At 71.2% G+C, this 54,970-nt stretch carries 54 protein-coding genes and 1 tRNA gene; 23 read left to right on the forward strand and 32 right to left on the reverse strand.

Annotation, left to right across the window (positions count from 1 at the left end):
• The 3 genes from MFF30_RS00295 to MFF30_RS00305 all read right to left on the reverse strand — a co-directional run.
• A partial coding sequence (locus MFF30_RS00295) for a CarD family transcriptional regulator (protein ID WP_283205845.1) occupies positions 1–2,103 on the reverse strand: 2,103 nt, incomplete at its 3' end.
• A 110-nt stretch (positions 2,104–2,213) separates the two neighbouring features.
• On the reverse strand, positions 2,214–3,704 hold the full coding sequence (locus MFF30_RS00300; RefSeq protein ID WP_238275014.1) for a DUF2252 domain-containing protein: 1,491 nt from the start codon (positions 3,702–3,704) through the stop codon (positions 2,214–2,216).
• Between the two features lie 220 nt (positions 3,705–3,924).
• Positions 3,925–4,001, reverse strand: a tRNA-Ala gene (locus tag MFF30_RS00305).
• Between the two features lie 276 nt (positions 4,002–4,277).
• Between MFF30_RS00305 and MFF30_RS00310 the strand changes: the two genes are divergently transcribed.
• The 4 genes from MFF30_RS00310 (at position 4,278) to MFF30_RS00325 (ending at position 8,824) form a co-directional block, all read left to right on the forward strand.
• Positions 4,278–5,909 (forward strand): alpha-D-glucose phosphate-specific phosphoglucomutase, encoded by a 1,632-nt coding sequence (locus MFF30_RS00310; protein WP_238275016.1) that lies wholly within the window; start codon positions 4,278–4,280, stop codon positions 5,907–5,909.
• A gap of 80 nt (positions 5,910–5,989) precedes the next feature.
• On the forward strand, positions 5,990–6,982 hold the full coding sequence (locus MFF30_RS00315; RefSeq protein WP_238275018.1) for an NAD(P)-dependent oxidoreductase: 993 nt from the start codon (positions 5,990–5,992) through the stop codon (positions 6,980–6,982).
• 36 nt (positions 6,983–7,018) lie between these two features.
• The gene (locus MFF30_RS00320; protein ID WP_238275020.1) at positions 7,019–7,954 is read left to right on the forward strand and encodes a dihydrodipicolinate synthase family protein; all 936 of its coding nucleotides are present in this window, start codon (positions 7,019–7,021) and stop codon (positions 7,952–7,954) included.
• A gap of 93 nt (positions 7,955–8,047) precedes the next feature.
• Positions 8,048–8,824 (forward strand): 2-keto-4-pentenoate hydratase, encoded by a 777-nt coding sequence (locus tag MFF30_RS00325; RefSeq protein ID WP_238275029.1) that lies wholly within the window; start codon positions 8,048–8,050, stop codon positions 8,822–8,824.
• A 100-nt stretch (positions 8,825–8,924) separates the two neighbouring features.
• Here MFF30_RS00325 and MFF30_RS00330 read toward each other — a convergent pair whose 3' ends face one another.
• Genes MFF30_RS00330 through MFF30_RS00340 form a run of 3 tightly spaced genes read right to left on the reverse strand, consistent with a single transcriptional unit; the run spans position 8,925 to position 11,540 of the window.
• Entirely contained in the window at positions 8,925–9,719 is a 795-nt protein-coding gene (locus MFF30_RS00330; RefSeq protein WP_238275031.1) for an ABC transporter ATP-binding protein, read from the reverse strand.
• A 16-nt stretch (positions 9,720–9,735) separates the two neighbouring features.
• Complete coding sequence (locus MFF30_RS00335; RefSeq protein ID WP_238275033.1) at positions 9,736–10,539, reverse strand: ABC transporter permease; 804 nt, start codon at positions 10,537–10,539, stop codon at positions 9,736–9,738.
• 8 nt (positions 10,540–10,547) lie between these two features.
• Positions 10,548–11,540, reverse strand: coding sequence for an ABC transporter substrate-binding protein (locus MFF30_RS00340; protein WP_238275043.1), 993 nt, complete (start codon positions 11,538–11,540; stop codon positions 10,548–10,550).
• 114 nt (positions 11,541–11,654) lie between these two features.
• Here MFF30_RS00340 and MFF30_RS00345 point away from each other — a divergent pair, with 114 nt between their 5' ends.
• Positions 11,655–12,602: a 3-hydroxyacyl-CoA dehydrogenase NAD-binding domain-containing protein gene (locus MFF30_RS00345; protein ID WP_238275045.1), complete on the forward strand. Its 948-nt coding sequence runs from the start codon at positions 11,655–11,657 to the stop codon at positions 12,600–12,602.
• Positions 12,603–12,722: 120 nt separating this feature from the next.
• Here the strand turns inward: MFF30_RS00345 and MFF30_RS00350 are convergent, their stop codons facing one another.
• Positions 12,723–13,118, reverse strand: a complete 396-nt coding sequence (locus tag MFF30_RS00350) for a hypothetical protein (protein ID WP_238275047.1) — start codon at positions 13,116–13,118, stop codon at positions 12,723–12,725.
• Positions 13,119–13,285: 167 nt separating this feature from the next.
• Complete coding sequence (locus tag MFF30_RS00355) at positions 13,286–14,587, reverse strand: leucine-rich repeat-containing protein kinase family protein (protein ID WP_238275049.1); 1,302 nt, start codon at positions 14,585–14,587, stop codon at positions 13,286–13,288.
• A 271-nt stretch (positions 14,588–14,858) separates the two neighbouring features.
• Here MFF30_RS00355 and MFF30_RS00360 point away from each other — a divergent pair, with 271 nt between their 5' ends.
• From MFF30_RS00360 to MFF30_RS00375, 4 genes are read left to right on the forward strand one after another with little or no spacing between them, the layout of a single operon-like run.
• Positions 14,859–15,965, forward strand: coding sequence for a BMP family ABC transporter substrate-binding protein (locus MFF30_RS00360; protein WP_373320809.1), 1,107 nt, complete (start codon positions 14,859–14,861; stop codon positions 15,963–15,965).
• Positions 15,966–15,988: 23 nt separating this feature from the next.
• Complete coding sequence (locus MFF30_RS00365; protein WP_238275058.1) at positions 15,989–17,170, forward strand: ABC transporter permease; 1,182 nt, start codon at positions 15,989–15,991, stop codon at positions 17,168–17,170.
• Entirely contained in the window at positions 17,167–18,105 is a 939-nt protein-coding gene (locus tag MFF30_RS00370; protein ID WP_238275069.1) for an ABC transporter permease, read from the forward strand. Before MFF30_RS00365 ends, MFF30_RS00370 begins: the two co-directional genes overlap by 4 nt.
• Positions 18,106–18,128: 23 nt before the next feature.
• Positions 18,129–19,157 carry a formamidase gene (locus MFF30_RS00375; RefSeq protein ID WP_238275078.1) on the forward strand — a complete coding sequence of 343 codons (1,029 nt, stop codon included), beginning with the start codon at positions 18,129–18,131 and terminating at the stop codon, positions 19,155–19,157.
• Positions 19,158–19,165: 8 nt separating this feature from the next.
• Here the strand turns inward: MFF30_RS00375 and MFF30_RS00380 are convergent, their stop codons facing one another.
• Together MFF30_RS00380 and MFF30_RS00385 are read right to left on the reverse strand one after the other, a co-directional pair.
• Positions 19,166–19,552, reverse strand: a complete 387-nt coding sequence (locus tag MFF30_RS00380) for a BrnA antitoxin family protein (RefSeq protein ID WP_238275079.1) — start codon at positions 19,550–19,552, stop codon at positions 19,166–19,168.
• The gene (locus tag MFF30_RS00385) at positions 19,458–19,769 is read right to left on the reverse strand and encodes a BrnT family toxin (protein ID WP_238275081.1); all 312 of its coding nucleotides are present in this window, start codon (positions 19,767–19,769) and stop codon (positions 19,458–19,460) included. Before MFF30_RS00385 ends, MFF30_RS00380 begins: the two co-directional genes overlap by 95 nt.
• Before the next feature lie 51 nt (positions 19,770–19,820).
• Between MFF30_RS00385 and biuH the strand changes: the two genes are divergently transcribed.
• The gene (gene biuH / locus MFF30_RS00390; RefSeq protein ID WP_238275084.1) at positions 19,821–20,531 is read left to right on the forward strand and encodes a biuret amidohydrolase; all 711 of its coding nucleotides are present in this window, start codon (positions 19,821–19,823) and stop codon (positions 20,529–20,531) included.
• Positions 20,528–22,093 (forward strand): ABC transporter ATP-binding protein, encoded by a 1,566-nt coding sequence (locus MFF30_RS00395; RefSeq protein WP_238275094.1) that lies wholly within the window; start codon positions 20,528–20,530, stop codon positions 22,091–22,093. The genes biuH and MFF30_RS00395 overlap by 4 nt, the downstream gene beginning before the upstream one ends.
• A 56-nt stretch (positions 22,094–22,149) precedes the next feature.
• Here MFF30_RS00395 and MFF30_RS00400 read toward each other — a convergent pair whose 3' ends face one another.
• The gene (locus MFF30_RS00400) at positions 22,150–22,425 is read right to left on the reverse strand and encodes a hypothetical protein (protein WP_238275097.1); all 276 of its coding nucleotides are present in this window, start codon (positions 22,423–22,425) and stop codon (positions 22,150–22,152) included.
• Between the two features lie 145 nt (positions 22,426–22,570).
• On the opposite strand from MFF30_RS00400, the gene MFF30_RS00405 reads away from it, so the two are divergent.
• The 8 genes from MFF30_RS00405 to MFF30_RS00440 all read left to right on the forward strand — a co-directional run bounded on the left by MFF30_RS00405 (position 22,571) and on the right by MFF30_RS00440 (position 28,825).
• Complete coding sequence (locus tag MFF30_RS00405; RefSeq protein ID WP_238275099.1) at positions 22,571–22,816, forward strand: hypothetical protein; 246 nt, start codon at positions 22,571–22,573, stop codon at positions 22,814–22,816.
• A 195-nt stretch (positions 22,817–23,011) separates the two neighbouring features.
• The gene (locus MFF30_RS00410; RefSeq protein ID WP_238275111.1) at positions 23,012–23,911 is read left to right on the forward strand and encodes a GGDEF domain-containing response regulator; all 900 of its coding nucleotides are present in this window, start codon (positions 23,012–23,014) and stop codon (positions 23,909–23,911) included.
• A 105-nt stretch (positions 23,912–24,016) separates the two neighbouring features.
• Positions 24,017–24,409, forward strand: a complete 393-nt coding sequence (locus MFF30_RS00415; protein WP_238275113.1) for a YciI family protein — start codon at positions 24,017–24,019, stop codon at positions 24,407–24,409.
• A gap of 3 nt (positions 24,410–24,412) precedes the next feature.
• Positions 24,413–25,723: an RNA polymerase sigma factor gene (locus MFF30_RS00420; protein WP_238275115.1), complete on the forward strand. Its 1,311-nt coding sequence runs from the start codon at positions 24,413–24,415 to the stop codon at positions 25,721–25,723.
• Between the two features lie 49 nt (positions 25,724–25,772).
• Entirely contained in the window at positions 25,773–26,189 is a 417-nt protein-coding gene (locus MFF30_RS00425) for a VOC family protein (RefSeq protein ID WP_238275117.1), read from the forward strand.
• Between the two features lie 85 nt (positions 26,190–26,274).
• Positions 26,275–26,739, forward strand: a complete 465-nt coding sequence (locus MFF30_RS00430) for an SRPBCC family protein (RefSeq protein ID WP_238275119.1) — start codon at positions 26,275–26,277, stop codon at positions 26,737–26,739.
• A 43-nt stretch (positions 26,740–26,782) separates the two neighbouring features.
• Positions 26,783–27,265, forward strand: coding sequence for a VOC family protein (locus tag MFF30_RS00435; protein ID WP_238275121.1), 483 nt, complete (start codon positions 26,783–26,785; stop codon positions 27,263–27,265).
• A 168-nt stretch (positions 27,266–27,433) separates the two neighbouring features.
• A complete protein-coding gene (locus MFF30_RS00440; RefSeq protein WP_238275129.1) occupies positions 27,434–28,825 on the forward strand; it encodes an L-serine ammonia-lyase in 1,392 nt (463 codons plus the stop codon).
• A 16-nt stretch (positions 28,826–28,841) separates the two neighbouring features.
• Here the strand turns inward: MFF30_RS00440 and MFF30_RS00445 are convergent, their stop codons facing one another.
• Positions 28,842–31,235, reverse strand: a complete 2,394-nt coding sequence (locus MFF30_RS00445) for a thiamine pyrophosphate-binding protein (RefSeq protein WP_238275132.1) — start codon at positions 31,233–31,235, stop codon at positions 28,842–28,844.
• Positions 31,236–31,341: 106 nt separating this feature from the next.
• Between MFF30_RS00445 and MFF30_RS00450 the strand changes: the two genes are divergently transcribed.
• A complete protein-coding gene (locus MFF30_RS00450; RefSeq protein WP_238275134.1) occupies positions 31,342–31,866 on the forward strand; it encodes an Lrp/AsnC family transcriptional regulator in 525 nt (174 codons plus the stop codon).
• A 7-nt stretch (positions 31,867–31,873) separates the two neighbouring features.
• On the opposite strand, the gene MFF30_RS00455 is transcribed toward MFF30_RS00450, so the two are convergent.
• From MFF30_RS00455 to MFF30_RS00480, 6 genes are all read right to left on the reverse strand, one after another.
• Positions 31,874–33,823: an aconitate hydratase gene (locus tag MFF30_RS00455; RefSeq protein ID WP_238275136.1), complete on the reverse strand. Its 1,950-nt coding sequence runs from the start codon at positions 33,821–33,823 to the stop codon at positions 31,874–31,876.
• Positions 33,824–33,897: 74 nt separating this feature from the next.
• Positions 33,898–35,223 (reverse strand): MFS transporter, encoded by a 1,326-nt coding sequence (locus tag MFF30_RS00460; RefSeq protein WP_238275138.1) that lies wholly within the window; start codon positions 35,221–35,223, stop codon positions 33,898–33,900.
• A gap of 131 nt (positions 35,224–35,354) precedes the next feature.
• Positions 35,355–36,293 (reverse strand): hydroxymethylglutaryl-CoA lyase, encoded by a 939-nt coding sequence (locus tag MFF30_RS00465; RefSeq protein ID WP_238275140.1) that lies wholly within the window; start codon positions 36,291–36,293, stop codon positions 35,355–35,357.
• Positions 36,290–37,507 (reverse strand): CaiB/BaiF CoA transferase family protein, encoded by a 1,218-nt coding sequence (locus MFF30_RS00470; protein WP_238275143.1) that lies wholly within the window; start codon positions 37,505–37,507, stop codon positions 36,290–36,292. The genes MFF30_RS00465 and MFF30_RS00470 overlap by 4 nt, the downstream gene beginning before the upstream one ends.
• A gap of 114 nt (positions 37,508–37,621) precedes the next feature.
• Positions 37,622–38,539: a LysR family transcriptional regulator gene (locus MFF30_RS00475; protein WP_238275145.1), complete on the reverse strand. Its 918-nt coding sequence runs from the start codon at positions 38,537–38,539 to the stop codon at positions 37,622–37,624.
• Positions 38,540–38,604: 65 nt separating this feature from the next.
• Positions 38,605–39,192 carry a PAS domain-containing protein gene (locus tag MFF30_RS00480; protein WP_238275147.1) on the reverse strand — a complete coding sequence of 196 codons (588 nt, stop codon included), beginning with the start codon at positions 39,190–39,192 and terminating at the stop codon, positions 38,605–38,607.
• A 208-nt stretch (positions 39,193–39,400) separates the two neighbouring features.
• On the opposite strand from MFF30_RS00480, the gene MFF30_RS00485 reads away from it, so the two are divergent.
• Positions 39,401–39,718: a hypothetical protein gene (locus MFF30_RS00485; RefSeq protein ID WP_238275149.1), complete on the forward strand. Its 318-nt coding sequence runs from the start codon at positions 39,401–39,403 to the stop codon at positions 39,716–39,718.
• Between the two features lie 166 nt (positions 39,719–39,884).
• Positions 39,885–40,373 (forward strand): four-helix bundle copper-binding protein, encoded by a 489-nt coding sequence (locus tag MFF30_RS00490; protein WP_238275151.1) that lies wholly within the window; start codon positions 39,885–39,887, stop codon positions 40,371–40,373.
• A 163-nt stretch (positions 40,374–40,536) separates the two neighbouring features.
• Here the strand turns inward: MFF30_RS00490 and MFF30_RS00500 are convergent, their stop codons facing one another.
• From MFF30_RS00500 to MFF30_RS00550, 11 genes are all read right to left on the reverse strand, one after another.
• Positions 40,537–40,860, reverse strand: coding sequence for a Rieske (2Fe-2S) protein (locus MFF30_RS00500; RefSeq protein WP_238275153.1), 324 nt, complete (start codon positions 40,858–40,860; stop codon positions 40,537–40,539).
• Entirely contained in the window at positions 40,853–41,557 is a 705-nt protein-coding gene (locus MFF30_RS00505) for an ABC transporter ATP-binding protein (RefSeq protein ID WP_238275155.1), read from the reverse strand. The genes MFF30_RS00500 and MFF30_RS00505 overlap by 8 nt, the downstream gene beginning before the upstream one ends.
• Complete coding sequence (locus MFF30_RS00510; protein WP_238275157.1) at positions 41,550–42,383, reverse strand: ABC transporter ATP-binding protein; 834 nt, start codon at positions 42,381–42,383, stop codon at positions 41,550–41,552. The genes MFF30_RS00505 and MFF30_RS00510 overlap by 8 nt, the downstream gene beginning before the upstream one ends.
• Before the next feature lie 20 nt (positions 42,384–42,403).
• A complete protein-coding gene (locus MFF30_RS00515; protein WP_238275159.1) occupies positions 42,404–43,414 on the reverse strand; it encodes a branched-chain amino acid ABC transporter permease in 1,011 nt (336 codons plus the stop codon).
• Complete coding sequence (locus MFF30_RS00520) at positions 43,411–44,283, reverse strand: branched-chain amino acid ABC transporter permease (protein WP_238275162.1); 873 nt, start codon at positions 44,281–44,283, stop codon at positions 43,411–43,413. Before MFF30_RS00520 ends, MFF30_RS00515 begins: the two co-directional genes overlap by 4 nt.
• 68 nt (positions 44,284–44,351) lie before the next feature.
• On the reverse strand, positions 44,352–45,500 hold the full coding sequence (locus MFF30_RS00525) for an ABC transporter substrate-binding protein (RefSeq protein ID WP_238275164.1): 1,149 nt from the start codon (positions 45,498–45,500) through the stop codon (positions 44,352–44,354).
• Between the two features lie 37 nt (positions 45,501–45,537).
• Complete coding sequence (locus tag MFF30_RS00530; protein ID WP_238275166.1) at positions 45,538–46,737, reverse strand: xanthine dehydrogenase family Fe-S subunit; 1,200 nt, start codon at positions 46,735–46,737, stop codon at positions 45,538–45,540.
• Positions 46,734–47,600 (reverse strand): FAD binding domain-containing protein, encoded by an 867-nt coding sequence (locus MFF30_RS00535; RefSeq protein WP_238275168.1) that lies wholly within the window; start codon positions 47,598–47,600, stop codon positions 46,734–46,736. The genes MFF30_RS00530 and MFF30_RS00535 overlap by 4 nt, the downstream gene beginning before the upstream one ends.
• A complete protein-coding gene (locus MFF30_RS00540) occupies positions 47,597–49,981 on the reverse strand; it encodes a xanthine dehydrogenase family protein molybdopterin-binding subunit (protein WP_238275170.1) in 2,385 nt (794 codons plus the stop codon). Before MFF30_RS00540 ends, MFF30_RS00535 begins: the two co-directional genes overlap by 4 nt.
• Positions 49,978–50,868 (reverse strand): alpha/beta hydrolase, encoded by an 891-nt coding sequence (locus MFF30_RS00545; protein ID WP_238275172.1) that lies wholly within the window; start codon positions 50,866–50,868, stop codon positions 49,978–49,980. Before MFF30_RS00545 ends, MFF30_RS00540 begins: the two co-directional genes overlap by 4 nt.
• A 10-nt stretch (positions 50,869–50,878) precedes the next feature.
• Entirely contained in the window at positions 50,879–52,168 is a 1,290-nt protein-coding gene (locus MFF30_RS00550; protein WP_238275175.1) for an amidohydrolase/deacetylase family metallohydrolase, read from the reverse strand.
• A gap of 138 nt (positions 52,169–52,306) precedes the next feature.
• Between MFF30_RS00550 and MFF30_RS00555 the strand changes: the two genes are divergently transcribed.
• On the forward strand, positions 52,307–52,825 hold the full coding sequence (locus MFF30_RS00555) for a MarR family winged helix-turn-helix transcriptional regulator (protein WP_238275177.1): 519 nt from the start codon (positions 52,307–52,309) through the stop codon (positions 52,823–52,825).
• A 78-nt stretch (positions 52,826–52,903) separates the two neighbouring features.
• Here MFF30_RS00555 and MFF30_RS00560 read toward each other — a convergent pair whose 3' ends face one another.
• The 3 genes from MFF30_RS00560 to MFF30_RS00570 all read right to left on the reverse strand — a co-directional run.
• On the reverse strand, positions 52,904–54,085 hold the full coding sequence (locus MFF30_RS00560) for a YncE family protein (protein WP_238275179.1): 1,182 nt from the start codon (positions 54,083–54,085) through the stop codon (positions 52,904–52,906).
• 90 nt (positions 54,086–54,175) lie between these two features.
• On the reverse strand, positions 54,176–54,409 hold the full coding sequence (locus MFF30_RS00565; protein ID WP_238275181.1) for a hypothetical protein: 234 nt from the start codon (positions 54,407–54,409) through the stop codon (positions 54,176–54,178).
• Between the two features lie 306 nt (positions 54,410–54,715).
• Positions 54,716–54,970, reverse strand: a 255-nt coding sequence (locus tag MFF30_RS00570; protein ID WP_238275191.1) for a hypothetical protein, incomplete at its 5' end; no start/stop codon positions are given.

Here is a 54,970-nt window from a genome sequence, read left to right on the forward strand (position 1 = left end):
GTGCTGGCGCGCCAGCACGGTGGTGGGGGCGACGATCGCCACCTGCTTGCCGGCGAACACGGCGGCCGCGGCGGCGCGCAGGGCCACCTCGGTCTTGCCGAAGCCGACATCGCCGCAGACGAGACGGTCCATCGGCCGACCCGAGGCGAGGTCGCCGATCACGCCGGCCACGGCGCTCGCCTGGTCGGCGGTGAGCGCGAAGCCGAAGCCGGCGGCGAAGCGCTCCATCTCGCGCTCCCGCGGCACCAGCACCGGCGCCCGGATCGCCCGGCGCTTCTCGGCATCCGCCAGCATCACCCGGGCGGCCCGGGCCATGCAGGCCTCCGCCTCCAGGCGGCGGCGTCCCCAAGATCCTTTCGCCCAGCTTCCGCCTTCGAGCTTGTCCAGGGTGACGGCCTCGACCTCCGAGCCGTAGCGCCAGATCCGGTCGGCCTGCGAGACCGGCACCATCAGGATGCCGTCGCCGGCAAAGCGCAGGCGCAGGGCGTCCTCGCTGCCGCCGTCGCCGGTCCCGACCGGCTCCAGTCCCTCGAACACGCAGAGCCCGTTGTCGCGGTCGACCGCGACGTCACCGATGCGCAACTCGACCTCGCCGATGGGCAGGATGGCGCTCGGGCCCCCGGCGGCCACGGTGGCGGCACGGGCGCCGAAGAGGTCGGCGGCGGCGATCACCGCCACGCCCCTGTCCGGCACCCGGAATCCCGCCTCGATCGGGGCCTCCAGGCTGAGGAGCGCGCCGGGCTTTGCCGAAACGGCGTCGGCCCAGGCCCGGATAGCCCGGACCTTGCGCCCCAGGGCGCGCTCGGCAATGCGCGCGAGCCGGGCCAGCGGCTCGGCGGGCCCCGTGAGGAGGATGCGGTCGCCCGCCTTCAGGCGCTCGCGCAGGGTCTCGGCCAGCGCCGTGTTCGGCCGGGCTTTCCGCACGAAGGCCGGCATGGTGAGGTCGTCGGCTCCGTCCGCATGGGCCCCGGCGACCCGGCGCTCCCCGAGTTGGGCCGCCCAATCCTCGGGGCTCAGATAGAGGCTGCCGTCGTCGGCTCCGCCGCGCCGGGACCGGGCCGCGGCCTCGCGTCCTTCCGCGATCTGCTCGAAGAAGGCCTGCGCCCGCTCCTCCGCCCCGTCCTCGACCACGAGGGCCGCGTCGGGCACCTGATCGAGCACGGTGTCGAGGGACGGGTAGTACCGGGCCAGACCGTGCTCCTGGCCCGTGAAGGGCGCGAGCCGGTTCTCCGAGCCCTCGGGCAGGAGGATCTCGGTGGCGGGGTCGACGACGAGCACGTCGGCATCGGCCAGCGAGCGCTGCGAGACCGGATCGTAGGAGCGGATCGCGGTGACGCGGCCCTCCTCGTACTCGATGCGGCAGGGGCGGTCGGCGGCGGCCGGGAAGACGTCCACGGTCCGGCCCCAGACCGCAACTTCGCCGGGCTCGTCGACCCGGTCGTCGAGGATGTAGCCGAGGCGCTGCAGGAAGGCGGAGACCGCCGTCGGATCGAGGGTGTCGCCGACCCGGACCTCCAGGCGCGCCGCGGCCCAGGTCGCGGCCGGGGGCACCCGCTGGATCAGGGCCGGGGCGGTGGTGAGGACGATGTCGGGCAGGGACGCCGTGTCGGTGAGCCAGCGCAGCACGCCGGTGCGCGCGCCCATCACGCCCCGCGAGGGCGAGGCACGGTCGTAGGGCAGGCAGTCCCATTCCGGGTAGATCGCGACGCTGCGCTCCGGCGACAGCGCCCGCAGGATCTTCGCGATGGCCTCCAGCCGGTGGCTCTCGCGGGCCATGTGGACCAGGGGCTTGCCGGTCCGGGTCAGGTCGAGGAGTGCGACCGCGAGGGCGCCGGTGGGCACGAGCGGCGCGACGGCTTCCGGGGCGGATGCCGGCGCCGTCTCGGGCGCCTGCGCCGAGGTCTTGCGGGAGGTCGGCTTCGACGCCGCCTCGGCGCGGGCTGCCTTGACCGGGGGAACCTCTGCGCCTGGTGCCTTCGCGCGCGGTACCCTGGCGCGCGGTGCCTTGACGGCCGTCTGGGCTTTCGCCTTTGCCGGCCCCTTCGCCGGCCCCTGGGCCGTCGGGGTCGGAGCGGGAGACGACGCGGTCCTGCGTTTTGCCATCTGGGGTGTGCGCTGCCCGGCTTGGAGGAGAGGAACTGGGAAACGCGGCCGGTGCGTCCCGGGCTCCGCGCTTTCGCCGCCCGTCCCCAGTTTGTCGCAGCCCCTGTGGATCACATCTCCGGGTCGGGCGCCGCCTCGAGGCGGCCCTGCGCGATGGCTGCCTGGAAGGCCGCGAAGTCGGCCTCGTTCTGGTCGCCGTAGGCGAAGGCCCAGGTGGCCAGGGCCTCGCGCAGGTCGCATTGCCGGTCGCGGCCGCAATAGCCCGCGATGGCCGCGGCATCCCCGGTGCGGGCATGCGCCCGGGCCAGCAGGGCACCGTAGGCCCAGGAGAAGTAGATTAGCGGCTGCCCCGTGAGGCCGGCCACGGGGATGTCGCCCTTCATATTCTTCATCTGGCGCACGTAGAACGGCCGGCCGTCGATGGTGGTCCAGCCGAGCAGCGGATCGCCCACCGCCTGGAGCAGGCGCTGGCCGTAGATCACCCGCTCGCCCTCGTGGTCGCCATAGGCGTCGGGCATGCCGGCGAGGTAGGGGGCGTGGGCCGGCGTCACCGCCTCCTTGACCTGGAGGAAGAGGACGTCCTGGTCCGAATTCCCGCACAGAAGCGCGACATAGGCCCGGGTGCCGACGCTGCCGACGCCGACGACCCGGTGGGCCACGTCGACCACGTGGTAGCGGCTCAGCATGAACCGGCGCTCGCGCGGCAGGGTCTCGGCATAGTGCTCGAGCCCGCCGATCACCGCCTCGCGGGTCTCGGCATCGACGCCGGTGAGGATCGGAGGCTGCTCCTTGAAGCGCCAGCCGCCGTCGGTCCGGCGCTCGCCGACCCGGGCGAGCAGGCTCTTGTTGTGCTTCTTGCGGGCCTTCTCCACCGCCTTGGCGATGACTGCTTCTGAATGGGCGTCGATGGTGAGGCCGGCGAAATCGAGCCGGTCGGCCCGGGCCGCCTGATGCCAGACGTCGAGGGGCCCCTGCGGCGCCAGCTCCGTCATGGTGTGCTGGTAGCCCGCCACCGCCGCGAGGGTCGCCTCCCGGCGCTCGGCCTTGCCGACCCCGTCCGTACGGGCCGCCACCTCGATGCTGGCGACGAGCCGCTTCAGGTCCCATTCCCAGGGGCCGATGGTGACCTCGTCGAAATCGTTGAGGTCGAGGACGATGTCGCGCTGGGGCGTGCCGAACAGGCCGAAATTGGCGAGATGCGCGTCGCCGTTCATCACGACCGCGATGCCGCTGCGTGGGGTATGCGCGAGGTCCCAGGCCATGACGTGGGCCGCGCCCCGCAGGAACGCGAAGGGCGAACTCGCCATGCGGGCGACCCGCAGGGGAATGAGGTGTTCCTGGCGCCCGGCATGGGCCGCCTCGATCAGGGAGACCGGGTCCGGCCGGTTGCCGGGCGGCGTCCAGGCCGCGTGAGAGGCGTGCGGTACGACCTCGCGCAGCGCCTTGCCGGCATGGCGTCGCTTGTCCCAGGGCTCGCCCGCCTCGCGCAGATTGATGCGGGGAATGTCGGCCAGCGGGGCGAGCAGGATGTCCTCGGCCTCCACCGCCGAAGCGTCTCTACCCTCGCTCGTGCGCGGGCTGACACCCTGCGGACATTCCATGGCCGGTTCCTCGCTCGCGGATCAGTGATGGACAAACCTTGGCCATTTCCGTTCGTTCCCGGGGCGTTACGTCCCAGCGCGGCGTTTCATCCGACCCGCGTGGATCGATGACCAGGATGTGAAAGGATCGTCGGCTTTCCGGGATCTCGCGGGCCACGCAGTCGAACATCGCCGCGTGCATCACCTGTCGGAAGGCGGAGCAGGGCAACGAATCCGAGCATGGAGGCCGGGGTCCGGATTTGAACCGGACGTGCAGATCCTTGCGGGGATCTTGGCTCAACCCTCACCCACCTGGCCGAGGTCTTTGAAGCATGAAGAACGGCGGTCTGCAAGTGGTGTCCGACGGAAGACTAGGCATCGATCGATTTGTATCTCGCGAGGGATGGCGAGAAAGATTTTGTTAAGAACTTGTATTTTCCTGCGCGGACAGGACCACGATGCTCGGATGTCCTTGATGGGCACGGGTGGCACCTTGCCCGGCGCGCGCGCCGGGCCATCGGTGATTGACCCGCGTCGGCAAACGGCGTTCTTGGGCGCGAAGCTTGAGCCATGCGATTCCGGAGTGCCTGAACGATGCCCGCAACGTCCGTGCCGACGACGCCCTACGACGACCAGAAGCCGGGCACGTCCGGCCTGCGCAAGAAGGTGCCGGTGTTCCAGCAGGCGCGTTACGTCGAGAACTTCGTCCAGGCGATCATCGACTGCATTCCCGACCGGGCCGGCACGACACTGGTGCTCGGCGGCGACGGCCGCTTCCTGAACCGCGAGGTGGTGCAGACCACGCTCAAGATCGCCGCCGCCAACGGCTTCGCCCGGGTGCTGGTGGGCCGGGGCGGCCTGCTCTCGACCCCGGCGGCCTCCTGCGTCATCCGCAAGCACGGCGCCATCGGCGGCATCATCCTGTCTGCGAGCCACAACCCGGGTGGGCCGGAGGGCGATTTCGGCATCAAGTTCAACACCGCCAACGGCGGCCCGGCGCCCGAGACCGTCACGGCGGCGATCTACGCGCGCACCAAGGCGCTGACCGAATACCGCATCGTCGAGGGCCCCGACCTCGACCTCGACACGATCGGCGAGACCCGGATCGGCGACATGACCGTCGCGGTGATCGACCCCGTGGCGGACTACCTCGCGCTGATGCGCGAACTCATCGATTTCGACGCGATCACGCGCCTGTTCGGAGGCGGCTTCCGCATGCGCTTCGACGCCATGAGCGCGGTCACCGGCCCCTATGCCCACGCCATCCTGGAGGGCGTGTTCGGGGCCGAGGCCGGCACCGTCCTCAACGGCACGCCCCGGGAGGATTTCGGCGGGCACCATCCGGACCCGAACCCCGTCCACGCCCACGACCTCTACGAACTGATGCTGAGCGAGGCGGCGCCGAACCTGGGTGCAGCCTCGGACGGCGACGGCGACCGCAACATGATCGTGGCGCCCGGCCTGTTCGTGACCCCGAGCGACAGTTTGGCGATCCTCGCCGCGCATGCCCACCTCGCCCCCGGCTACGCCAAGGGGCTGGCCGGCGTCGCCCGCTCCATGCCGACGAGCCGGGCCCTCGACCGGGTGGCGGCGTCGCTGGGCATCCCCGCCTACGAGACCCCCACCGGCTGGAAGTTCTTCGGCAACCTGCTCGATGCCGGCCTGATCACCCTCTGCGGCGAGGAGAGCGCCGGCACCGGCTCGAACCACGTCCGCGAGAAGGACGGGCTCTGGGCCGTGCTGATCTGGCTCAACATCCTGGCGGTCACGGGCAAGCCGGCTCAAGACGTGGTGCGGGACCATTGGGCTCGCTTCGGGCGCGACTACTACACCCGGCACGATTACGAGGAGATCGACGCGGAGGCCGCAAAGCGTCTGATGGATGGCCTGCGCGCCAAGCTCGCCGGCCTGCCGGGCACCAAGCTCGGCGATCTCACGGTCGCGGCGGCGGACGACTTCCGCTACGTCGATCCCGTCGACGTCTCCGTCACCGAGCAGCAGGGCGTGCGCGTCACCTTCGCGGAGGATGCGCGGGTGGTCTACCGCCTCTCCGGCACCGGCACGGCGGGCGCGACTCTGCGGGTCTATATCGAGCGCTACGAATCCGCCCCCGACCGGCTCGAACTGCCGGTGGCGGAGGTGCTGGCCCCGGTGGTGAAGGTCGCCAACGATCTGGCCGACATCGCCGCGCTCACGGGCCGGTCCGAGCCGAGCGTGATCACCTGAGACCGCTGCCCCCGGGGCGGTCCGCTCCGGCGGAGGCCGCCCCGGCGCCACGTCCCGTCCCCGAGCGAGGCATCTCTCCCGTGAGCGCAGCAGACCCGACCCTGCCCCTCGTCGTCCTCACCAATCCGATCCACGCGGAGGCGATGGCCCTCCTGGCGCCGCACGCGCGGGTCGTCACTGCGGGGGACACGAGCCCCGACACCCTGCGGGCGCTCGCCAGCGAGGCGGCGGGGCTGATCGTGCGGGCGCAGCTGCCCGACGACATCCTCGACCACGCCCCGTACCTGCGCGGCATCGTCCGCCACGGGGTCGGGCTCGATTTCGTGCCCCTGGAGGCGGCCACCGCGCGCGGCATCCCGGTGGCCAACCTGCCGGGCAGCAACACCGGCGCGGTGGCCGAATACGTCTTCGCGGCCCTGTTCCACCTGCGCCGCCGCCTCGGGCACCTCGACGGGACCCTACGGGGGGCCGGCTGGCTCGCGGCCAAGACTTTTGCCAGCGATCTCGGCGAGATCGGCGGCACCACGATCGGTATCCTCGGCACCGGGGAGATCGGGCGCCGCGTCGCGCGGATGGCGCGGGACGGCTTCGGCATGCGGGTGCTCGGTCATTCCCGCAGCGCCCGCCACCGGAGACAGGCGTCCGACGACGGCCTGTTCGAGGCCGTGGACCGCGAAACGCTGTTTGCAGAGAGCGACGCGGTGGTGGTGGCCTGCCCGCTGACGCCGGAGACGCGGGGCCTCGTCGATGCCGGCCTCATCGGCCGGATGCGGCCGGACGCGGTGCTGATCAACGTGGCGCGCGGGCCCATCGTACAAGCCGAGGCGCTGGCCGCCGCCCTGCGCGCGGGGGCGATCGGGGGCGCGGCGCTCGACGTGTTCGAGGTCCAGCCGCTGCCCGACGACCACCCCTACCGTGCCTGTCCGAACCTGCTGCTGACCCCGCACGTGGCCGGTACCAGCACCGACAGCCTGCGGGCGATGGGCCTGGGCGCCGCCGAGGCGATGATCCGCATCCTGGCCGGCGAACGCCCGCACAACCTCGTCAACCTGGCCGCCCTGGCGCATCGCTGAGCGCGCCGGCTCAACGAAGATCCCGAGGAGGACACCATGGCTCTCACCAGCGCGATCAAGGGCGTGATCCCCATCGCCCCGACGCCCTTCCATCCCGACGGCCGGGTCGACGAGATCTCCCTCGACCGGATGTCGGACTTCTTCTCCGGTGCCGGCATCGACGGCCTCACCATCCTGGGTCAGCTCGGCGAGGCGCCCAAGCTCGATCACGCCGAGGCGGTCGCCATCGCCCGGCGGGTCGTCGGGCGCATGAGCGTGCCGGTTCTCGTCGGCGTCTCGGCCCCGGGCTTCGCCGCCATGCGCGCCCTCGCCCGCGAGGTGATGGACCTGGGAGCGGCCGGCGTCATGATCGGGCCGCCCAACACCTTGCGCACGGACGACCAGGTGGTGGCCTATTACCGGAACGCCGCCGAGGCGATCGGCCCCGACGTGCCCTTCGTGATCCAGGACTATCCCCTGACCTTCTCGGTGGTGATGACCCCCGCCGTGATCCGCCGGATCGTCACGGAGAACCCGTCCTGCGTCATGCTCAAGCACGAGGATTGGCCGGGGCTGGACAAGATCACGACCCTGCGCGGCTTCGAAGCCGACGGCTCGATGCGCCACATCGCGATCCTCACGGGCAATGGCGGGCTGTTCCTCGACTTCGAAATGGAGCGGGGTGCCGACGGCGCCAACACCGGCTACGCCTTTCCGGAGATGCTGGTGGACGTGGTGCGCCTGTCGAGGGCGGGCGAGCGCGACGCGGCCCACGACCTCTTCGATGCGCACCTGCCTTATCTCCGCTACGAGCAGCAGCAGGGGCCCCTCGGGCTGGCGGTGCGCAAGTACGTCTTCCAGAAGCGCGGGATCTTCGCCTCGGACGCCCAGCGCAAGCCGGCTGCGAACCTGTCGGCGCAAGGCAAGGCGGAGGTCGACTACCTCCTGTCGCGCATCGCCCGCGTCGATCCCCGCGCCCGGGTCGCGCCCTAAGGCCGCCGAGATCCGATCGATATCAGCCCCGCCTCGCCCGAGAAGCCCCGCCTCGTCCGAGAGGCTCCGTTACGCCCGCGAAAAGGTCCCTTCATGTCCGACGCCTTCGATCCCCAGCCGGCCGCCGACTTCCTGCTGGCGGCCTATCGCGCGGGGCGGCAACACGCCGAACTGCCCGAGGCGATCCGCCCGGGCACGATGACGGAGGGCTACGACATCCAGGACCGGCTCTTCGAGGCCCTGGGCGAGACTTGCGCGGGCTGGAAGCTCGCCATCGGCAGCGCCAAGGGCAAGCGCACATCCGGGGTCGGCCGCTCCATCGCGGGCCGCGTGCTGCGGGGCCAGCTCCACGAGCCCGGCGTGGCGCTCCGGATGCCCCATGCGGGGCCGGTGACGATCGAGTTCGAGGTCGCCTACGTCATCGCCCGGGACATCGATCCGGGCGCCCCTGCCGTCGAGGCCGCGCACGTCGTGGCAGAGACCCGCGTGGCGTTCGAGCTCGTGCTGTCGCGCTTCTTCGACCGCCGCGCGGTCGGTTGGCCGAGCTTCGCCGCCGACAATTCCGCCTTCCAGGCCCTGGTGATCGGACCCGCCCTCGACCCGGCCGACCTGCCGGGCCTCGCCCGCAGCCTCGTGGTGACGGTCGACGGCACGGAGCGGGCCCGCGCGGTGACGGGGGAGGACCTGACCGACCCGCTGGCGGCGCTGGCCGACCTCATGGCGGTCGCCCGCGAGCGCGGCATGACGATCCCCGCCGGCAGCCTGGTTTCCACCGGAACGCTCTCGGTGCCGTTCGACCTGACCGGGCCGGGCACCGTCACGGCGTCGTTTCTGGGGCGCACGCTCGCGTTCACGCTGCTGCCGGTCTGACCGGGAGCGCCGGAGGTCGGGGTGGTGGAAGAGGGCGGAAACCCGACCCACGCCGCTGCCCCCTCCCCGGAAGGGGGAGGGGACGCGACGCCTTGAAAAATCAGTCCACCGCCGCGCCGTGCAGCTCGGCGCTGGTGAAGCGCTGCTGCTCGGCCATGACGAGGCCGGCGAGTTCGCGCTTGAGGGCGTTGAACTCGCCCGACGCCGTGTCGCGCGGGCGCGGGATCTCCACGGTGAGGTCGCGCTTGATGCGGCCGGGACGGTAGGTCATCACCAGGATGCGGTCGGCCAGGTAGATCGCCTCCTCGATGGAGTGGGTGACGAAGATCACCGTCTTGCGATACTCGGCCCAGATCCGCAGCAACTCGTCCTGCAGGGTGCGCCGGGTCAGGGCGTCCAGCGCCCCGAAGGGCTCGTCCATCAGCATCACCGGCGGGTCGAGGGCCAGGATGCGCGCGATGGCCACGCGCTGGCGCATGCCGCCGGAGAGGTCCTTCGGATAGCGCTTGCGGAAATCCGACAGGCCCAGCGTCGCCACGATGCGGTCCACCGTCACGGTGGCGTCGGCCCGCGGCACGCCCCGGATGTCGAGGCCGAAGCGGACGTTGTCCTCCACGTTCATCCAGGGGAACAGCGCGTATTCCTGGAAGACCATGCCCCGGTCCGGCCCCGGCTCGGTCACCGGGCGCCCGCCCATGGTGATCCGTCCGGCACTGAGGGGGGTGAAGCCCGCGATGGCGTTGAGCAGGGTGGACTTGCCGCAGCCGGACGGTCCGAGCAGGCAGAGGAACTGCCCCTCCGGCACCGTCGCGGTGATGCCGTCGAGGGCCGGCACGGCGCCGGCGCCCGTCCCGAACACCTTGCTGGCCTGGGCGATCTCGATTTGCGCCGACATGATCAGGCGTCCCGGTTCAGCGTTCAAGGCCGCGATGCCAGCGCAGTAGGTGGTCGTTGAGGCGCGACATCGCCCCGTCGATGATGAGGCCGAGGATGCCGATGGTGAGCATGCCGCCGATGATCTTGTCGGACCACATGTACTCGCGGGCCTCCAGGATGCGGTAGCCGAGCCCGTCCGAGACCGCGATCATCTCGGCGACGATGACCACGATGAAGGCGGTGCCGATGCCGATCCGCATGCCCGCGAGCACGAAGGGGCTCGCCGCCGGCAGGATCACCCGCCGGAACATCGTCCAGGACCCGGCCCCGAGGTTGCGGGCCGCCCGGATGTAGATCGAGTCCACCTGCCGCACCCCCGCGATGGTGTTGACCAGGACGGGGAAGAAGGTGCCGAGCGCGATCAGGAACAGGGCGGGCGGGTTGCCCAGCCCGAACCAGACGATGGCCAGCGGGATGTAGGCGATGGGCGGGATCGGCCGCAGGATCTGCAGCAGGGGGTTGAACAGCGCGTAGAGCCGGTCGCTGGTGCCGAGCAGGAGGCCGACCGGCACGGCGAGTCCGGCGCCGACGCAGAAGCCCATGAGCACGCGACCGAGGCTCGCGATCGCGTCGTGCGGCATCTCGCCGGAGAACATCCAGTGCCAGTAGCTCTCGGTGGCCGGGTCGTAGGGTAGGCCGGGCAGGAGGCCCGAATACCACTTCACCGCCACCGCGCTCGGCGGCGGCAGCACGATGGGGGAGAACACCCCCACCCGGCTGAGGATCTCCCACAGGATCAGGAGCGCGATGGGGACGATGGCGCCGCGGAACCGGTTCATCGTGCCGCTCAGTTCGTCTTCAGTTCGGCCTTGGCCTTTTCGAGGAGGTCGGTCTTCACCCACTCGGCGTCGGATTTCGGCGGGTTCACCATCTTACCGAGACCGTACTTCATCATGTAGTCGGTCGTGGTCTGCATGTGCCCGGCGGGCACGTCGTAGGTGTACTTCGCGTTGGCCATGCCGTCGCGAAAGTCCTGGCTCGAGAGCTGGCCTTTGAACACGCTCTCGCGGACGTACTTCTCAGCGAGCGCCGGGTCGTCGATGAAGGCCTTGGTGGCGGCCACGAACAGCTTGAGCACCCGGGCGGCGACCTCGGGACGTTCGTTGTACATCTTCTCGGTCATCACCAGCGGGCGGACCGGCACGCCGATGGGGGTGTCGTAGGGCTTGACCACCTCGGTCGCGTAGCCGGCGCTGATCGCCTGCGTCGATTGCGGCTCACTCTGGCAGATCACGTCGACGTACTTCTGCGCCAGCGCCTGGTTCAGGTCGGCGTAGTTGTTGAAGTAGATCAGCTGCACGTCCTTGCCGGGCCGCTCCGACCAGGTCATTCCGTACTTGTCGAGTTCGGCCAGCAGCATCAGGTCCTGGGTGCCGCCGCGGACGGTGGCCACTTTCAGGCCCTTCACGTCCTTGAGGGTCTTGATCGTGTCGAGGTCGGGCCGGCGCAGGATGCGCACGCCGCCATTGGCGAAGCCCGCCACCACGTAGAGCTTGACGCCGTTGCCGCGCGCGGCCACCGCGCCGTCGGCGCCCGAGGCCGAGATGTCGATCTGGTCCACCGCCATGGCGGGGTAGATGTCGGCGCCCTTGGCGAACTGCTTCTCGTCGATCTTGAGGCCGAACTTCGGGGCGATCTCCTTCATGTAGGAGATGGCGCCGTAATGGGCAAATTTCAGGTTGCCGAGGCGCACCACGTCGTCGGCCCGGGCGGTGCCGAGGGCCCCCAGGGTCGCCAGAACGAACAGGGCTGCGCGCGTGGTGGCGTGGCGCGTGAACATCGTTGTCCTCCGGTCGCGGGTCGTGTCGCCCACTTCGTCCGCCGCGAAAACGGTCGGTACGGGGTTGAATAAGCGTATTCTGAGTTCGAAAGTAAACCCGCCGGGGAGGAAGTTTTGACAGCCATCGAGACGGATGAAATCCAACGGGTCACCGTGCTGGGCTGTGGAACCCTGGGTGCGAGCTGGGCCGCCCTGTTCCTCGCCCACGGGCTCGACGTGGCGGCCTACGATCCAGCACCCGGCTTCGCGGCGCGCACCGCTGCGGCGGTGGAGGCGGCACGCGCGCAACTCGCCGAACTCGGCCTGAGAGGGGCGGGCACGCTTCGGTTTCACGCAAAGCTGGAAGACGCGCTCGCCGGGGCGGACTTCGTTCAGGAGAACGCGCCGGAGAGCGAAGCGGTCAAGCGCGCGCTGCTGGCCGAGGCCGACCGCCTGCTACCGCCCGCGATCCTCATCGCGTCGAGCACGTCGGCCATGCTGCGCAGCGCCATCGTGGCGGATTGCGCCCGGCCCGAGCGGGTGCTGGTCGCCCACCCGTTCCACCCGCCCCACCTCGTGCCCCTGGTCGAGATCGTGGCCGACGGCCCCGCGGTCGCGGCGCGGGCCTGCGCCTTCTACGCGCGCCTGGGGCGCCGGCCCGTGGTGCTCAACCGGGAAATGCCCGGTCACATCGCCAACCGCCTCGCCTCGGCCCTCTACCGGGAGGCCGTGAACCTCGTGGCGGAGGGGGTGGCGAGCGTCGCCGACATCGACGCGGCGCTCTGCAACGGCCCCGGCCTGCGCTGGGCTGCGATGGGCCCGCACATGACCTACCATCTCGGCGGCGGGGCGGGCGGCATCCGGCACTATCTCGACCATCTCGGCCCGAGCCAGGTGCGGCGCTGGGCGAGCCTCGGCAATCCGGACCTGACGGAGGACGTCAAGGACCGAATCGTCGCCGGGATCGCGGCCGAGGCCGACGGGCGCTCGGTCGAGGCGCTCGCGGCCCGGCGCGACGCGGCCCTCATCGCCATCCTGGGCGCCCGCATCGAGGTCGCGGGCGAGGCCCCGAACCGATCGTGATCCCGACCCGCCGGAACACCCCCTGGCCCCGGTGGAGGCCGATGACGTCACCGGCCACGCGCTGGTGGTCGATGGCGGCCTGACCATGCGGTGGTGGTGGGGCGGCGCCTGACGCTTACTTCAGCGCGGGTTCTGCCAGGTCGTGCGGGGTGCCGTGGCGGCTGGCGCGGGTTTGGGAGCCGCCGGAGCGGCCGTCACCGCCGGCAGGCTGCCCGTGGCGGCCGGAACCGCGCGGACCGGGAGAGCGGGCTCCTGCGCGACGCGCAGCTTGCGGGCCGGCGCCGGCGATGCCCGGCGGACGGCGCGCACCCGGCGGCGGCGCGGGCGCGGGCTCTCGGCGGTGGACCCGATATAGCCGCCGACGATGCCGCCCACGACCGCGCCCACGGGGCCGCCGACCAGGGCGCCGGCGACGACGCCCGTGCCGACGCCCACCGTGGTCTTGCTTGCGGCCGCGGCGGCCTGCGGCGCCGCCAGCGCCCCGACGAGCAGTGCAGCGTAGGTGAGTTTCTTCATGATGGTCGCCCGATCCCTGAAATCAGGGGCGATCCCTGGCGAGCCACCGTGACGAAATCTGGGCCGAACCTGCGCGGATGTCCGCTGTATTGACCGAACCGTCCGCGAAACGAAGGGGCTGTGCTCCCCGCGCCGCACGGAGCGACCGAAGTCTGCGTCCGGACGATTCACGAGAGCGCGAGCGGCCGCAGGATCTCGACCACCTCCGGAAAGCTCGGGCGCGCGGCGTGGTCGGGCTGGGTGGAGGCCGCTTCGAGGGAACGCAGGGGGCCGTCGCCGATCCCCGCCAGGGCGAGCACTTCGCCGAGCAGAATCCCCCAGGCCCGCATCTCGACCCGACGCAGGGTCGCGCCGGCCGCGCCGTCGGGCAGGGTGGAGGCGGCGCCGAAATCGCTCACCACCGCCGCCCCCGCCGCCCCGTCCCAGAGGATGTTGTGGCCGTAGAGGTCGCCGTGCAGGATACTCCGCTCATGCAGATGCAGGCAGGCCTGCGCCGCGGCCTGCGCGATGCGCAGCGCCGCCTCCGGCGTCAGCACCAGGGCGGGATCGTAGACGTCGCGGCTGCAGCTCGCGAGGCTCGGCGGGCCGGCGAGCACCTGCCAGTCCGCCGGCAGCAGCCGCATCACCAGTCCCTCGGCCCCCTGCGGGTGGCCGGTGATGCGCCCGAGGGCGCCGGTCAGGTTGGGGTGCGTTCCGGCGGCGAGGCAGGCCGCCATCTCGCGCTCGGGCAGGCCGTCGCTGGTCATCGCCCCCTTGAAGAGCTTCAGCGCCACGGCCTCGGGCGTCGCCCCGTCCCGCCGCCAGACCGCGCGATGGACCCGCCCGGAGGCGCCCTCGCCCAGCAGCGCGCCGGGCTCGATGTCCTGCCAGCGCACGGGGGGCACCGCCGGGGGCAGGGGCGCGCCCTCGAAGGGATTGCCCGAAAACGACGTCCAGGCGAGGCGCGGCAGGGCCGTGAGCCAGGGCGGCAGGGCGTCCAGGGCGTTGGCGGCCAGCCGCACCAGTTCGAGGTTGGGCGCCCCCGCGAGGCTCTCGGGCAGAGTTCGCAGGGCGTTGCCCGACAGCATCAGCTTCTGCAGTTCGGGCCGCGCGCCGAGCGCCTCCGGCAGGTGGGCGATGCGGTTGTCCGTGAGGGTGAGCCAGCGCAGGGCCGGGGGCAGGGCCTCGCCCGGGACCTCCACGAGGCCGGTGGCCCGGAAGCCGACCTGGCTCAGGGCCGGGCAGTCGCCCAGCACCGGGGGCAGGCGCGTGAAGCGGTTGCCCGAGCAAAACAGCACGCGCAGGTGCCGGAGGCGGCCGAAATCCTCCGGCAGCGCATCGAGGGCGCTGTTGCTCAGGTCGAGCAGTTCGAGGGTGTCGCCGAGAGCGAGGATCTCGCGCGGAAACTCGGTGAGGCCCGGGGGGAAGCGCAGCTCCCGCGCGCCCGCGCAATCGCCCCGGCGGAGGGCATCGAGGAGGCTCAGCGTCATCGTGCGGGCGCGGGATTCGGGCGGGGCATCGGCGGTCTCCTGAAGGGGGCGGCCCGCGGCCGCGCCGGTTCGCGATGATTCGGAGCGCGTCTCATAGCGCGTCCGGCCGCGAAGGTCCGCCGGACACGGCCGGCGCGCATCGCCCGGCCGCCGGTGCGATCCAGGGTTGGACGGCGCCACGCCGGACCGCGACCGGTCCGGCCGTCCGCGAACCGCGCGGCCTGGACCTTGCAACGACGCCCGCAGCAATCGCCGGAAAACGGGAGGCACCGTGGCCCATCATTCGATCTCGCGCAGGACCCTGCTGGGCGGCACGGCCGTTCTGGGGCTCTCGGCCCTCTCCGCGCGGGGCGCGCTGGCGGCCGGGCCGATGACCGTCGGCGTCATCTACGTGGGGCCGAAGGACGATTACGGGTACAACCAGGCCCACGCCAAGGGCGCCGCCGCCCTGAAGGGCCTGCCCGGAATAGAGGTCGTGGAAGAGGAGAACGTCCGCGAGACGACCGACGTCCAGAAGACCATGGAGAGCATGATCAACATGGATGGGGCGAGCCTCATCCTGCCCACCTCCTTCGGCTACTTCGATCCCCACGTGCTTATCGAGGCCAAGAAGAACCCGAAGGTGCAGTTCCGCCATTGCGGCGGCCTCTGGACGGAGGCGAACCCGAAGAACGCCGGCTCCTATTTCGGCTACATCGCGCAGGGACAATACCTGAACGGCATCGTGGCCGCGCACGCCACGAAGTCGAAGAAGCTCGGCTTCGTGGCCGCCAAGCCGATCCCGCAGGTGCTCAACAACATCAACGGCTTCCTGATGGGCGCCCGCAGCGTCGACCCGGCGATCACCTGCCAGGTCATCTTCACAGGCGAGTGGTCGCTCGCGGTCAAGGAGGCCGAGGCCACCAACGCGCTCATCGACGGGGGCGCCGACGTCATCACCTGCCACGTGGACAGCCCCAAGGTGACGGTGGAGACCGCCGCCCGGCGCGGCGCCTTCGTCTGCGGCTACCACGCCGACCAGTCGGCCCTGGCCAAGGACAAGTACCTCACCGGCGCGGAATGGGACTGGGCCCCGATCTATAAGGGCTTCGTCACCGGCATGCAGGCCGGCAAGGCGCCCCCGAACTTTTTGCGCGGCGGCCTCGCCGATGGTTTCGTGAAGATGAGCGCCTACGGCCCCGCCGTCTCCGAGGCGGCGCGCAAGAACGCCGACGCGGTCAAGGCCGAGATGATGAAGGGCGGTTTCGCCATCATCCGGGGGCCGCTGAAGGACAACAAGGGCAACGAGATCGCCGCCGCCGGCAAGGGTCTGCCCGAGAACGCGCCCGAACTCGAGAGCACGGGCTACCTCGTCGAGGGCGTCCGGGGCTCGGCCTGACCGGCGCTCACGGAGACGCCGCGATGGTCGCCGACACCGCAACGACGGACGCCGCCTCGGCGGACAGCGCGGTCGCCGCCCCGCGTGCGCCGGCCGGCCTCCAGCTTCGCGCCTGGGCAGCGCGGCGGGCGGAGGCCGCGATCATCCCGCTCGGGGCGCTGGCCCTCGGGCTCGGGTTGTTCAGCCTCTTCCTCGCGAGCCTCGGCAAGTCGCCGGCGGCCTTCCTCGACCTCGTCTACCGGGGCGGCTTCGGCTCGTCCTTCGCCCTGCAGAACAGCCTCCAGCGGGCGGCGCCCCTGCTGTTCGCGGCCCTCTGCGTGGCGCTCCCCGCCCGCCTCGGCCTCGTGGTGATCGGGGGCGAGGGGGCCATCGTGCTCGGCGGCCTCGCGGCGGCGGCCGTCGCGACGCCCCTGTCCGGGGCGCCCAGGGGTGTCGGTATCGCCCTCATGGCCCTGGCGGCCCTGCTGGCCGGGGCGCTCTGGCTCGGCGCGGTGGGGGCCCTGCGGGCCTGGCGCGGCGTCAACGAGACCATCGCCAGTCTGCTGATGTCCTACATCGCCATCGCGCTCGCCAACCACCTGATCGAGGGCTGGCTGCGCGACCCGGGCAGCCTCAACAAGCCCTCCACCCGGACCCTCGACGAGGCGTTCCGGATTGGCCCGCTGCCGGGGCTGGAGGTGCATTGGGGCCTCGCCGTCGGTCTCGTGGCCTGCCTCTTCGCCTGGGTCCTGACCGAGCGCACCACCCTGGGCTTCGCCGCCCGCATCGCCGGGGGCAACGTCCGCGCGGCCCAGATCCAGGGCCTGCCCGTGGGTCGCCTCATCACCGGTTTCACCGCGCTGGGCGGGGCGCTGGCGGCGCTCGCCGGGTTCTTCGAGGTGGCGGCGGTTCACGGCAACGCCAACGGCTCCCTGGTGGCCGGCTACGGCTATACCGGCATCCTCATCGCGTTCCTGGCCCGGCAGAACCCCCTGGCGATCCCCCCCGTCGCCTTCCTGCTCGGCGGGATCGAGGCGTCGAGCGGCCTGATCCAGCGCCGCCTGCACGTTCCGGACGCCACGATCCTGGTCCTCGAAGGGCTGCTCTTCCTCCTCGTCCTGATGGGGGAGACCCTGTACGGGCGCTTCAAGGTGTTCAGCCCCCACCTCTGGGGCGACAAGCAGGCCGCCGCGGGCCTCAAGCCTCCGGGAGCGCCGGCACCATGAGCGGCCTCGACCTGCCGGGCGATCTCGGCCTCTGGAGCGTGCTCCTCGCGGTGATCGGCGGGGCCATCCGGGTCTCGACGCCGTTCCTGTTCGTCAGCCTCGGCGAGACCATCACGGAGCGCTCGGGGCGGATCAACCTCGGCCTCGAGGGCACCCTGGTGTTCGGGGCGATGTCGGCCTACGCCACGGCGGTGCTCACCGGCTCGGCCTGGGCCGGCGTCGCCGTGGCGGGTCTTTCGGGCGGCCTGTTCGGGCTCCTGCACGGCTGGATCTGCCGGCTGCCCCGGGTCAACGACGTGGCGCTCGGCATCGCCCTGATGCTGTTCGGCTCCGGCCTCGCCTTTTTCTTCGGCAAGGCCTTCATCCAGCCCTCGGCGCCCCAGCTGCCGGCGATTCCCTTCGGCAACTGGTCCGACCTCGCCCAGGTGCGGGCGGCCCTCCAGATCAACGTACTGTTCCTCATCGGGGCGGCGCTCAGCGTCTTCCTGTGGTGGGCTTTGCGCAACACTCGGATCGGGCTCGTAGTCCGCATCGTCGGCGACAGCACCGACGCGGCCCGCGCCATGGGCTACGACGTCGACCGGGTGCGGCTGCTGGCCACCGGGGCCGGCGGGGTGCTGGCGGGCATCGGCGGGGCCTACCTGTCGCTGTACTATCCAGGCTCCTGGAACGAGGGCATCTCCTCCGGTCAGGGCCTGATGGCGGTGGCCCTCGTGGTGTTCGCCCGCTGGAACCCGCTCGCCTGCTTCGGTGCGGCTTTGCTGTTCGGCGGGGCCGGGGCGCTGGGGCCGGCGCTGCAGTCGGTGGGCGTCAGCTCAGGCTACTACCTGTTCTACGCCGCCCCCTACGTGCTCACCCTCGGCGTCCTCATCGCCACCTCGTCGCCGAACCACGCCCTGGCCGGAGCGCCGGGCGAACTCGGCCAAGCGAAGTAAGCCTCAGCAAACGGGTATTCCGAATGAACGGACTTGGCGGCCTCAACAAATCCCCGAACGGCGTCGTGCTCGGGCTGGTCCAGCTCCAGTTGCCGACTGTCGCCACGAAGGCGGACCTCGCCGCGCAGACGCAGCGCATCGTCGACATGGTCGGCAAGGCCCGGCGCAACCTCGCCACCATGGATCTCGTGGTCTTCCCCGAATACGCCCTCCACGGGCTGTCGATGGACACCAATCCGGACATCCTGTGCCGGATGGACGGCCCCGAGGTCGCGGCCTTCGCCAAGGCCTGCATCGACAACCGGATCTGGGGCTGCTTCTCCATCATGGAGTTCAACCCGCACGGAAACCCGTACAACACCGGCATCATCATCGACGATACCGGCGCGGTGAAGCTCTACTACCGCAAGATGCACCCCTGGGTGCCGGTCGAGCCCTGGGAGCCCGGCGACATCGGCATCCCGGTGATCGAGGGGCCGAGGGGCGCCAAGATCGCCCTCATCATCTGCCACGACGGGATGTTCCCCGAGATGGCCCGCGAATGCGCCTACAAGGGCGCCGAGATCATGATCCGCACGGCAGGCTATACCGCGCCGATCCGCGAGTCCTGGCGCTTCACCAACCAGGCGAACGCCTTCTGCAACCTCATGGTCACCGCCAACGTCTGCATGTGCGGCTCGGACGGCGCGTTCGATTCCATGGGCGAGGGCATGATCGTCAACTTCGACGGGCAGATCATCGCCCACGGCACCACGGGCCGCGTCGACGAGATCATCACCGCGGAGGTGCGGCCCGACCTCGTGCGCGAGGCCCGCATCCACTGGGGCGTGGAGAACAACATCTACCAGTTCGGTCATCGCGGCTACACGGCCGTGAAGGGCGGGGCCGGGGATTGCCCCTACACCTACATGCAAGACCTCGCCGCCGGCCGCTACCGCCTGCCCTGGGAGGACGCCGTCAAGGTCGTCGACGGTACGTCCTGCGGGTTCGCCGCGCCCACCCGATCCTACGCCGCCGGCCAGACCCCGGACGCGCGGGAAGCGGCGGAGTGAGGCAGGCCTCAGCCCTGCTTCTTCAGCGCCGCGAGCATCTCGCGGCGCAGAATCGCGTTGAGGCGCGTCTGGTAGCCGCGGCCCTCCCCGCGCAGCCAGGCCAGCACGTCTGAATCGATGCGCACCGTCGTCGAGGTCTTGGTCGGGCGGAAAAACTGCCCGCGCGCGGCGCTGGTCCAGAATTCCTCTGTAAGGGGCGGGATGTCGCTGTAATCGATCGCCGCGTCGGGCATGGCCGCGAGCGCGTCGCATTCGGCCTTGTGCGCTTCGGTGAGCGGCGGAAGGTTCGCCAGATCAACGTCAAAACGGACGCGATTCCCGTTCGTAACGTCGCCGCTCGGTGCGATCGGCACGTCGGGCCGAGATGATGCGGACGATTTCGATTTCCCTGCCATCCTCGTCCCTCTCGGTGAACGTGTGGACAATCAGCAGCACCGCGACGTCACCGATGGAACCGATCGCCGTCCAGCGCAGCTCCCCGCCCTCGACCCGGTCGGGCGCCGTGAGGAGAAACGGATCGGCGAAGACGCGAACCGCGGATTCGAAGCCGATGCCGTGCTTGCGCAGGTTCGAAGCGGCCTTGGCCGGGTCCCATTCGAAGTGCGTCGTCACAACGAAATTGTTACGACAAATCCGTTCCGCAAGCCATCCGGGACAAGCCACATGAGTGCTACCCCCTTACCCACCGCCGGCGGCGAGCGCCACGCCGCCGCCGAGCCCTATCCCTGGCCCTTCGACGGGCGGCTCCGGCCCGACAACACGGCGCTGGTCATCATCGACATGCAGATCGATTTCTGCGGTCCCGGGGGCTACGTCGACGCCATGGGCTACGATATCGGCCTGACCCGGGCGCCGATCGGGCCGATCGGGCGCCTGCTCGCGGCCGCGCGCCACCTCGGCTACCACGTCATCCACACCCGCGAGGGCCACCGCCCCGATCTCGCGGATCTGCCCGAGAACAAGCGCTGGCGCTCGCGCCGGATCGGGGCCGGCATCGGCGATCCGGGGCCTTGCGGGCGCGTGCTGGTGCGCGGCGAGCCCGGCTGGGAGATCATCCCCGAGCTGGCGCCGATGCCCGGCGAGCCCGTCATCGACAAGCCCGGCAAGGGCTCGTTCTGCGCCACCGACCTGGAGCTGATCCTGGGGCGGTGCGGCATCCGCAACCTGATCCTGACCGGGATCACCACGGATGTCTGCGTCCACACCACGATGCGCGAGGCCAACGATCGGGGCTTCGAATGCGTCATCGTCTCGGATGCCTGCGCGGCCACCGACCCGGGCAACCACGCCGCCGCCCTTAAGATGGTCACGATGCAGGGCGGCGTCTTCGGCGCCGTGGCGACGGCCGACGCGATCCTGGCGGCGATGGAATGAGGTCCGTGTCGGCTGAGGCGTCCACCGCAGGCGCGATCGCCATCGAGACGATCGGCATGACGAAGCGCTTCGGCGCCTTCACCGCCCTCGACGACGTCTCGATGAAGATCGAGGCCGGCGGCTTCCACGCGCTGCTGGGCGAGAACGGCGCCGGCAAGTCCACTTTCGTGAAGTGCATCATGGGCTTCTATGCACCCACGCGCGGCAGCGTGCTGGTGGATGGGCGCGAGGTGGCGATCACCAACCCGAAGGGCGCCCAGGCGCGCGGCCTCGGCATGGTCTACCAGCACTTCACCCTGGTGCCATCGCTGACGGGGGCCGAGAACCTCGTCATCGCCCGGCCGCACGTGCCGCCTGTGATCGACTGGCGCGCGGAGCGGGCCGTGCTCGCCGCCTTCATGGAGCGGATGCCGTTCCGGCTGAACCTCGACCGGCCTGTGGCGGAACTCGCGGCCGGCGAGAAGCAGAAGCTCGAGATCATCAAGCAACTCTACCTCAAGGCCCGCTTCCTCATCCTGGACGAGCCGACCTCCGTGCTCACGCCGGGCGAGGCCGAAGAGGTACTCGGCCTCCTGCGAGGCATGGCGGATCGGGGCGAAATCACCGTCCTGATGATCAGCCACAAGTTCCGGGAGGTCGAGGCCTTCGCCCGCACCGTCGCGATCCTGCGGCGCGGCGCGCTCGCGGGGAGCGGGCGGGTGGACGAACTGACGCGGGACGCGATGGCGGCCATGATGATGGGCGCGCGCGCGTCACGCACGGTGGCGGACCGGACCCGGACCCCGGATGGCACCCGCGACGTGCTGCGCATCGAGGCCCTGCGTGCCAATGATGCGTCGGGCCTGCGCCCGATCGCGGTCGAGGGCTTGCGGGTGCGCGCCGGCGAGATCGTCGGCATCGCGGGCGTCTCGGGCAACGGCCAGAAGGTGCTGGCGGACGTGCTGGGCGGCCAGATCCCGGCGGAGAGCGGCCGCGTGCTGGTTGAGGGCGAGGCCTATGACGGGCGCCGCGCGCAGAGCCGGGACCATCGGGTGCGCTTCATCCCGGAGGAGCCCCTGCGCAACGCCTGCGCCCCGCGTATGTCGGTGAGCGAGAACCTCGCCTTCCGCACCTTCGACCGGCGCGCCGCCCGTCGGGACGATGACGTTCCGGCCCGGCCGACCGTCTGGCTCGACACCGGCGCCATGCGGCGGCGGGCGGGTGCGCTGATCGCCCGCTTCGGGGTTCGGACCGCGTCGTCCGAGGCGCCGATCGCGACCCTGTCCGGCGGCAACGTGCAGCGCGCCGTCCTGGCGCGGGAACTCACCGGCCCGGTCAATCTCCTGGTCGTTGCCAACCCGTGCTTCGGACTCGATTTCTCGGCGGTGTCCGAGATCCGGGGGCGGATCGTCGCCGCGCGCAATGGCGGTGCGGCGGTCCTGCTGATCAGCGAAGACCTCGACGAGATCCTCGAACTCTCCGACCGCATCGTGGTGATGTCGGACGGGCATATCGTGCATGAGGTGGAGGCCGCCCGGGCCGACCCTCAGACCATCGGCCGCCACATGGCCGGGCACCACTGATTTCCATCGGGCGCGAGATCCTCGCGCCCGATCGTTTCAGTCCTGCGGCAGGTGCCTCAGCGACCCCCGGGGCCGCCATTCGCGCTGCCATTCGGGAAGGCCTGCTCGGGCCGGCTCGCATTGCCGCCCGCGGCCGAGTTGGTGGTCACGGTATCGGCACCGGTGGCGCCGTAGGAGATGACGAGGTCACCGCTGTTACCCGTGGTGTTCGGCTGGTTCTGGACGATGACGCCGCGCCGCCCCTCGTCGGGGAACAGGCCCTGCGCGGCGGCCGGCAGGGTCGTCAGCACGGCGAGCGTGATGGCGCTCGCCAGGATGGATGGGGTCTTCATGGTCGATCCTGAGGTGTCGAATTGACAGTCAATCCAGTTTGTCAGGCCGTGTTCCTGCGGCGAATGACCCGGTTCGCGAGCGTCGGCGCCTCGCCGCGCGGCGCCGTTAAGGCCTCGTGCAGCATATCGGCATAAGATCGCCGGCATGCGCAACGCCCTCGTCCTCGCCCTCATCCTCTGCGCCCCGGCCGCCTCCGCGGGGCCGCTGGATTTCTTCACTGGCGTTCCCGATGCGCCGGGCGTGGTCCGTGGCGGTTCCTTCGGGCCCAGCGGGAACGACTATTACGGCGACATGCGCCTCGGGGGCTCGAGCCGGACGGCGCTCACCGTCCGCCATGCCAGGGCAAAGCTTCAACCGGCTGCCCGCGAGAAGCGGCTGCCCCGGTCCTGAGCAGGGCGGGCCCCGTCGCGCTGGTCCTCGCGATACCGACCCGAAGACTCGCTTAACTTCGATCGCCTATGGTCCACGCGCCTGTGCCGGCTGTGGCACGGGTGCGCCGCCGTGCCGCCGCCACCGGCCCGCAGCGCGCTAAACGTCTCCGGTGGCTGAATGTCCGCATCCCCTCAGCCCGAATGGAGGCTCGCGATGCACGTCGCCCTCGTCGATCCGAGCCGGGTGATCCGGAAGACGGTCTCCGACATGCTGATCGCCGGTGGCCACAGCGTCACGGCCTTCTCGGATTCGGCCGCAGCGCTGGATTACGTGACCGGGAACGCCGCCGTGACCTGCGTCCTCACCAGCCTCGAGGTGCAGCCGCTCGATGGGCTGGAACTGTGCTGGTCGCTCCGGGCCCTGGCCGACGACCGGCGGCCCCTGACCATCCTGGCGATGTCTTCGGCTCGCGACAGCCGGCCCCTCGACGAGATCCTCGACAGCGGGGCGGACGATTTCCTGACCAAGCCGCCGAGCGCCCAGGAACTGTACGGCCGCCTGCGCAGCGCCGAGCGGGTGCTCAAGCTCCAGCACGCCCTGATCCGGCAGGCCGACACCGATCACCTCACGCAACTGCTCAACCGCGGCGCGCTGATGCGCCAGGCCCGGACCGCCCTCGACGCGGCCGGCGCGGGCCAGCCCCTGACGGTGCTCCAGATCGACATCGATCACTTCAAGAGCATCAACGATCGCTACGGCCACGATGTCGGCGACGTGGTGATCCGGTTCGTCGCCCATGTCCTGCGCGAGACCGGCGCCACGGCGGGCCGCCTCGGCGGCGAGGAATTCGCGGCGCTGATGCCCGGGCACAGCCTGGGAAGTGCCGCGGTCGTCGCGCACCGCATCCGCAGTCAGTGCGCCGCCAGGTCGATGCCCCAGCAGGGTTCGGCCTTGCGGTTCACCGTCAGCATCGGCCTCAGCGAGTGGGTGCCGGGCGACAGCGTCCAGACCCTGCTCAAGCGGACGGACGTCGCCCTGTACGCCGCCAAAGCGGGCGGGCGGGATCGCGTGGCGGTCACCACCGCCTCGCTCCGGACGGAGTGCGTCAGCTAGGATCGGGCCGCGCGGATCACCGGCGGATCGCACCGGCGCGTGAAGTTCGCGACGCGGTGTCGGCTGGCGGCCGCGCCGCGCGTCCTCTGATGCGAAGGAGACGCCATGCTCTACACCATTCTCTGCTACAAGGACGAGGACGTCGTCACCGCCTGGAGCGCCGACGAGGAGGCCGCCGTGATGGGCCGCCTCGCGCGCGTGCACGAGGGGCTCGCGCGGGCAGGCAAGCTCGGTCCCTCCCTACGGCTGCTGCCGACGACCGCCGCCACGACCCTGCGCAAGGCCGGCGAGCCGCCCCTGGTGATCGACGGCCCCTTCGCCGAGACCAAGGAGCAGCTCCTCGGTTTCTACGTCGTCGACGTCGCCGACCTCGACGAGGCGCTCGCGATCGCCCGCGACCTCGCGGCCGCCAATCCGGGCGGCGCCTACGAATTGCGGCCCGTCCTGCTCTACAATCCCGATCCACGGGGCGCGGCGCCAGGGACGGGGGCGGGCTGAGCGATGAGCGCTCCCGATCCCGACGCGGCCTGGATCGCCGCGGCTCTCACGGCAACGCGGCCGCAGGTCCTGGCCGCGCTCCTCCGGGTGTTCCGCGACCTCGACACCGCCGAGGAGGCGTTCCAGGACGCGACCCTGCGGGCTCTCAGAACCTGGCCGCGCAACGGCCCGCCCCGGGACGTCGCCGCCTGGATGATTCTCGTCGGCCGGAACGCCACCCTCGACGGCAAGCGGCGCGTTGCCCGCCTCGCCCCCCTGCCGCCGGAGGAGGCGCTGTCCGACCTCGGCGATGCCGAGGCGCCGCTCGCCGAGGCGATCGATGCCGGCTCCTACCGCGACGACATCCTGCGCCTGCTGTTCATCTGCTGCCATCCCGAGCTTCCGGCCACGCAGCAGATCGCGCTCGCCCTGCGGATCGTCTCGGGTCTGAGCGTCCCGCGCATCGCCCGCGCCTTCCTCGTCACCGAGGCGGCGATGGAGCAGCGCATCACCCGCGCCAAGGCGCGCATCGCCCGCAGCGCCGTGCCCTACGAAGCACCCGGCGCGGCCGAGCGGACGGCGCGCCTCTCCGCCGTCGCCGCGATGGTCTACCTCGTCTTCAACGCCGGCTACTCGGCCGGGACGCACGCGGAGCGGGCTGAACTCTGCGACGAGGCGGTGCGCCTCGCCCGCCTGCTGCTGCGCCTGTTCGGCACCGAACCGGAGGTGATGGGGCTCCTCGCCCTCATGCTTCTCCAGCATGCCCGCACCCCGGCACGCTTCGATGCGGAGGGCCGGATCGTCCCCCTCGACGATCAGGACCGGGCCCTCTGGCGCGGGCCGCTGATCGCCGAGGGCCTCGCCCTCGTCGACAAGGCGATGCGGCACCGGAGTCCCGGCCCCTACCAGATCCAGGCCGCCATCGCCGCCCTCCACGCCCGCGCGGCGCGCCCCGAGGACACCGACTGGGCCGGGATCGCCAGCCTGTACGAGGCGCTGGAGCGGATGCAGCCCTCGCCGGTGGTGAGCCTGAACCGTGCCTCCGCCGTGGGGAAGGCCGAGGGGCCCGCGGCGGGGCTCGCCCTGGCCGATCCCCTGGCCGGGGCGCTGGACGGCTACTTCTACTTCCACGGCCTGCGCGGGGCGTTCCTCCAGCAGCTCGGGCGCACGGGCGAGGCGCGGGAGGCGATGGGCCGGGCCATCGCACTGGCAGGCACGCCGGCCGAGGCCGCGCAGATCCGCCAGCAGCTCGACCGCCTGAGCCGGGAGGGATCGGCGCTCGAAAAAAACGTTGTCCGACCTGTCGGGGATCGCCCCGCCGACGCGTCCTTGTGACGAGGCCCGGCGGACCCGCGGCGCGGCCCAACAAGAGGAGAGGACCGGAATGAGCAGCACGAATCAACCCGATGCCCCCGCCCCCGTGAAGGGCGGCCTCGTCGCCTACCTGACGGTGGACGGCGCCATGAAGGCGGCGGAGTTCTACGTCCGCGCCTTCGGGGCCGAGATCGTCACCGTCATGCCGGTCGACGAGCAGGGCCGGACCATGCATGTCCACCTGTACGTGAATGGTTCGTCGCTGATGCTGGGCGATGCCTACCCGGAACACGGGCATGCCCTGCAGTCGCCCCAGGCCTTCAACCTGACCCTGATGGTCGAGGGCATCGACGAGCGCTACGCGCGGGCGGTCGAGGCGGGGGCCACCGCCCTGATGCCGCCCTCCGACATGTTCTGGGGAGACCGCTACGGCCAGCTGCGCGACCCCTTCGGCGTCCTCTGGGCGATGAATCAGGTGAAGCGCTGAGCGCGTCCCACTCTCCGTCACCGTTGCCGCCAGCACCCTTGCCGCCACCAAGCCCTTGCCGCCAAGCCCGTCGCGGAGCGCCGCCATGACCGACACGACTGGACGCGAACTCGTCCTCACCCGCCTCATCCCCGCATCGCCCGCCGCCCTCTACCGGGCCTGGACCGATCCGGAGCTCCTGAAACGCTGGTTCGCGCCGAAACCCTTCGCGGTCGCAGAGGTCGAAACGGACCTCCGGGTTGGCGGCGCCACCCGCATCGTCATGCGGGGCCCGGACGGGACCGAATTCCCGAGCCAGGGCGTCTATCTCGAACTCGTCGAGAACGCCCGCATCGTCTTCACGGACGCCTATGTCCGGGCCTGGGAGCCGTCGGCCAAGCCATTCTTCACCGGCATCGTCACCTTCGAGCCGGAGGCCGGCGCCACCCGCTACACCGCGCGCGTCCTGCACTGGTCGCAGGAGGATTGCGCGGCGCACGAGGCCATGGGTTTCCATGACGGCTGGGGCCGCTGCGCCGACCAGCTCGCTGAGCTCGCCGCCGGCCTTTAGCGGCGCGGACCCTAATCGACCCAACCCACGAGGGAGCAACGCCATGTCGAAGGTCAGCACCTGCCTGTGGTTCGAGCGGGACGCGGAGGCGGCGGTCAGCCTCTACGTCTCCCTGGTGCCGGAGTCCCGCATCGGGCATGTCCAGCGGGCCCCCGGCCCCTGGCCCGGGGGAGAGCCCGGCGATGTCATCATGATGACGTTCGTCCTCGGCGGTCAGAGCTTCCAGGCCCTCAACGGCGGCAGGCCGGCCGATTACGGCACGGCCGCCTCGATTTCGGTCGCCTGCGCGGATCAGGCCGAAGTCGACCGGCTCTGGGACGGGCTGGTCGCGAACGGCGGCTCGGAAATCCAGTGCGGCTGGCTGCGTGACCGCTGGGGCGTGCCCTGGCAGGTCGTGCCCACGATCTTGCCCCGCCTCCTCGCCGATCCGGACCCCGCCGTGGCCGACCGCGTCTTTGCGGCCATGCAGACCATGGTCCGGCTCGACGTCGCCGCCCTGGAACGCGCGGCCGCCGGCACGTCCTGACTGCGCCGGGACGGATCTGGCGCGTTTCTTCCATGGGCCGGCGGGTGCACATCGGATGTGCTACGACCCCCTGGCGGCCGGAACCCTGCTCCGGCGCCAAGCCCCTCTTGGAAGACTGGCACGGGCCGCCCCTTCGGCCGGGGCGGCGCTGCCGAAGCGGACCCACCGATGTTCCTCAGCGTGTTCGATGTGTTCAAGCCGGGCATCGGTCCCTCCTCGTCCCACACGATGGGGCCGATGACGGCGGCGGCCGACTTCCTGGACCTCCTGCGCGCCCATCCGGACAGGGATGCCGCCGCCGCGATCCGGGTGAGCCTGCATGGCTCCCTCGCCTTCACGGGCAAGGGTCACGCGACCGACCGGGCGGTGGCCCTCGGCCTCCTGGGCTTCCGGCCCGCCGACGTCGAGATGGACGCGGCCGAGGGCGGCCTGGCGGAGCTGCGCGTCCGCAAGCGCCTCGCTCCCCCCGGCCTGCCGGAGCTGGCCTTCGACCCGATGACCGGAATCGTGTTCGATTTCGGCCCGGCGCTGCCGGGGCACGCCAACGGCCTCGTCGTGACGGCCCTCGACGCGGAGCGCGTCCCCGTCCTGTCGGAGACCTATTACTCGATCGGCGGCGGCTTCATCGTCACGGCGGCCCAGCGCGCGGCCGCCGAACCGCCGCCCTCGGAAGGGGCCGATCCGCGGCTCTGGCCCTACCCCTTCGACACCGCGGTCACCATGCTGCGCATGGCCCGCGAGAGCGGTTTGTCGATCGCCGCCATGAAGCGCGCCAACGAGGTGGTCGATCGCTCGGAGGCGGAGTTCGACCAGGGCCTCGCCCGCATCTGGGGCGTCATGAACGGCTGCATCGAGCGCGGCCTCGCGCACGAGGGCGAGTTGCCCGGGGGGCTTCGGGTCAAGCGCCGAGCCAAGCACATCCGCGACCAGCTCGTCAGCGAGCGCGGCTCGAACACGGCCCAGCCGCACGCGGTCTCGGACTGGCTCAGCGTCTACGCCATGGCGGTCAACGAGGAAAACGCGGCCGGCGGCAAGGTCGTGACCGCGCCGACCAACGGAGCGGCCGGCGTCGTCCCGGCCGTGATCCGGTACTACCTCGACCATTGTGTCGGCGCCGATCCGGCTCGGGTTCCCGATTTCCTCCTCACCGCAGCCGCCATCGGCGGGCTGATCAAGCACAACGCCTCCATTTCGGGTGCCGAGGCCGGCTGCCAGGGGGAGGTCGGCTCGGCCAGCGCCATGGCGGCGGCCGGGCTCTGCGCCGTGCTCGGCGGAACCCCGGCCCAGGTCGAGAACGCGGCCGAGATCGCCCTGGAGCACCATCTCGGCATGACCTGCGACCCCGTCGCCGGCCTCGTGCAGGTGCCCTGCATCGAGCGCAACGGCATCGGCGCCACCAAGGCGGTGGCGGCGGCCTCCCTGGCCCTGCGCGGCGACGGCTCGCACTTCATGCCGCTCGACAACTGCATCGCGGCGATGCGTCAGACCGGCGAGGAGATGAGCCACAAGTACAAGGAGACCAGCCTGGCCGGGCTGGCGGTGAACCTGCCGGAGTGCTGAGCAATCCGGCCCGGTCTCAGGCCAGCCGGAGGTGCCGGATCTGCCGGCCCGGGGCGATGGCCTGGGCCGCCGTGGCGATGCCGCGCGCGTCGATGCCGAAATGCCGGTGCAGGTCCGCGATCGTGCCGGTCTGGCCGAACTGCGAGACGCCGAGCGCCCGGGTCCTGTGGCCCCGCACCGATCCGAGCCAGCCGAGGGTGGCAGGATGGCCGTCGAGGACGGTGACGAGACCGCAATGGGTCGGCACGTCGGCGAGCAGGCGCTCGATGTGGCTCGACGCCTCCGGCGCTCCCCGTTCGCGCAGGGTCTGGGCGGCGGTCCAGCCGGCCTGGAGCCGGTCGGCGGAGGTGACGGCGAGGAGGCCGACGTCGCGCCGGTCCTCGGCCATCAGCCCCGTGGCGGCGATCGCCTCGGGGGCGATGGCGCCCTGGTAGGCAACGACCACCTCGGCGTTCGGGCCGGGCCGGCGCAGCCAGTAGGCGCCCGCCACCATGTCGGCGGCCAGTTCCGGACCGATCTCCCGGGCCGGCTGCTCCAGGCTGCGGGTCGAGAGCCGGAAATAGGCCGAGCCGCCGGCCGCATCGGGCAGGCAGGTCACCGGGTCCGGTTCGGCCGGGCCGGAGCGCTGCATGTGTGCGAAGGCGAAGCGCAGCAGCACCGCGAGCTCGTCCACGAAGGCGGGCTCGAAGGCCGAGAGCCCGTCCTGGCCCATGCCGATCAGCGGCGTCTTGATCGACTGGTGGGCGCCCCCCTCGGGCGCGAGGGTGACGCCCGCCGGCGTCGCCACAAGGAGGAAGCGCGCATCCTGGTAGCAGGCGTAGTTCAGGGCATCGAGACCGCGCTCGATGAAGGGATCGTAGAGGGTGCCCACCGGCAGCAGGCGCTCGCCGAAGATCGAATGCGACAGGCCCAGCGCCGAAAGGGCGGTGAACAGGTTCGATTCGGCGATGCCGAGCTCGAGGTGCTGGCCGGAGGGCGCGAAGGTCCAGTTGAAGGTCGAGGGGATGCGCTCCTTGCGGAAGAGGTCGGCCATCGCTTGCCTAGCGAAGAGGCCGCGCCGGTTCACCCAGGCGCCGAGATTGGTCGAGACCGTGACGTCGGGGGAGGTGGTGACGATGCGCGCGGCGAAGGCCGAGTCGGTCTTGGCGATCTCGTGCATGAGGAGGCCGAACCCGGCCTGCGTCGAGAGCGTGGCCTGCTTCGGCGCCACCAGGCGTTCGGGCACGGGAACGACCGGCGCCTCGTAGCGGCGGCGGCCGCGCTGCACGAAGGGCACTTCGGCGAGGAAGCGCCGCATGGCGTCGGGCTCCACGTCGAGACCTTCGAAGGGCTCCCATTCGTGGCCCGGCCGAATTCCCATCTCGGCCTGGAAGCCCGCGACCTGGGTCGGGGTCAGCAGGCCGGCGTGGTTGTCCTTGTGGCCGGCGAGCGGCAGGCCGTGGCCCTTGATCGTGTAGGCGATGAAGCAGACCGGACGGTCATGGGCGCGGGCGGCCTCGAAGGCCTCCAGCAGCATGGGTAGGTCGTGGCCGCCGAGATTGCCCATCAGGGCTGCGAGTTCGGCGTCCGAGCGCCGGTCGATCAGGGCCGAGACCGCGCCCTGGTCGCCGAGTTCCTCGGTCAGGCGCCGGCGCCAGGCCGCGCCGCCCTGGAAGGCCAGGGCCGAGTAGGTCTGGTTCGGACAGGCCTCGATCCAGTCCTTCAGGCGCGCGCCGCCCGGCTCCGCGAAGGCGGCCTGCTGGAGCGTGCCGTGGCGCAGCACGACCACGTCCCAGCCGAAGTTGGCGAACATCGCCTCGAACTTCGCCCACAATCCCTCGCGCACCACCGCATCGAGGCTCTGACGGTTGTAATCGACGATCCACCAGGTGTTGCGCAGGCCGTGCTTCCAGCCCTCCAGCAGGGCCTCGAAGATGTTGCCCTCGTCCATCTCGGCGTCGCCGATGAGCGCCACCATCTTGCCCTCGGGCCGGTCGGCGCCCCAGCCCTTGGCGCGCACGTAGTCCTGGGTCAGCGATGCGAAGAGCGTCTGCGCCACGCCGAGGCCGACCGAGCCCGTGGAGAAGTCGACGTCGTCCACGTCCTTCGTGCGCGAGGGATAGGACTGGGCGCCGCCGAAGCCGCGGAAATTCTCCAGCTTCTCCCGGGTCTGGTGGCCGAACAGGTATTGCAGGGCATGGAAGATCGGGCTCGCATGGGGCTTCACCGCGACCCGGTCCTCGGGCCGCAGCACCGCGCCGTAGAGCGCCGTCATGATCGCGCAAAGCGAGGCCGAGGAGGCCTGGTGCCCGCCCACCTTCAGCCCGTCGGCGGAGGCGCGCAGGTGGTTGGCGTTGTGGATCGTCCAGGTCGAGAGCCAGAGGCTCTTGGCGGCCAGGGCGGCGAGATAGGGCAGTCGCGGATCGCTCATGAGGAAAAGTTAGCCGAGGTTCGGGGGTGAAAGTGGCCAAAATCCCTTGCCGCACACGGCTCTCGTGGCTCAGATTGATCGCCTGGGCCGCCACCGCGAGGGCTTCGTGCCAAGACCCGACCTCGATGCCATCGACCGCCGCATCCTCGTGGCGCTCCAGGAGGATGCCCGCCTGACGGTGCAGCAACTCGCCGAGCGGGTCGGGCTGTCCGCCTCGCCCTGCGCGCGGCGCGTCCGGCTCCTGGAGGCGGCCGGCGTGATCAAGGCCTACGTGGCGGTGGTGGATCAGGTCGCGGTGGGGCTGCCGGTCAGCGTGTTCGCTTCGGTGAAGCTCGAACGCCAGCGCGAGGAGGAACTCGACCGCTTCGCGGTGGCCGTGGCCCGCTGGCCGGAGGTGGTCGACTGCTACCTGATGACGGGGCAGCGCGACTACCTGCTGCGCATCGTTGTGGAGGACCTCGAGGCCTACGAGCGCTTCCTCAAGGACAAGCTCACGCGCCTCGACGGCGTCGCCTCGATCGAGTCGAGCTTCGCCCTCGGCCAGGTCAAGCGCGCGAGCGCCTTGCCCATCCCGAGCGCCTTGCCCATCCCGAGGGCCTTGCCCACCCCGAGGACCGGGCGCGACCCGTGAGGGATCCTCACGCGGCCAGACGGGCGCGGACCCAGTTGATCACGCCGCCCTCCAGGAGCACCTCGATCTGGCGGGGCGAGAGGTCGTGCCGCAGGCGGATCTCGCCCCCGCTGCCCAGCCGCGCCACGATCTCCGGGCCGGCGGAGAGCGCCCCGGCCACGTCCGCGATCTCGATCACGTCCCCGATCTCCAGGCGGTCGTAGTCGGACGGGTCGGCGAAGGTCAGCGGCAGGACGCCGAAGTTGATGAGGTTCTGCCAGTGGATGCGGGCGAAGCTCTTGGCCAGCACCGTCTCCAGGCCGAGGTAGCGCGGGGCCAGCGCGGCGTTCTCGCGGCTCGACCCCTGGCCATAGTTCGACCCGCCCACGATGGCGTGCCCGGCCCGCTCCCGGCCGCCCTGGCGGACGCGCTTGGGATAGGTGTCGTCGATGGGCTCGAAGGTGAATTCCGAGGTCTTGGGGATGTTCGACCAGTACGGCATCACCCGCGCACCGGCCGGCATGATGTCGTCGGTGGAGACGTCGTCGCCGGTCTTGAGCATCACGGGGACGCGGATCGAGGCTCCGAGCCGGCCGAGTTCGGGCAGCGTCGTGATGTTCTCGGATTTCTCAAGCGCCACCGCGCGCGCCTCGTCCTCGGGCAGGGGGGGCACCAGCATCGCGGCGTTGGCCGCCACCATCCGGGGGGACTCGATCCGGGGACAGGGCATGTCGAGGGTGCGCGGATCGGTGATGACGCCCGTAAGCGCCGAGGCGGCGGCGGTCTCGGGGCTGCACAGGAACACACTGTCCTCGCGGGTGCCGGAGCGGCCGGGGAAGTTGCGCGGCACGGTGCGGAGCGAGTTGCGGCCCGAGGCCGGGGCCTGGCCCATGCCGATGCAGCCGTTGCAGCCGGCCTGGTGCACCCGCGCGCCCGCGTGGATCAGGTCCGAGAGCTGCCCGTCGCGGATCAGGGTCTCGAGCACGACGCGGGTGGAGGGGTTGATGTCGAAGGAGACCCGGTCGTGCGCCTGGCGGCCCTTCACGATCGCGGCGACCATCGCGAAGTCGCGAAACCCCGGATTGGCCGAGGAACCGACATAGGACTGGTAGATCTCCGTGCCCGCCACCTCGGAGACCGGCACGACGTTGCCGGGGCTCGACGGCTTGGCGATCATCGGCACCAGGGCCGAGAGGTCGAGGTCCTCGGACTCGTCGTAGGTCGCCCCGTCGTCGGCGGCGAGGGGAATCCAGTCTGCTCCGCGCCCGACGCCTTCGAGGAAGGCCTTGGTGACCGCGTCCGAGGGGAAGACGCTCGTGGTCGCGCCCATCTCGGCGCCCATGTTGGCGATCACGTGCCGGTCCATCGCCGTCAGGTGCTCGAGGCCGGGGCCGTGATACTCGATGATCCGGCCGAAGCCCCCCTCGACGCCGTGGCGCGCCAGCAGGGTGAGGATCACGTCCTTGGCGCTGACCCAGTCGGGCAGGCGCCCGGTGAGCCGGACGCCCCGGACCCGGGGCATGCGCAGGTTCAGGGGCTGGCCCGCCATGGCGAGCGCCACCTCGACGCCGCCCGCCCCGAAGGCGAGCATGCCGAGCGACCCGGCGGCGGGAGTGTGGCTGTCGGAGCCCACCAGGGTCTGGCCCGGCTTGCCGAAGCTCTGCATGTGCACGGGATGGCTGATGCCGTTGCCGGGGCGCGAGTACCACACCCCGAAGCGGCGGCAGGCCGAGCGCAGGAACATGTGCTCGTCCGCGTTGAGGTGGTCGTTCTGCACGAGGTTGTGGTCGATGTACTGCGCGGCGAGGCCGACCTTCACGCGTTCGACGCCCATCGCCTCGAGTTCCAGCATGACGAGGCCGCCGAGGACGTCCTGGAGCAGGGTCTGGTCGATGGTCAGCGCGATGTCGCTGCCCGGCGTGAGGTCGCCCTCGGCGAGGTGGGCCTGGACGAGTTTCTGCGTGAGGTTGAGGGCCATGGCGGTCTTCCAGGCTGTTTCGGGGAGGAGGGCGGCGCGCCGGATGGACCGGAGCGCCGCCCGGATGGCGTCCCTTACGGGTTGCGGTCGTTGCGGCGCAGGCTCTCCGGCATCGCGAAGATCAGGAGGCCGGCCGCCACGAGGCAGAGGATTCCGATCCCGTAGAGCGCCGGGGTGGTGGACCCCGTCAGGTCCTTGACCCAGCCCACCGCCACCGGGCTGACGATGCCGCCGAACTGGCCCAGCGTATTGATGAGCGCGATGCCGCCGGCCGCGCCTGCTCCGGTGACGAGCTTGGCGGGAAGGGTCCAGAAGGTCGGGATCGAGGCGACGATGCCCGATCCCACCAGGGCCAGCGCGATCATCAGGGGCACGATCTGGCGGTCGAACAGGCCGGCGGCGAAGAACCCGAGGGCCGCCGCGATCGCGAGGCCAGCCACGAATTTCGGCCGCTCGCCGGAGGCGTCGGACAGACGCCCGATCACCACCATACTGATGGCGCCGCAGATGTAGGGGATCGCCGTGAGGAACCCGACGGAGGCGGCCTGGCCGCCGCTGGCGGTCTTGATCAGGTCCGGCCCCCAGAAGTTCAGGCCGTAGGAGCCGACCTGGAGCAGGAAGTACACGAGCGCGATCAGGAGGAAGCCCGGCTGCTTGATCGCCCCCCAGAGGGAATGGTCGGCGATGTCGCGGTTGTGGTGGGCGATCTTGGCCGAGAGCAGGTCCTTCTCGGCCCGCGAGAGCCAGCGGGCATCCTCGATCTGGTCGTCGAGGCGGAAGAACACCAAGGCGCCGAGGACGAGGCAGGGCAGGCCGCCGGCCAGGAACAGCCACTGCCAGCCGGCGAGACCCGCCACGCCGTTGAGGCCGCCGAGGATCAGGCCCGCCACGGGCGCCCCGAAGATGCCCGAGAAGGCCGAGGCCACGAACATGAAGGAGGTCACGCGGCCCCGGAACGAGGCGGGGAACCACAGGGTGAGGTAGTACAGGATGCCCGGCGCGAAGCCCGCTTCCATGGCGCCGATGATGAAGCGCAGCACGTAGAAGTGCCACTCGGTGGTGATGAAGACCATCAGCGCCGTGGCGATGCCCCACGAGACCATGATGCGGGCGATCCAGCGGCGCGCCCCGACCCGGTACAGGAACAGGTTCGAGGGTACCTCGAAGATGACGTAGCCGACCACGAACATGCTCGCGCCGAGCCCGTAGGCGACGTTGCTGAAGCCGAGGTCGCTCTGCAGCTGGAACTTGGCGAAGCTGATGTTGATCCGGTCGAAGAACGCGAACATGTAGCAGACCATGATCAGCGGCATCAGCCGCCACGCGGCCTTGCGGACCACGCTGCGTTCGGTGACGTCCTGCACGCCCGCGAGCGGGGCGGTGGTGGTGGCGATGGGCATGTTTCCTCCTGGGGCGATGGCGTGGGCCGGCCTTGCGGCGGTCACCGCGGTGACCGCCGTGGCGGGCGCTCGGGGTCCGGCCGGAGCCACCTTCTGCGGGGGCTTGCCGGCCGAGGTCACGGAGTCGGTGGTCAGGCCGCGGCCGGCACCGGGTGCAGGTCGGAAGGCCGGCCTGCCTTGGCGACCTGTCCCGGCACGTCGTGGCCGATCAGGCGCGGCAGGTCGCGGGACAGGCCGATCAGGGCGTCGAGGTCGAGGCCCGTCTCGATGCCCATCTCGTAGGCCATGCTGACGAGGTCCTCGGTGCAGATGTTGCCCGTGGCGCCGGGCGCGAACGGGCAGCCGCCGAGGCCGCCCAGCGCCGCGTCGAAGCGGCGCGCGCCCGCCCCGTAGGCGGCCAGCACGTTGGCGAGCCCCAGCCCGCGGGTGTTGTGGAAGTGCAGGGTCAGGTGCTCGGCCGGCACGATCGTCAGGGCGCGGGCGACGAGGTGCTCCACCTGCCGGGGGTTGGCCATGCCGGTGGTATCGGCCAGCGTCACGCCTTCGATCCCAAGGGCAAGGTAGCGCTCGACCTGGCGCATCACCTTGTCCGCTGCCTGCTCCCCCTCGAAGGGGCAGCCGAAGGCCGTGGCCACCGTGGCGTTGGTGGAAACGCCCGAGCCGCGCACCGTCTCCATGATGCGGGAAAACCCCTCGATCGAGGCGGCCGGCGACATGCCCATGTTGGCGCGGTTGTGGGTCTCGCTTACCGAGGCGACGAGGTTGACCTCGTCGACCCGCGCCGCGAGCGCCCGCTCGGCGCCCTTCGGGTTGGGCACCAGGGCGACGTAGACGGTGCCGGGCCGGCGGTGAAGGCCGGCAAAGACCTCGGCCGCGTCGCGCAAGGCCGGCACGGCCTTGGGCGAGACGAAGGACGAGACCTCGATGCGGGAGAATCCGGCTGCCGAGAGCGCGTCGATCAGCGCGATCTTGTCGCGCGTTGCCACGAAGACGGGCTCGATCTGGAACCCGTCGCGGGTGGCGACCTCCTGGATCAGCAGGGGGCTGGCATTCGTTGCGGTCCCGGTCATTGGATCGCTCCCTCGCGACGCAGGCGTTCGATGGTCTCGGCATCTCGGCCGAGGTCGGCCAGGACGTCGTCGGTGTGGGCGCCCAGGGCCGGCCCCTGCCAGCGCACGCCGCCCGGCGTGCCGGACATCTTGGGCACGATGCCGGGCATCTTGACCCGGGTGCCCCCGGGCAGTTCGGCCTCCAGGATCATGTTGCGGGCCGCGTAGTGCGGGTCGGCCACGATGTCGGCCACCGAATAGATCCGGCCCGCCGGCACGTCCGCCGCGTCGAGGGCCTGGAGCGCCTCGTCGACGCTGCGCGCCCGCGACCAGTCCGCGATCACCCCATCGAGCATGCCGGCCACGGCCGAGCGGCCGTCGTTGCCGCGCAAGGCGGGATCGTCGGCAAGATCCTGCCGGCCGATCACGCCCATCAGGCGCCGGAAGATCGGGTCCGAATTGCCCGCGATGACGACGAAGCCGCCGTCCTTCGTCGGATAGGTGTTGGAGGGCGTGATGCCGGGCAGGGCGCCGCCCGTGCGGGTGCGGACCTCGCCGAGGAGGTCGTATTCCGGCACCAAGCTCTCCATGACGTTGAACACGCTCTCCACGAGGGAGACGTCGATGACCTGGCCCGCGCCGGCGTTCGTCTTGACGTGCAGGAGGGCCATGAGGGCGCCGATGACACCGTGCAGCGAGGCCAGCGTGTCGCCGATGCTGACGCCGACGCGGGCGGGTGGGCTGTCCGGGCTGCCGGTGGTGAAGCGGATGCCGCCCATCGACTCGCCGATGGCGCCGAAACCGGGCCGGTCGCGGTAGGGCCCGGTCTGGCCGTAGCCCGAGATGCGGACCATCACGAGGCTGGGGTTGAGGGCCGAGAGCACGTCCCAGCCGAGGCCCAGCTTCTCCAGGCCGCCGGGCCGGAAGTTCTCCACCACCACGTCGGCGCTGCGGGCGAGATCCTTGACGATCTCCAGGCCCTCCGGCGTCTTCAGGTTGATCGCGATCGACTTCTTGTTGCGGGACTGCAGGTACCACCAGAGCGAGGTGCCCTCGTGCATCTTGCGCCACTTGCGCAAGGGATCGCCGTCGCCGGGCGTCTCGACCTTGATCACCTCGGCGCCGAACTCGGCCATGATCTTGGTGGCGAACGGCGCGGCGATGAGTTGGCCGAGTTCGAGAACTCTGATTCCACTGAGCGGGCCGGTGGCCGAAGCTGTCGCTGAGCTTGGCATTGGCGTCTCCTCCATTGTTCTTGGAGGTAGCGATATTGTGCCGAATGCCCGAAGTCCAAACGTCATGCGCGAGCGTGCGTTCTCTCTAGGCGAACGCTGAGTCCAGCTCCGACCTCAGGGGCCGGTGCGCAGGTGCTCGAGGAGCAGGCCGGCTGCCGGGGGGAGGGCGCCCGGCCGCACCACGAGGCTTAAGCTGCGGTAGGACCATGCATCGGTGAGCGGCACCGCCACGAGGTGCATCTGGGGGCCGAGAAGGGCATGAACGTGGGCGGGCACCACGCCGAGCCCCATGCCGGCCTGCGCCATCCGGCAGATCGCGTCGAAGCTCGGCACGTGGATGCGCAGGCGCAGGGGCTGCCCGAGGCGACGCGCCTCGTCGCGCAGGGTCATGTAGATCGAGCTTTCGCGGTGCATCCCGACATGGTCGTGCGCGAGGGTCTCGACGAAGGCGACCGCCTCGCGCCGGGCCAGCGGATGGTCGGCGGGCATGACGAGGACGAGGCGGTCGCGGCGATAGGGGTAGCTGCGCAGGGAGCGGGCATCGGTGCCGCCGGCGCAGAGGCCGAGATCGGCCACGCCCTCCTCGACGCCGGCCACCACCCCGCCGCTCGGCCGCTCCTCCAGATCGACCCGGATTCCGGGCTGGACGGCCAGGAAGGCCTGGAGGTCCTCGGGCAGGAACTGCACGATCGCCGAGAGATTGGCGAGCACCCGGACGAAGCCCCGCACGCCGCGGGCATGCTCCGCGAGTTCGAGGCTGATCTGCTCGGCGCTGGCCAGCATCCTTCGGGTGTGATGCAGCAGCGTCTCCCCGGCCGGCGTCGGGCGCATCCCGCGCGGCTCCCGGGTGAGGAGCGTGCAGCCCAGGACGCCCTCCAGTTCGGCGAGGCGCTTGCTGACGGCCGAGGGCGCGATGGCCGCCCGCCGGGCCGCGCCGTTCAGCGTGCCCTCCTCGCAGATGGCCGCGAATAACCGCAGGGTCTTGAGGTCCAGGCGGTTGAGGATGGACGGGGTCGGAAATCCGTCCGGCATGCCCGCTCCTCCGCGACCCGCGGATCCGAGCCGGCCCGAGTGTATCCCGGCCCCGGTCGGAGGCGTCAATGACCGGGCTGGACCGCCTCGTTCACACCCCTGCGACGGCGTTCGTCGACGAGCCTGGCGAGGGAGCGCCCGACTTCCAGCAGCAGCATGTCGCTCATCCGCTGTAGCAGCGGCTCGGGGACGGCCTGGAGGGCATTGTGGGCCGCGAGACAATGCTCGGCCGCGTTCTCCAGGGGATTCCGGTCCGGATCGTGACCATCCGGTGGATTCGCGTCACGCCGGCACCGCGTCCGGGTCATGTCGATCACCACGCCGCTCCCGCGCTGGGGACGCCCGGCTTCGTCGAGGACGGTCCGACCCCGATCCAGAACCCACCGCACGACGCCGTCCGCCGAGCGGACGCGGTACTCGATCGTGCAGCACATCCCCGTCTCGGCGCTGCGCCGGATCTCCTGCGCGGTTCGTGCGCGATCCTCGGGATGAATACCGGCGAGGAAGACGTCGAGCGATGCGCCCGTTTCGGCCAGGGCGGGATCGACGTTGAATACCAGGGCGACGAGGGTATCGGTATAGACCCGGTCGTTCGGAACGTCGTATTCCCACCGCCCGATCACATCCGTAGCATCGATCGCCTGTTGCAGCATTTGTGGCGGGACCTCCGCCTCACGCACGCGATACGCTCCCATACACGACCCTGATGTCATCGAATCTTCGACGCGAGCATTATCGGGGTACCGGATTGAAAACAACGCCAGGAGGTGAGATTTCCTGCCACACGCTTCTGTATGCACTTAAGGGCAAATTCGAGAGGCGTCGTTAACGTTGAGTAATGAGATGAGTTGCAAGATGGGAATGCCCGACGCCGAGCCGTCGAAGGACCGCGAGCCGGACTGGAGATCGGAAGAAGCAGGCCGCTTGCGGCAGCGGAGTCTGCAACTACAGGCGCAGATCGCCGAAACACTCGGTCTTCCGGTGACGGCGTTCCATCCGGCCGCGACGCTCCGACCGGGCGAGACCGGCGCGCCGGAGGCCGTGCACGACGAGGCCTTCGCGATGAGCCGTGACTGCTCGGCGCTGATCGAGGCCTTCACCAGCATCACGGATCCTGCGGAGCGTCAGCGTCTGCTGCAGATCGTTCGCGACGCGGCCGCACGATCGAGCAAAGTCTGAACGCATCGATCGTGCCGGGTTCCCGGGCGCCGTTGCGTGGACGACGGAGGTTGCCGGCGCCCCCGCGAGTTCGATCAATTTCGCGCATGCCCCATTGCCAGGACCCTGCCGCCGTCGGACATGATGGGCGATCGGACACGTGGTCGGACTGAGTGGGAGCATCACCATGGAACGCCGGGATTTCTTCGCTGGGCTCGGAGCCGCCGTCGCGCTCTCCGCCGCCACGTCGGCTCTGGCGCAGGCGCCTGAGCCTTCGCACGCGCACGGGGAAGGCCACGGGATGCAGGACCACGGGATGCAAGGCCACGGGGCCCACGAGCATCCGCCCCAATTCGCCGCGCTCAAGGAGTCCAGCGCGCGCTGCGTCTCGACCGGCAACGATTGCCTGCGGCACTGCTTCGGCATGCTCGCGATGAACGACACCCGCATGGTCGCCTGCATGAAGTCGGTCTACGACCTCGTCCATGCCTGCGGCGCCCTGGAGACGCTCGCGGCGGTCAATTCCCCGCACACGCGCGTCCTGGCCAAGGCGGTCGGCGAGATCTGCGCGGCCTGCGAAACCGAGTGCGCCAAGTTCCCCGACATCGCCGACTGCCGCGCCTGCCGCTCGGCCTGCCAGACCTGCGCCGCCGAGTGTCGGAAGATCGCGGCCTGAGGGCGGTGCCGTAGGTCACGCCCTTCTCCGCGGGCCAGCGCCGGTCGGCCATCGAGGCGGCGTCGGCCCGGGTCGGGATCTCGGCGCGGGGCTCGCGGGACCAAGAGGACCGGGCGCGCGCAGGCTGACGGAAGCCATCGCCCGGCAGACGTCGGAGGCTCCCTTACGCCAGCGAGACCCAGAGCCCGTCCGGCCTCACCGCGACGGGCGACAGCCGCAGGGCACGGAACGACCAGCCCGGCGAGACCGAGCCGTCCCGGAGGTCGAAGGAGGCCTGGTGCCGGGGGCAGTGCAGCCGGCCCGCCGCGCAGCGGCCGAGGGACAGGTCCGCCCCCTCGTGCGGGCAGGCGCGCTCGGCGGCCACGATCCGCGTCCCGTCCCGCACCAGGATCAGCTGCCGCCCACCGACCCGGACCGGGGTGATCGCGCGGTCGCCGAGGAGGCTCGCCGGCCCCAGATAGGTCGGGCCCGGCCGCGCCTCAGCCACCCAGATAGGCTTCCCGGACATGCGGGTCGGCGATGAGGGCCTCGCCCGTGCCCTCGAGGACGATGCGGCCGGTCTCGAGGAGATAGGCGTGGTCGCAGAGTTCGAGGGCCGCGAAGGCGTTCTGCTCCACCAGCAGCACGGTGGTGCCCGCGTCGCAGATCGAGCGGATGACGGCGAACATCCGCTCGACGATATTGGGGGCGAGCCCCAGGGAGGGCTCGTCGAAGAGCACGAGGCGCGGGCGCGCCATCAGGGCGCGGCCGATGGCCAACATCTGCTGCTCGCCGCCCGAGAGGGTGCCGGCGGCCTGCTGGCGGCGCTCGGCGAGGCGCGGGAACTCGCCGTAGATGCGCCCGAGGTCCGCAGCGATGCCGGCCCGGTCCCGGCGCAGATACGCGCCCATGGCGAGGTTCTCGGCGACCGTCATCTGCGGGAAGACGCGTCGTCCCTCCGGGCAATGGGCGATGCCCGCCTCCAGGATGCGCCGGGGCTCGGCCCCCGTGATGTCGCGCCCGTCGAGCCGGATGGCGCCGGAGCGGGCCGGCACCAGCCCCGAGATCGCCCGCAGGGTGGTCGACTTGCCGGCGCCGTTCGCGCCCACCAGGGCCACGAGCTGGCCTTCGCGCACGTCGATGGTGAGGCCCTTGAGGGCGGTGACGTGGCCATAGCCGCAGACGAGGTCGCGGATCTCAAGCATGCGCGGCCTCCCGAGTGTCCGCCGATTGCTGGGCCTCGGCGATCGCCCGGCGGGCGGCGCTGCCCTGGCCGAGATAGGCCTCGATCACGGCCGGGTCGTTGCGGATCGCCTCGGGCGGCCCCTCGGCGATCAGCCGGCCGTAATTGAGGACGACGATGCGGTCGGAGACCTCCATCACCATCGGCATGTCGTGCTCGACCAGCAGGAGGGTGACGCCGCGCTCCCGGATCTGCCGGATCAGGCGCACGAAGACCCGGGTCTCCGAGGCGTTCATGCCCGAGACCGGCTCGTCGAGGAGGAGCATGGCGGGCTCGGTGGCGAGCGCCAGCGCCACCCCGACGAGGCGCTGCTCGCCGTAGGCCAGCGCCCCCGCCTTCTCCTGCGCGCGTCCCGAGAGGCCGACCCAGTCGAGAAGCGCCTCGGCGCGCGCCCGCAGGCGCCGCTCGCCGGCGCCTGTGCGGCCGATCAGTGTGTCGAGGAGGCGCGTGCGCGGCGCGGCCGCTCCCTGGCGGTGCAGGCCGATCATGACATTGTCGAACACCGTGTCGTCGGGAAAGACGCTGGTGCGCTGGAAGGTGCGCGCGAGGCCGAGGCGGGTGATCGCGTGCGGCGGCAGGCCCGCCAGGCCGGTGCCCCGGAACCGGACCTCGCCCTGGCTCGGCTTGAGGAAGCCCGTCATCACGTTGAAGGCGGTCGTCTTGCCCGCCCCGTTCGGGCCGATCAGGCTGACGATCTCGCCCTCCCGCACGTCGAAGTGCAGGTCCGCGATGGCCACGAGACCGCCGAAGCGCACGCCGACATGGTCGACGGAGAGGATCACGCTCATCGCGGCACCACCGGGCTGGCTTAGAGGACGGGGGCCCGTGCCGGCCGGGCGCGGGGCGCGAGCCTGGCCAGACCCGGCACGATCCCGCGCGGCATCACGTAGAGGATCACGATCAGCACGATTCCGTAGACGATCCACTGCGCTTCCGGCGCCATCACGGGGCGCAGGCCCACGGGCAGCAGACCGAAGATCAGGCCGCCGATCACCGGGCCCATCAGCGTGCCCTTGCCGCCCGCCACCACCATGATGACCATGCTGACGGTGGTGGAGAACAGGAACACGTCGGGATCGATGATGCGCAGGTAATGCGCGTAGAGGCTGCCCGCCGCGCCCGCCATGGCGGCCGAGATCACGGTCGCGATGGTGAGGGTGCGGGTGGCGTTGATGCCCACCGAGAGCGCCAGGGACTCGTTCTCCTTGAGGCCCCGCATCGCCCGGCCGAAGCGCGAGGCGACGAGGCGGGCGATGACGAGGTAACAGAGGGTGCCGACGGCGAGCACGAGGTAGTAGTTCTGCAGCTTGGTCCGCAGGGTCCAGGTGCCGAGGCCGGGCAGGCCGAGGCTGATCGCCGGAATGCCGGTGAGCGCCAGAGGCCCTTGCGTCAGTTCCACCCAGTTGAGGGCCACCAGGCGCACCACCTCGGCGAACGAGATCGTCACGATGACGAAGTAGGCGCCCCGCACCCGGAAGGAGAGGCGCCCGATCAGCCAGCCGCAGGCGCCGGCCGCCAGGATCGCGAGCAGAAAGCCCACGACCGGCGGCCAGGGCTCGTGGACCACGCGGGTGCCGAAGCCGATCTCCACGTCGAAGCCGAGGCTGGTGAGCGCGCTCACGTAGGCGCCGATGCCGAAGAAAGCGATGTGGCCGAGGCTGAGCTGCCCGGTGAAGCCGAGCAGCAGGTTCAGGCTCATGGCGCCGATGGTCAGGATACCCGTCGTGATCAGCGCGTTGAGCAGGTAGGGGCTCGCGCTCAGCCCCAGCGGCAGGACGACGAGGCCCGCGAGCAGCGCGAAGGGAAGCAGCCGGCTCATCCGATGCGCTCCGCCTTGGCGAACAGGCCCGTCGGCTTCACCAGCAGCACCGCGATGATGATGAGGAAGCCCATGGCGTCCCGGTAGCCGGAGGAGATGTAGCCGGCGCCGAGTTCCTCGGCGAGCGCCAGGATGAAGCCGCCGATGGCCGCCCCGGTGACGTTGCCGAGCCCGCCCAGGATGACGATGGCGAAGGCCTTCAACTCGGCGAGGCCCCCCATCTGCGGGAACACGACGTAGACCGGCCCGAGCAGGGCACCGGCGGCGGCGGCCAGGGAGGACCCGAGCGCGAAGGTGGCGGTGTCGATGAGGCGCACGTTGACCCCCATCAGGGCCGCCGTGTCGGCGTCCTGGAAGGCGGCCCGCATGGCGAGCCCGAGCTTCGTGCCGTTGATCAGCGCGTAGGTGAGCGCGATGAGGCCCAGAGCCGCCCCGAGCACGAACAGACGCAGCCAGGAGACCGAGACCGGGCCGATCTGCAGCGGGGCCTCGGGAAAGGGCGACGGGATCGCCTTGGCGACCCCGCCGAAGATCCACAGGGTCGCCGATTGCAGGGCGATGCCGGCCCCGATCATCACCAGCATGGTGGTGTCGATGTCGGCCCCCCGGAAGGGCCGCAGCAGCAGCCGCTCGATGGCCGCCCCGAACACGAGTCCGCCGAGGATCGCCACGGGCAGCGCCAGGAAGAAGTTCAGCCCGAGGGCCGCGACCGCGAGGTACATCAGGTAGGCGCCGACCGTGTAGAGCGCGCCGTGGGTGAAGTTCACCACATTCATGATGCCGAAGATCAGGGTCAGCCCGATCCCCAGGAGGGCGTAGGTGCCGCCCAGGATGAGCGTGTTGACGAGGTGCTGGATCAGCTGGTCCATGGGCGGCCCCGGGGTTTCGTGGATCGGCTCAGGCTCGCCCTCCCGCGCGCGGGAGGGCGTGGGGGGTGTCAGAGCGTCGGCACGACGACGCGGCCGTCCTTGATCTCGATGAGGTAGACGTCGGGCTTGCTCTGGCCGCTCTCCTTGCCGGCGGGGCCGGCCTTGGCGAAGCGGATCGGGCCGTTGAGCCCCGTGAAGTCGACGGACCAGAACGCCTTGGTGATCGCCGCCGGCTCGGCGGAACCCGCCTTCTCGATGGCGTGGGCGATGGCCCGGATGCCGTCGTAGCCGCGGAAGCTCTCGGTGACGCCCGCGAAGGCGAAGCCGCGCTTCTTCCACTCGGCGATGAAGCGTTCCGTCGCCTGCGGGTCCGGTGTCTTCTCGGGCAGCCAGGGCAGGAAGGTGGTCAGGTGCATCGTGCCGTCGGCGGCCGAGCCGGCCTGCGCGATGATCTGGTCGGGGTTCTGCGAGCCGCCGGTGGTGATGACCCGCTTCTTGAGGCCGAGCGCCGCCATCTGCTTGAACAGGAGCACGAGCTGGTCCACCGCGCTCGTGATCATGATGGTGTCGCTGTCGGAGGCCTTGAGCTTGGAGAGCTGGGCGCTCATGTCCTGCGCGCCCTGGTCCATGGTCTCGACGAGGCCGACCTGGACACCCTTGTCCTTCAGCATCTTGCCGAAATCGGCGGCGGCACCCCGCCCGAAATCGTTGTTGAGCACGAGGAAGTCGGCTTTCTTCATGCCGAGCTTGGCCACCATCGGCGCGAAGGTCTCCGCCTCCAGCGCGGAGGGCGGCGAGATGCGGAAGACGAAGGGATTGCCCGAGGTGGTGATCTTGCCGGACGAGGAGGTCTCGACCAGCATCGGCACCGCGTAGTCGATGAGCTTGGGCATCACCGCGAGCGTCAGGCTCGAGCCCCAGGCGCCCATCAGCACCGGGGTCTTGTCGCTGGTGATCAGCTTCTCGGCCACCGCCGCCGCTTCCGTCGGGTTGCTCTTGTTGTCCTCGACGATCAGCTCGATCTTTTTGCCCAGCAATCCGCCCCGGGCGTTGATCTCGTCGGCGGCGATCTTCGCGCCGTTGACCACGTAGGTGCCGGAGGCCGCGAACGGCCCGGTCAGCGGCTCGTTGACGCCGATGCGGATCGTGTCCGCCCGCGCCCCCGTGGCGGCCAGCGCCAGGAGAATCGCGGTCGTGACGGTGAACCTGCTGGGCATTCGCGTATCTCCGGTGCGGGGCTGGGGTGAAATCGGATCAGGCGCGGCCGAGCCAGGCCGCGAGGCGCGCCCGGGCAAGGCCGAGGAGGAGGCGCAAGGGGTTGAGGCCGGCCGGCGCCGGGGCCTCGGCGCCGGAGAGACGGGCATCGACCGCGCGGGCGAAATCCGCCGCGATGCGGCCGGCGAGGTCGCGCACGAGGCCGGGACGGCCGAACTGCGCGAGGGGCCCGGTCAGGGTGTAGCCGACATCGAGCACGACCCGGGCCGTGCCCGGCGCCGGACCGGGCTCGACCCGGTAGCGCAGTTCGCCCTCGGTGGCCGAGCGCCCGCCCGCGTCGCTGCCGGCACCCCGGACCGAACCGGCGAGCGTGGCGGGGTCCCGCGCGATGCGGGCGCTGCCCCGGAAGGTCGCGGCGATCGGCCCGATCCGGACCTGAAGGCCGCCCTCGACCGTGTCGGGCTCGGGCCGGCCCGTCAGGACGGCGCCGGGTAGGCAGGCGGCCACGGCCTCGATATCCCCCAGCAGGGCGAAGACGGCGTCCGGCGGGTGGGACAGGTCGATGACGTGCGTGAAGCGGTGGGCGGGCGCGAAAGGGGTCGCCGGCGTCGCCGCCCGGGCGGGCGCGACCCGGTTCTCCGTGACCCGCGCAGCCTGTGAGCGAGCCGCCACCGTCTCGCCGATGCGGGCGCCGACGGGGCCGAGGGCGCGCGCTGCGCCGGTCTCGGGCCGGATGCCTTGGGCGCGGCGCTCTGCGATGACGGCCATCACCGCTCGCACGATGCCGGCGTAGCCGGTACAGCGGCAGAGGTTGCCCGAGAGGCCGACCCGGATCCGCCGCTCGTCGGCCTCGGGCAGGCGCAGGACGAGGTCGCGTGCGGCCACCAGCATGCCGGGGGTGCAGTAGCCGCACTGGAGCGCGTGCTCGCGGTTGAAGGCGGCGCGTAGTTCCGTGGCGATCGGGTCGTCGTCCAGGCCCTCGATGGTAGTCACGGCGGCCCCTGCGCAGGCGCCCGCGAAGGTCAGGCAGGCGCGCGCCGGTTCGCCGTCGAGGAGCACGGTGCAGGCACCGCAGACGCCGTGCTCGCAGCCCAGATGCGTGCCCGTCAGGTTCAGGTTCTCGCGCAGCACGTCGCCGAGATGGCTGCGCGGCTCGGCTTCGATGCGTAGGGACCGTCCGTTCACCGTCAGCCCGAGGGCGATCCGGCCAGTGGTGGGCTCGGCCAATCCGGCGCTCATGCGGCCTCCGGGACACGCGAGAGGGGGAGCTTTCCGGCCTGCGCCACCGCGCGGGCCAGCACCGTGACGTGGACGTGGCGCTCGACCGGGTCCGCCATGCCGGCGGCGATCAGGGCGGCCTCCGCCGCGCTAGGCTCGAAGCGCTCCGCGAAATCGGGACTGATGCGGCCGCCGAAGAGCGGACGAGCATCGGCGAGGAGCACGGGCGCCCCCTCGACGGCGCCGATCACCGCGCGTCCCCGGCCGGCCCCCGGCTCCAGGCGCACGGCCCCGATGGCGTGGGCGAACTCCCCGATCTTGGCGCAGTGCTTGACGTAGCCCCAGGCGGCGCCCGGCGGCAGGGCCGGCACGCGCACCGCCACCAGGATCTCGGCCGGTCCGAGCGCCACCTCCAGCGCGCCGGTGACGAAGCGCTCCACCGGCAGGGTGCGGCGGCCCTTGGGCCCCGCGATCTCGACCTCGGCGCCGAGCGCCATCAGGGCGCTCACCCAGTCGGCGGCCGGGTCGGCGTGGACGAGGCTGCCGCCGATGGTGCCCCGGTTGCGCACGGGCCGGTAGGCGATCGCCGAGGCCACCCGCTGCAGGGCGCCCCCCGTGAGGTCGGGCACGCGCCCGTCCTCGATGTTGGCGTGGGTCACGCATGCGCCGAGCACGAGGGCGCCGGCCTCGACGCGGGCCTGACGCAACTCCGCGATTCCCGTGATGTCGAGGATCAGGTCCGGTTCGACGAGGCGCAAGGCCAGCATCGGCCCGAGGGACTGTGCGCCCGCGATCAGCTTCACGCCGCCCTCTGCCGTCGCGAGGCGGTCGAGCAGGGCGGCGAGGCTCGCCGGGCGCTCCCAGGCGAAGGGGCTGGGTTTCATGCGGCCTCCCGTGCGGGCTCGGCGCCGGTGCGGGCGGCCAGCACCGCCTCCACGATCCGTCGGGGCGTGACGGGGGAATGCAGCATCTCGACGCCGAGCGGGGCCAGCGCGTCGTTGATCGCGTTGGCGAGCGCGGCCGGCGGCGCGATGGCGCCACCCTCGCCGATGCCCTTCTGGCCGAAGCGCGTGTAGGGCGAGGGGGTCTCCATGTGCTCGATGCGCGCCATCGGCACCTCGGCGGCGCCGGGCAGCAGGTAGTCGGCAAACGTCGAGGCCAGCGGCTGGCCGCGGGCGTCGAAGCGCATCTCCTCGTAGAGGGCGGTGCCGATGCCCTGCGCGAGGCCGCCATAGATCTGGCCATCGACCACGAGGGGGTTCACCAGGGTGCCGCCATCCTCGACGATGACGTAGTCGAGGATCTCGACGGCGCCGAGATCGGGATCGACTGCGACCACGACCGCGTGGGCCGCGTAGGAGAAGGTGCCGGAATCGCGCTGCGGCTTGTAGCCGGCGGTGACCTCGAGCCCACCCGGATCGGTGTCGGGGCCAAGGTCCTGCGGGCGTCGGTACCAGGTGCGGGCGATGGCTTCCAGGGAGATGTCGCCGGAGGGGCCGACCACGTGGCCGCCCGAGAAGTGGCATGCCTCGGGGCTTGCCTGGAGCAGGTGGGCGCCGATCCGCACCGCCCGGTCGCGCAGGGTCTCGCAGGCCGTCGCCACCGCGCCACCGGCCATCACCATCACGCGCGAACCCCAGGAGCCGGTGGAGTAGGGCGTCATCGCGGTGTCGCCGTGGACGAGGCGGGTGCGCGCCACCGGCACGCCCAGGATCTCGTGGGCGACCTGGGCCAGCGTCGTCTCCAGGCCTTGGCCGTGGGAATGCGCGCCGATGCGGAGTTCGAGGCCGCCGTCCGGCGTCAGCCGGGCGGAGGCCTGCTCGTGGCCCGGCACCATCGGAATGCCCCAGCCGGAATAGACCGAGGTGCCGTGGGCCGCCTGCTCGCAATAGACCGACAGGCCGAGGCCGATGCGGCGCCCGTCCGGTTCGGACGCGCGTTGGCGGGCGCGGACGCCCTCGACGTCGATGGCCCTCAGCGCGCGGGCGAGCGCCTGCGGATAGTCGCCGCTGTCGAAGTGCTTTCGGGTGATGTTCTCGAACGGCATCTGCTCGGGCCGGACGAGATTTTTTTCACGCACGACCTCGGGCGCGATGCCCGCTTCACGGGCGACCGCGTCGAGCACGAGTTCGAGGGCGAAGCAGACGCCGGTGCGGGCGACCCCCCGGTAGGGCAGGATCGGGCACTTATTGGTGGCCACCGACCACGTGCGGCAGCGATAGCTCGGGAAATCGTAGGGGCCCGGCAGGATGCTGGCGACCTGTGCCGCCTCCAGGCAGGCCGAGAACGGATAGGCCGAGTAGGCGCCGGAATCGACGGTCGCCTCGCAGTCGATGCCCCGCAACCTGCCGTCGCGCTCCGCATAGGCGGTGATGCGATAGTGGTGCTCGCGGCAATTGGCGTTGGCGGTGAGGTGCTCGCGCCGGTCCTCAAGCCACCGCACCGGATGGCCGAGGCGCAGCGCCAGCCAGGTCAGCGCCACGTCCTCGGCGAGCAGGATCGCCTTGTAGCCGAAGCCGCCGCCGACGTCGGGCGAGACGATGCGGATGCGGCCCTGCTCGAGCCCCAAGCATTCCGCCAGCCCGTTGCGCACGATGTGGGGCATCTGGCTCGCGGTATGGACGACGACCTGATCGAGGCGGTGGTCGAGATGCACCACGGTGCCGCGTCCCTCGATCGGCGCCATGCACTGGCGCCCCGTCGAGATCGTGCGGCTGACCTTGATCGGCGCGTCGAGCGCGGAGGCGATGTCGATGTCGACCAGGGTCTCCAGGTAGACGTTGTCGCCCCAGTGCTCGTGGACGAGGGCGGAGCCGGGCTCGCGCGCGGCCAGCATGTCGTGGATCGCCGGCAACTCCTCGAGGTCGAGAACGATGGCGGCGGCGATGTCCTCGGCCTCGGCCCGGGTCGGAGCGACGCACATCGCGACGAGCTCGCCCACCTGCCGGACCTTGCCCGTGGCGAGCACCGGTTGCTCCGAGGCCTTGAAGCCCGGCAACCCCGAGACCGCCCGGATCGGCTGCACGCCGTCGAGGTCGGCGGCCGTGAAGACGCGGTCGCGATAGGCCCCCGGCACGTGGATGGCCCGGATGCGGGCATGCGCCAGGGGGCTGCGGACGAAGGCCACGTCCTGCATCCCGGGTAGACGGATGTCGCCGACGAACTGCCCGCGCCCGCGCATCAGCCGGTCGTCCTCCTTGCGGGGGAGGGGAGCGCCGACGCCCTCCTGGCGCGGCGGAACCGCGCTGGCGCCCGCGCCACTCATCGGGTGCCTCCGAGGAGGTCCTGCGCGGCGCGCACCAGCAGGCCGTCGGGCCGGCGGAACTCGTTGAGGATCGAGAAGTGGTCGGCGCCGGGCACCGGCAGCAGAGCGCCGGGTACGTGGGCGGCGGCGCGCAGGGCGTGGAGGTTGCGCGCGTCGTGGACGAGGGCGGGCAACTCGCGGCTGCCGTAGGCGATCGTCAGGGGCTTGTCGACGACGGGGCGCCGCAGGGGCGAGAGCGTCTCGACCTCCGCATCCGTGAGTCCGAGCTTGTCGTCGAGGTAGGTGTCGCGGATCGGGGCGAGGTCGTAGACGCCGGAGATCGCGAGGCCCGCCGCCACCGCCGGGTGGCCGAGCTGCATCGCGGCGAGCTGGGCGCCGGCCGACCAGCCGGACAGCACGAGGGGGCCGGAGATCCCGTGGGCCGGTCCCCGCTCGGCGAGCCAGTCGAGGGCCGCGCCGATCTCGGCGACGATCCCCGCGAGACTGGATTCCGGGGCCAGGGTGTAGCCCGGCATCGCCACCGACCAGCCGGCCGCGTTGAGCCCTTCGGCGAAGCAGGCGAAATCGGCCCGCGCGTTGCGCTGCCAGTAGCCACCGTGGACGAAGACGAGGCAGGGCGCGCCGGCTTGCACGGCCGGGTAGAGGTCGAAGGCGGTGCGGTCGCTTTCTCCTGTGCCGCGGGCGCTTGCTGCATAGGGGATGTCGAGGTGCTGGCCATGCGCGGCCCGGTACGCCGCCGAGGCGGCGTTGCGGGCGGCGACCTGCGCGGCGGAGTCGGGCACGCCCGCGTTGTTGTCGTAACAGGCGCCGCGCGCCGCCCGGTCGAGGTCGCCCCAGCGGCGGCGCGGGTCGGCGGGCGTCGGGTCGTCGAGGCGGAAGGCGGTCATGGACACTCCCTCAGGCCGCGATCGCCTGGGGCAGGATCGGCGAGTCGGCCTCGAAGCGCCGGCCCGCCCGCAGGCAGAAGGCGGGGCGCAGGAGCCGGTCGGCGACGACGCGGGTGTCCTCGTTGTCCCGCAGGAGGAAGCGTCCGCGATCGTCGTGCAGCACCGAGACGTCGGCCGCGAACCCCACCGTCAGGGCGCCGATGCGGTCGCTCATGCGCAGCATCTCGGCCGGGTGCGAGGTCACCATCGGCACCACCTCCTCCAGCGGGATGCCCAGCGCCATCATCGAGCTCATCGCCTGGGTGAGGCTGAAGCGGGCCTGGCCGAGGAAGGGGTGGTTCTCGTCGTCGTGGTGCTCGTCCGGGGTGCCGGCGGGTTGGGGCACCTCGGTGTTGTAGCCGTGCATGTCGGCGCCCAGCGTGTAGGGGATCACGCCGGCCGGCAGCGAGGCGCGGGCGACCCGGTAGGAGAAGTGGCTGCCGTGGCCGACATCCACCTTGAGCCCCGCATCCATCGCCCGGCGGATGATGTGGTGGACCTCGCCGGCCTCGTTGATGAAGCCGCCGGGATGGCGGGTGAAGGGATGGGCCAGCACGTCGCCGGGGCGCAGCAGCGGAATCACCCGTTCGACGATAGTGTCGGCGTCCTCGCCGTTGGCGCCGGATTCCGGCAGGCCCCAGAGCTGGCCGAAATGCACGTAGAGCGGGAGATCGGCCTGGCGGCTGATCTCGGCGGCCATCTCCATGACGCGGATGCCCCAGCGGGCGAAACCGCCGATCTCGGCATGGCCCTTGATGCCGCGCACGAGGTCGCGGTTCTCGGTGGCCGATTTCACCGTGGCGTCGATGTCGACGCCGTCCGGGCTGTAGAGGTTCGGGTAGAAATGCCCCTCCAGACCGCCGACGAGGTAGGCCGACAGGAAGGCCAGCACCTGCGTGTCGGCCTGCTCGGCGATGAAGTGGCGGAAGCCCGGCAGGGTCATGCAGGACGGACCGCCTTGGTCCACCACGGTGGTGACGCCCGAGCGCACCCCGACCATGTCGGGGTTCAGGCCGAAGCGGCCGGTGACGTACTGGTAGACGTGGGCGTGGGTGTCGATCATGCCCGGCAGCACGAGCTTGCCCGAGACGTCCACGGTCTCGGCGGCGGAAGAGGGCAGGATCGCCGCCTCCACCGCGGCGATGCGCCCGTCGCGGATCGCCACGTCGCGGAGGCCATCGATGCCGGAGGCGGGGCAGATGACGCGGCCCCCGCGCAGGAGCAGATCGTAGCGGCGCGGATCAGGGTTGGATTCGACCATCACTCGACCTCGTGATCCCGGCCGGTCGGTACCGGCCCCGTTCTTGCCAAAAATTGCCCGACCAAAAGCGAAGCATGCTTCGTATCTCGGCTTTGCACGGGGCGTGCCAAGTCCGAAGCCATTCTGGGAAACGCGTCGATGGAGCAGGTCTCGGAGAGTATCGTGGAGGGACCGCCGGAGCGGGGGCCCGGGCCGGAGGGCGCGGCGCCGTGGCCGCTCTCGGAGCGGCCCGGATTTCTGGCGCGGCGGATGCACCAGATCCACGTCAGCCTTTTTGCTGAGCGGTGTGCCGATTTTCGCGTCACGCCGCTGCAGTACAGCCTGCTCTCGCTGCTGCGGCAGCTAGGGCAAGCCGACCAGACCACGATCGCCGAAGCCGTCGCCCTCGACCGCACGACGACGACGGGCGCCCTCAAGCGCCTGGCGGCGCGGGGGCTCGTCGACCGCGCGACCTCGCCCACCGATCGCCGCGCGCAGATCTGCCGCCTGACGGCGGCGGGCGAGGCGCTTCACGGGGCGATGGAGGCGGCGGCCCGGGAGGCGCACGCCCGGACGGTGGAGGCCCTCTCGGAGGCGGACCAGGCCCACCTCATCCGCCTGCTGAGGCAGGTCGTTGCCGCGCATGACGACCGGATGGGCGAGGCCGATCTTGGCTGAGCATCCTTCGCCGAAGGGGTCACGGGTTCCGCGTCGGGGGATCGCGCCTCGTCGACAGGCGGCCCGGATGCGTAGCGGTCACCGCCCGCCGAGGGAGGCGGGCTGTCCCGGCAGCGGCAGGCGGTAGCCGGTGTCGGCAAGGCCGTCGCCCTCGACGCGGTACACGCCCAGCGTCCGGTCGACATAGTTGCCGACATAGACGTAAGCCCCCGAGGGACTGAACACGATGCCCTGGGTCACCGCCCCGGCCTCGGCCTCGGCCACCCGCCGGACGCCGTCCGGTCCGATGGCCAGGAGCGCCACCGCGCCGGTCGGCGTGTAGCCCGGACTGCTCCGTGGCGCGCTCGCTCCCCGCACCACCGAGACCGCCGCGTGGCGGCCGTCCGGCGCGATCGCCAGGGCCTCCGGCGTGTCGCCGATCCCCAGATGGTCGACCACGACCGGGCGGGCCGCATCGGCCCGGATCACGCTCACGGTGTCGGCATGGCCGTCGCTCGGCTCCGGTCCGGTATTGCCCGTGAGGGCGAGGCGTCCGTCCGGCGTCACGTCGAGCCCGTAGACGCCCGGTCCCACCGGCATGTCGAGGGCGGGATCGTAGCGCAGGGCCGTGCCGTCGATGGCGAGGACGCCGATCCGGCCGGCCTTGTTCTTGGCGACGAAGGCCCGTTTGCCGTCGGGCGCGAACGCCACCGCCGCGGCCTCGTCGCCGACCTCCACCGTCGCGACGGGGCGCACGACGGTGCCGCGGATGCTCAGGGCGGTGACGCTGCGCCCCGCGCGGTTGGCGACGAGGGCGAGGTCACCGGCCCGGTTGATGGCGAGACCGGAGGGCTGCGACCCCACCGTCAGGGTCTCGACGACGCGCGGCGGCTCGGCGGCGAGATCGATGACGTGGAGCCGGTTGTCGGGCTGCGCGTACCAGGCCGTGCCCTCCGGGCGCATCAGGACCGAACTGGCCACGAGGCCGAGGCGGCCGTCCGGCGTGACGCGCAGGTTGGTCGGCGGTCCGTAGACCGAGTTGTCGAGGGGAAGGGTGTGGAAGAGGCGCGGGCGCGCCTCGTCGCCGACGTCGAGGATCCCGACCGCATCGTGCCCGTTCGGCCCGTTCCGGCCGCCCTCCGGATCGAAGAAGGTCTTGCCGTCGAGGCCGACCAGGATGCGGGACGGCGCCTCGGCCGCCGGCACGCCCGCCGGGGCGGCCAGGATGAGGATGCCCAGAAGCGCGGTGCGCGTGAGCCTGTGTGCGAGCCATCGTCTCATCGCGAGGACATAGGGCGGGAGAGAGACGGCGCCCGTCCGGTGATCGATGTTTTTCCGATGGTCGCGGGTGGCTGATACGCTCTGGCAGGTTCAGGACGGATCGCGATCGCCCGTCAGCGGGCGCCGATAGATCAGGGTTTCCGCCAAGTACAGATCCAGGCTCGAGAATGATCGGGACCTCCGCGTGACCGCTGCCCAGTTCTCGGCGACCCGGCAGGCTTCGGTCTCGTCGCTGGCCGCGAAGGTCAGGCTCTCGCTGCGCAATTCGGATTCTGTGTAGAGATGGGCCGTGTAGATCTCGCGTCGGCCTTCGGGGGGGGGCATCGAGGATGTGTCCGGGCGCTCGTCCAAGTTGAGGCAAAGATCTTCAATAAGTTTCACGCCGCTGCCGCAGAAGCCGGATTGGTTCGGTATCCCTGATGAGCAGTACCTACGGTACGCCCACGATCTCATGGGAAGACCCGCCGCGGCCGGGGGCCGGGCGGGTCCGTGGGGAAGTCTATGGCCGCTACAGGCTCAGGAAGGCGTTGGCCGAGCCCACGACCGTGAAGGCGAGGCCACCGACAAAGGCGGCGGCCATCGCGTAGGAGAAGCCCTTCAGCAGCATCGGGTGATCCGTCTCCCGTTCGATCAGCAGCGGTTCCCGCCCGAGGTCTGGCCGTATTGCTGCGTGGGGAAGTTCTGCTGGTTGGCATTGCCCTCGGCGGCCGAGCTCATCGGGCAGCTGTAGGGGCTGCGCAGGGGCGCGGCGCGGCGGGGTTCGAACGAGCCCGTGGTCTCGACGTCGTAGGGCGCGAACCCGGTGTAACGGGAGGGGCTGTCGTAAGCCATCGCGGACGAGATCGGAGCAACGCCAAGGACAAGGGCGGTGGCAAGAGCGGCGAT

The organism is Methylobacterium goesingense, assembly GCF_022179225.1.
Lineage (GTDB): Bacteria > Pseudomonadota > Alphaproteobacteria > Rhizobiales > Beijerinckiaceae > Methylobacterium > Methylobacterium goesingense.

Coding starts and splice junctions, on each gene's coding strand:
- MFF30_RS00310 (WP_238275016.1), top strand. CDS start 4,278: ATGCCCGCAACGTCCGTGCCGACGACGCCCTACGACGACCAGAAGCCG.
- MFF30_RS00375 (WP_238275078.1), top strand. CDS start 18,129: ATGAACGGACTTGGCGGCCTCAACAAATCCCCGAACGGCGTCGTGCTC.
- MFF30_RS00355 (WP_238275049.1), bottom strand. CDS start 14,587: ATGACGCTGAGCCTCCTCGATGCCCTCCGCCGGGGCGATTGCGCGGGC.
- MFF30_RS00565 (WP_238275181.1), bottom strand. CDS start 54,409: ATGCCCCCCCCCGAAGGCCGACGCGAGATCTACACGGCCCATCTCTAC.
- MFF30_RS00340 (WP_238275043.1), bottom strand. CDS start 11,540: ATGTTCACGCGCCACGCCACCACGCGCGCAGCCCTGTTCGTTCTGGCG.
- MFF30_RS00505 (WP_238275155.1), bottom strand. CDS start 41,557: ATGCTTGAGATCCGCGACCTCGTCTGCGGCTATGGCCACGTCACCGCC.
- MFF30_RS00400 (WP_238275097.1), bottom strand. CDS start 22,425: ATGAAGACCCCATCCATCCTGGCGAGCGCCATCACGCTCGCCGTGCTG.
- MFF30_RS00475 (WP_238275145.1), bottom strand. CDS start 38,539: ATGCCGGACGGATTTCCGACCCCGTCCATCCTCAACCGCCTGGACCTC.
- MFF30_RS00300 (WP_238275014.1), bottom strand. CDS start 3,704: ATGGAATGTCCGCAGGGTGTCAGCCCGCGCACGAGCGAGGGTAGAGAC.
- MFF30_RS00350 (WP_238275047.1), bottom strand. CDS start 13,118: ATGAAGAAACTCACCTACGCTGCACTGCTCGTCGGGGCGCTGGCGGCG.
- MFF30_RS00490 (WP_238275151.1), top strand. CDS start 39,885: ATGGAACGCCGGGATTTCTTCGCTGGGCTCGGAGCCGCCGTCGCGCTC.
- MFF30_RS00335 (WP_238275033.1), bottom strand. CDS start 10,539: ATGAACCGGTTCCGCGGCGCCATCGTCCCCATCGCGCTCCTGATCCTG.
- MFF30_RS00435 (WP_238275121.1), top strand. CDS start 26,783: ATGTCGAAGGTCAGCACCTGCCTGTGGTTCGAGCGGGACGCGGAGGCG.
- MFF30_RS00530 (WP_238275166.1), bottom strand. CDS start 46,737: ATGAGCGCCGGATTGGCCGAGCCCACCACTGGCCGGATCGCCCTCGGG.
- MFF30_RS00405 (WP_238275099.1), top strand. CDS start 22,571: ATGCGCAACGCCCTCGTCCTCGCCCTCATCCTCTGCGCCCCGGCCGCC.
- MFF30_RS00470 (WP_238275143.1), bottom strand. CDS start 37,507: ATGCCAAGCTCAGCGACAGCTTCGGCCACCGGCCCGCTCAGTGGAATC.
- MFF30_RS00550 (WP_238275175.1), bottom strand. CDS start 52,168: ATGGTCGAATCCAACCCTGATCCGCGCCGCTACGATCTGCTCCTGCGC.
- MFF30_RS00410 (WP_238275111.1), top strand. CDS start 23,012: ATGCACGTCGCCCTCGTCGATCCGAGCCGGGTGATCCGGAAGACGGTC.
- MFF30_RS00515 (WP_238275159.1), bottom strand. CDS start 43,414: ATGAGCCGGCTGCTTCCCTTCGCGCTGCTCGCGGGCCTCGTCGTCCTG.
- MFF30_RS00425 (WP_238275117.1), top strand. CDS start 25,773: ATGAGCAGCACGAATCAACCCGATGCCCCCGCCCCCGTGAAGGGCGGC.
- MFF30_RS00480 (WP_238275147.1), bottom strand. CDS start 39,192: ATGCTGCAACAGGCGATCGATGCTACGGATGTGATCGGGCGGTGGGAA.
- MFF30_RS00520 (WP_238275162.1), bottom strand. CDS start 44,283: ATGGACCAGCTGATCCAGCACCTCGTCAACACGCTCATCCTGGGCGGC.
- MFF30_RS00445 (WP_238275132.1), bottom strand. CDS start 31,235: ATGAGCGATCCGCGACTGCCCTATCTCGCCGCCCTGGCCGCCAAGAGC.
- MFF30_RS00365 (WP_238275058.1), top strand. CDS start 15,989: ATGGTCGCCGACACCGCAACGACGGACGCCGCCTCGGCGGACAGCGCG.
- MFF30_RS00455 (WP_238275136.1), bottom strand. CDS start 33,823: ATGGCCCTCAACCTCACGCAGAAACTCGTCCAGGCCCACCTCGCCGAG.
- MFF30_RS00485 (WP_238275149.1), top strand. CDS start 39,401: ATGCCCGACGCCGAGCCGTCGAAGGACCGCGAGCCGGACTGGAGATCG.
- MFF30_RS00380 (WP_238275079.1), bottom strand. CDS start 19,552: ATGGCAGGGAAATCGAAATCGTCCGCATCATCTCGGCCCGACGTGCCG.
- MFF30_RS00560 (WP_238275179.1), bottom strand. CDS start 54,085: ATGAGACGATGGCTCGCACACAGGCTCACGCGCACCGCGCTTCTGGGC.
- MFF30_RS00440 (WP_238275129.1), top strand. CDS start 27,434: ATGTTCCTCAGCGTGTTCGATGTGTTCAAGCCGGGCATCGGTCCCTCC.
- MFF30_RS00415 (WP_238275113.1), top strand. CDS start 24,017: ATGCTCTACACCATTCTCTGCTACAAGGACGAGGACGTCGTCACCGCC.
- MFF30_RS00535 (WP_238275168.1), bottom strand. CDS start 47,600: ATGAAACCCAGCCCCTTCGCCTGGGAGCGCCCGGCGAGCCTCGCCGCC.
- MFF30_RS00465 (WP_238275140.1), bottom strand. CDS start 36,293: ATGACCGGGACCGCAACGAATGCCAGCCCCCTGCTGATCCAGGAGGTC.
- MFF30_RS00525 (WP_238275164.1), bottom strand. CDS start 45,500: ATGCCCAGCAGGTTCACCGTCACGACCGCGATTCTCCTGGCGCTGGCC.
- MFF30_RS00510 (WP_238275157.1), bottom strand. CDS start 42,383: ATGAGCGTGATCCTCTCCGTCGACCATGTCGGCGTGCGCTTCGGCGGT.
- MFF30_RS00330 (WP_238275031.1), bottom strand. CDS start 9,719: ATGTCGGCGCAAATCGAGATCGCCCAGGCCAGCAAGGTGTTCGGGACG.
- biuH (WP_238275084.1), top strand. CDS start 19,821: ATGAGTGCTACCCCCTTACCCACCGCCGGCGGCGAGCGCCACGCCGCC.
- MFF30_RS00555 (WP_238275177.1), top strand. CDS start 52,307: ATGGAGCAGGTCTCGGAGAGTATCGTGGAGGGACCGCCGGAGCGGGGG.
- MFF30_RS00370 (WP_238275069.1), top strand. CDS start 17,167: ATGAGCGGCCTCGACCTGCCGGGCGATCTCGGCCTCTGGAGCGTGCTC.
- MFF30_RS00545 (WP_238275172.1), bottom strand. CDS start 50,868: ATGACCGCCTTCCGCCTCGACGACCCGACGCCCGCCGACCCGCGCCGC.
- MFF30_RS00325 (WP_238275029.1), top strand. CDS start 8,048: ATGTCCGACGCCTTCGATCCCCAGCCGGCCGCCGACTTCCTGCTGGCG.
- MFF30_RS00540 (WP_238275170.1), bottom strand. CDS start 49,981: ATGAGTGGCGCGGGCGCCAGCGCGGTTCCGCCGCGCCAGGAGGGCGTC.
- MFF30_RS00320 (WP_238275020.1), top strand. CDS start 7,019: ATGGCTCTCACCAGCGCGATCAAGGGCGTGATCCCCATCGCCCCGACG.
- MFF30_RS00420 (WP_238275115.1), top strand. CDS start 24,413: ATGAGCGCTCCCGATCCCGACGCGGCCTGGATCGCCGCGGCTCTCACG.
- MFF30_RS00430 (WP_238275119.1), top strand. CDS start 26,275: ATGACCGACACGACTGGACGCGAACTCGTCCTCACCCGCCTCATCCCC.
- MFF30_RS00395 (WP_238275094.1), top strand. CDS start 20,528: ATGAGGTCCGTGTCGGCTGAGGCGTCCACCGCAGGCGCGATCGCCATC.
- MFF30_RS00460 (WP_238275138.1), bottom strand. CDS start 35,223: ATGCCCATCGCCACCACCACCGCCCCGCTCGCGGGCGTGCAGGACGTC.